Genomic DNA, 57218 nt, shown 5'->3' with positions numbered 1-57218 from the left:
CTCGATTCAACCTGTGGATACTACCACAACAGGCCGTTTTCCGCCTCCCTTTACGGGGATTTTACCGGCACAAATCAGGAACTTAGGGCCCCATACCGCCCCTGTAGCGCCGAGCCCATGCTCGGCTGCGGCGGATTTGCTGGCTGAGCCGAGCGTGGGCTCGGCTCTACAGACATCCGCGACCCTGCCCGCCTCAGCCGCCGAAGGCGGCGCGCATGTTGTCGGCGGTCGGGTTCAGGATCACCCCGCGCTCGGTCACGATGGCATCGATCAGCTCGCCCGGAGTGACGTCGAACACCGGGTTCCAGGCGGCGATGCCCTCGGCCACGGTGCGGGTACCGCCCACGCCGTACAGCTCGCCCGGGTCACGCTGCTCGATCTCGATCTGGCTGCCGTCCACGGTTTCCATGTCCACGGTCGAGGACGGCGCCACGACCATGAACTTCACGCCGTGGTGGCGCGCGGCAATGGCCAGCTGGTAGGTACCGATCTTGTTGGCGGTATCGCCATTGGCGCAGATGCGGTCCGCACCCACGATCACCCACTGCACAGCACCGGTCTTCATCAGGTGCGAGGCGGCCGAATCGGCAATCAGGGTGGCGTCGATGCCATCCTGCTGCAGCTCCCACACCGTCAGGCGCGCGCCCTGCAGCCACGGCCGGGTCTCGCCGGCGAACACCCGGGCAATGCGGTGCTGGGCCATGCCGGCACGGATCACGCCCAACGCGGTACCGAAGCCGGCGGTGGCCAGCGAGCCGGTGTTGCAATGGGTCAGCACGCCGCTGCCGGCCTCGATCAGGCCCGCACCCAGCGCACCCATGTGGCGGTTGGCGGCCAGGTCTTCCTCGGCGATGGCCTGCGCCTCCCCTTCCAGCAGAGCCTTCCAGTCGGCGCCAGCGGCGTTCAGGCAACGGCGCATGCGCGCCAGCGCCCAGGCCAGGTTGACGGCGGTCGGGCGCGAGGCGTTCAGGCGCTGCAGCGCCGGCTCCAACTGCTGCAGCGCATGCGCGCCATCAGCGGCCTGCACGTCACGTGCGGCCAGCACCACGCCCCAGGCCGCGGCAATGCCGATGGCCGGCGCGCCACGCACGGTCAGCGCGTGGATGGCGGCGGCAACCTCGTCACTGTCATGGCAGACCACGTGCTCGACCACGAACGGCAGCTTGCGCTGGTCCAGCAGTTGCAGGGCATCGCCGGTCCAGAGGATCGGGCGGATGTGGTCATAACGGGCGTAGTCGATGTCGGAGGCAGTGTTCATGGGCCCATTGTAGGGCCACGCCCCGCGCGGTTGGAGCCTGCCCCGGCTCAATTCACCGAGAATTCGGCGCGGCAGCCGCCGTCCACCCAGATCCCGTTGCGGTTCCAGCCCCAGGTGTTGCCTTCCTCGCACGGGGTGCTGGACAACTGTTCGGTGACGACGGCGCCGACCGAAATGCTCGCGCCACAGAAGCGGCGCTTCTTCGACTTCGACTCGCAGGTCAGGCGGCGTGGCACGTCGACAAAACGGCCGTCCTCGTCAGCCACTTCGAAATCGCCCTGGCAACCACGGCTGGTCCAGACTTCATTGCGCTTGTAGCCCCAGCCCTGCCCTTCGCGGCACGGCAGCACCGACAACTGGCGCAGCAGGCGCACCGGCGCCCCGTCCAGGCGCACCGGGCAACTCTGCGGGCGGCCATTGGATTCGCAGCGCACCACACGGCGGACCAGGCGCTTGCCTTCCGTTGCCGCAGGCGCTGCACCTTGCGCTCGACGCGCACGGAACTCGGCCCGGCAGCCCAGGGTGACCCACACGCCACTGCGGTCGGTGCCCCACTCGCTGCCACGGATGCAGCTGTTGCTGGACAGCTGGCGCACAAGGTCGATGCCATTGCTGACGTCGATATCGCAATGCACCCAGCCCATGTCGCGCGATTCGCAGGTCACCACTTCGCCGTCATAGCCCGCCTGCTGGGCCGACGCCGATGACGGCAGCCAGGCACCCCAGAGCGCGATGGAGTACACCGGTGCAGCGACAACCGCAAACCACTTGACCAAAGCCTTCCCCAGCAGGAATGGATGAACTGCGTGCCAGTGTCCGGCATCTGCCGTGATAAGAGCATCATCCCGCTTACCGAAGCAAGCGCAGAAACGCGGAATTCCGTTCAGTCTTCGATGTTCAGGAACGTGCGCACCGCGCTCACGCGTGGGCGAAGTCGTAGGCCAGCACATCGGCGATACGCGGCGTGCGGTTCATCGCCATCAGCAACCGATCAACACCCACCGCCACGCCGGCGCAGGCAGGCATCGAGGGCAATGCGGCCAGCAATGCTTCGTCCAGTGCCGGCTGCACCTGGCCGCGCTCATGGCGGCGCTGCAGGTCGCGCTGGAAACGCGCACGCTGCTCGTGGGCGTCGTTCAGTTCGTGATAGCCGTTGGCCAGTTCCACTGCCCCCAGGTACAGCTCGAAACGCTCCGCCAGCGGCGGCGTGCCTGCACGGATGCGTGCCAGTGCGGCCTGGCTGGCGGGCCAGTCATGGACCACGGTCATCACTGTGTCATCGAAGTGCGGCTGGATGCGATGGGTCATCAACAGGTCCAGCCAGTCATCGCGGGTCAGCCCGACCGGGTCGATGTGCACCTCGCCCAGCGCGGCACGCAGCGCGGCCTCATCAGCATCGAACGGATCCACGCCCACATGCTGCTGGAACAGCTCGCGGTAGCTGAGCACACGCAGCGTCGCACTGCGCCCGACCAGAGCCAGCGCCTGGCCAACCAGCTCGGCGGTTTCCTGCACCAGGCGATGGTGATCCCAACCGACCCGGTACCACTCCAGCATGGTGAACTCCGGATTGTGGCGGCCGCCCGCCTCGCCATTGCGGAACACCCGGCCCAGTTCGTAACAGTCACCCACGCCCGCCGCCAGCAGGCGCTTGAGCGGATACTCCGGCGAGGTGCGCAGCCAGCGGCGGCGTCCGCCGGCATCGACATGGCCGGTGAAATCGGTATGGAAGCTGTCGATGTTCGGCTCGGTGTTGCCGGCCACCGACAGGATCGGCGTCTCCACCTCCAGCACGTCGCGCTCGGCGAAGAAGCGGCGCACCAGCGCATTGAGCGCGGCGCGTTGCTGCAGCATGCGCAGCAGGGCCTCGCTCACAGGATGCCCTCCGGGCGCGGGTGGTCCAGCGGCAGGGTCAACAGATCGCGGGTGTCATCGATGTAACCGCTGGCCAGGTACAGGCGCCGGGCCAGTTCGTTGTGGTGGTTCACTTCCAGGCGCAGACGGCTGACACCACGCCCGCGAGCGCGCTGTTCGCAGATGGCCAGCGCCTGCTTGCCGCGGCCACGACCGCGCGCGCGATGGCTCAGGTACAGCTCGTCCAGCAGCATGAAGTGGCCGCCCTGCTCCAGGCTGAAGCCCATCGCGATCACTGCGTAACCGACCACCTCGCCCGCCTCGTCCAACCACAGCAGCACTTCGCCATTGCGCGGGTCAGCCAGCAGCGCATCCACACCGCGACGCACGCGCGCGTCATCGAAGTCGATCCTGTCTTCGGCGTAGAACTCGCGCATCAACGCGATCAACAGTTCCTCGTCGGCACGGGTGGCCAGGCGGAAATCCAGCGGAGCGGTCTGCATCGGTGTTCCTTTGTGTTTCATGCCGGGCGCGAGGCACCCGGCGGGGTCATCATTCGTGTTCGGCAAGGTAGGCCAGCAGGCGGTCTTCGTCCCACACCGGCACGCCCAGCGATTGCGCCTTGTCCAGCTTGGAGCCGGCTTCGGTGCCGGCGACCACGAAGCTGGTCTTCTTTGAGACGCTGCCGGAGACCTTCGCGCCGAGGGCCTCCAGGCGCTCCTTGGCGGCATCGCGGGTGAGCTGCGCCAGGGTGCCGGTCAGCACCACGGTTTGCCCCTCCAGCGGGCCAGCCACGATCTCGGCCAGCGCCGGCGCCTTGGCCAGGATCTGCTGCATCGCCTTCTCCGCCGCCAGCAGCATCGCGCCATGACCATCGGCATCGAGCCACGCAGCCAGGCCACGCGCGGTGTCGTCCGGTAGGCCGGCGTTGACGAACTGGCCATGTTCGGCGTCGAGCACGGCCTGCGCGCCAGGCAGCGCAGCCACCAGCTTCTCGGCGCGCAGGCGGGTGATGCCGGGGATTTCCGACTCGACCAGCAGCTGTGCCAGATCCAGGCCCTCACGCAGCTTGGCGCTGGGCGCATGCACATCGCTGATCCGCACCTGGCCAACCTGCAGCAGGTCATCGATGGCCTGCTGGTTGCCCTGCTGCTCGAAGAAATGGCCGAGCGAGCGCGCCACTTCGCCACCGATGTCCGGCACACGCTTGAACAACGGCCACGGCAGATGGCGGATCAGCTCCAGGTCACCGAACCACTGCGCCAGCGCCTTGGCCGTGCTTTCGCCCACATGCTCGATGCCGAGCGCGAACAGCAGGCGCTCCAGCGTGGCAGCACGACTGGCGTCGATCGCCGCGATCAGGTTGTCGGCCCACTTGGTGGCGATCTTCTTCGGGTTCCATTCGAAGCTGGCCGGCTGCACCAGCGCCCGCGCACGCCAGCCCGGATCGTTGCCGTCCAGCTTCAGCACTGCATTGAGCACCGCACCACTGCCCTCGGCGGGCAGATGCAGCTTCAGCGCAGCGGCCAGTGCTGACGGATCCTCGGCGTCCAGTACCAGTTTCAGGTGCAGCAGCTGGTCACGGCTGAGGCGGTACAGGTCGGCCACGCTCTTGACGATGCCGGCGTCGACCAGGGTTTCGATGTACTTGTCACCCAGGCCATCGATGTCCATCGCGCGGCGCGAAGCGAAATGGGCGATGGCTTCCTTGCGCTGCGCCGGGCAGGACAGTTCGCCCGAACAACGCCACGCCGCTGCCCCCTCCTCACGCACGATCTCCGAGCCACAGACCGGGCAGCGCGTCGGCATCTGCCACGGCGCGGTGCCCTGCGGGCGGCGGTCGAGGATGACGCTGACCACTTCGGGAATGACATCGCCAGCACGGCGCACGATCACGCTGTCGCCGACGCGCACATCCAGGCGTGCGATCTGGTCGGCGTTGTGCAGCGTGGCGTTGGACACGATCACGCCGGCCACCGCCACCGGCGCCAGGCGCGCGACCGGCGTGGCCGCACCAGTGCGGCCGATCTGGATCTCGATGGCCTCCACGGTAGTGCTCTGTTCCTGCGCCGGGAACTTGTGCGCGATGGCCCAGCGCGGCGCGCGCGAAACGAAGCCCATCGCCTGCTGACCCGCACGGTCATCGAGCTTGTAGACCACGCCATCGATATCGAACGGCAGGCCATCGCGGCGCTCACCGATGTCGCGGTAGTAGCCGAGCAGGCCGTCGGTGCCGTCCACCACCTTGCACAGCTCACTGACCGGGAAGCCCCAGGTACCGAGCTGGGCCAGGGTGCCCGAATGGGTGTCCGGCAGTTCGCCGCCCTGCACTTCGCCGGTGCCGTAGGCGAAGAAACTCAGCCTGCGCTGCGCACTGATCTTCGGATCGAGCTGGCGCAGCGAGCCGGCCGCGGCGTTGCGTGGATTGGCCAGCACCTTGCCACCGTGCTGGCGTGCACGTTCGTTGTAGGCCTCGAAATCGGCGCGCGCCATGTAGACCTCGCCGCGTACCTCCAGCACATCCGGCCAGTCCTTGCCGTGCAGGCGCTTGGGAATGTCACCGATCTCGCGCAGGTTGGCGGTCACGTCCTCGCCGGTACTGCCATCGCCACGGGTCGCGCCGAGCACGAAATGACCCTCTTCGTAGCGCAGGCTGATCGCCAGGCCGTCCATCTTCGGCTCGGCCGAGAACCGCAGGCTGCGACGACCCAGGCGCTCATCGATGCGGCGCACGAAATCGGCCACTTCTTCATCGCTGAAGGCATTGGACAGCGACAACATCGGTACCGCGTGGCGCACCTCCGGGAAACGGCCGGAGGGCCGCGCACCGACCTGCTGGGTCGGGCTGTCGGCACGGGCCAGTTCCGGGTGCTCGCGCTCCAGCGCTTCCAGCTCGCGCACCATCCGGTCGTAGTCGACGTCAGGGATCTCCGGCGCGTCCAGCTCGTGGTAGGCGCGGTTGGCCTGGGCGATCTGCCGGCGGAGGTCTTCGGCGCGTTCGGCTGGGCTGGGGCTCATCGGGATCCGGTGGTTCTGGGATGGCCGGGAATTCTACCGCGCCCGGCCGTCAGGCCCGGTAACGGCCCCGCTTTTGCAGCGTCGAGCCATGCTCGACTGCCCCCCCTCCGCTCTGGCAGGTGCCAACCTTGGTTGGCACGTCTGTAGTCGAGCACGGCTCGACGCTGCAAATGCAGCTTGCCGCCCACCCTCACCGGCGCTAGCGTGCGACGGTCTGCCCTTCGGAATCCTGCCCGTGCCCCTGCCCGCTTCCCGTCGACGCTTCCTGCAACTGGCCGGTGCTGGCCTCGCCGTCGCCGGCAGCGGGCTGCCGCAGCTCGGCCATGCCCAACCCGCGACAGCCGCCGCCGCCGCCCTCGCCCCCGCCGAAGGTGCGGTGCTGCTGAATTTCAACGAATGCCCCTACGGCCCCTCGCCCGCAGCCCAGCAGGCGGCACGCGACAGCATCGCCGGTTGCGGCCGCTACCGTTTCGCACTGGCCGGACAGGTGCGCGACGCCTTCATCGAACAGGCACGCATCCCGGCTGATCACGCGCGGTTGTATCCGGGTTCCAGCGAACCGCTGAACCGTGCCGCCGTGCTATGGACCGGCCCGCTGGCGGGACTGGTAGTCGCCGACCCGACCTTCGAGACGCTGGGCGAGGTCGCCGCCGCACACGGTGCGCACGTGCAGAAAGTGCCGCTGCGCGACGACGGCGCACATGACCTGCGTGCAATGGTTGCCGCCGCGCATGCACGCCCGACCGGACTGCTGTATGTGTGCAACCCGAACAACCCGACCGGCTCGATCAGCCCACCGGATGAGCTTGCCTGGCTGCTGGCCCACAAGCCCGCCTCCACCCGCGTGCTGCTGGACGAGGCCTACCTGCAGTACAGCGAGCAGCCGAGCCTGATCGCGCAAGTGGCGCAGCGCGACGACCTGATCGTGTTGCGCACGTTCTCCAAGCTTTATGGCATGGCCGGCCTGCGACTGGGCGTGGCGGCCGCGCATCCCGACCGCCTGCGCGAACTGGCCAGCCTGGGCGACAACCCGCTGCCCGTGCCGGCACTGGCCGCTGCACTGGCCAGCCTGCGCGATCCGCAGTTGATTCCTCAGCGCCGCCTGCAGAATGCCAAGGTGCGGCAGGCCACCATCGCGTGGCTGGGCAAGCGTGGTTTCAGCTGCGTGCGGTCGGAAGCGAACTGCTTCGTGGTCGACGTCCGGCGCGATGGCAGCGCGTTCGCCAAGGCAATGGCCGACAACGGCGTGGTGATCGGGCGAAGCTGGCCGATCTGGCCACAGCGCGTGCGCGTGACCGTCGGCACCGAAGAGGAGATGGCCGCGTTCCGCAATGCGTTCGCGAAGGTGGCCGGCGTACCGGCCTGACCCTGTTGGTGGGGGCGAACCTTGGTTCGCCCCATCCACGCTTGGCGCGGATCTACTGTTGTGGGTGCCGACCGTTGGTCGGCACGCCATGGCGCTTACCAGCGCGGGGTCTTGGTCAACGGCGGAGCCTGGTGCTGACGGTCATAGGCGCGCAGCTCGTCACGGATGTGCGCGATGCGCTGGCGCCCCAGGGCGTTGCGGCTGTCATCCAGCACAACGCCATCCAGCAGCTCGGCCATGCGCTGCACGGTCGGCAGCATTTTCTCCCAGGCATCCAGCGCGGTCAGCGGCGCCGGCAGGGTCAGGAAGAAGGCGATGGCTGGGGTCTCCATGGCACGGATGTTGGCCATGTCGAAGCTGCCCGGCTTCATGATGCTGGCCATCGAGAAGATCGGGCCGCGCTCGGGGTGGCCTTCCACCAGGCGGTGGAACACGTTCATGTGGCCGAACACCAGGCCGGTCTTTTCGGCCGCCACCACGATGTCTTCGCCACGCAGCTGTTCGCCGGCCCGAGCGGCCACGAACAGCGAGACGATCTTGTCGAAGTCCTGGGTGGCGCGCTTGCCGAGGTCGCTGGCGCCCGGATCGGTTTCGCCCAGGCCGAGTTCGGCCTGCTCACCTTCCGTGCCCATGCCCGGTTCGACGCGGCCATCGGCCACGGTGACGCCGTCTTCGCCCAGCACCGGCTCGCGGCGCTCGCCGCTGTTCGGTTCCGCGCTTTCCACGCGGCGGCCCTGGGGCTTCTTCTTCGGACGGCCAAACAGGAAGATCGCGGCGATCAACAGCAGGCCGGCGGCCAGGATGCCGATGCGCAACAGTGCCGTGTCGGACATTCGATAGGTTCTCCGGCTAGTTCATTCAGGTAACTAGGATGGCACGTCAGGCCGCGCCCGCCAATCGCGCGGCTTCTTCCAGGTCCACGCTGACCAGGCGGCTGACGCCCGGCTCGCGCATGGTCACGCCCGACAACTGGTGCGCGGCCTCCATCGTCGCCTTGTTGTGGCTGACGAACAGGAACTGCACCTTTTCGCTCATTTCCTTGACCATGTTGGCCAGGCGGCCGACGTTGGCTTCGTCCAGCGGCGCATCCACCTCGTCCAGCAGGCAGAACGGTGCTGGATTCAGCTGGAAGATGGCGAACACCAGCGCCACCGCAGTCATCGCCTTTTCGCCGCCGGACAGCAGCGAGATGCTGGACACGCGCTTGCCCGGCGGACGCGCCATGATGGTCACACCGGTGTCGAGCAGGTCTTCACCGGTCAGCTCCAGGTAGGCGTGGCCACCGCCGAACAGGCGCGGGTACAGCGCCTGCACGCCGGCGTTGACGCGGTCGAAGGTGTCCTTGAAGCGGCCACGGGTCTCGCGGTCGATCTTGCGGATCGCATCTTCCAGGGTTTCCAGCGCCGTGGTCAGGTCGGTGTGCTGCGAATCCAGGTAGTCCGAGCGCTGCGACGCCTCACCGTACTCGTGGATGGCGGCCAGATTGACCGGCTCCAGCCGGCGCATGCGGCCATCGATCTGGTGCACGGCCTGCTCCCAGTCGCCCAGGCGGGCATCCTCGGGCAGCGCATTGAGCACGTCCTGCAGTACGAAACCGGCCTTCTCCACCGCCCCCTGCAGGGTCTCCGCGCTGAGCACCAGCGCCTGCTGGTCCAGCTTGCGCTGCGAAATGCGTTCGCGCTGGGCCAGCGCCTGTTCGTCGCGCTGGTGGCGGGTCTGTTCGTAGTTGCGCAGTTCGGCATCGATGCCGTCCAGCAACGTGCGCGCCTCGGTCAGCACGCGGTCGGCGCGGACGCGCTCTTCCAATGCGTTCTGATGTTCGGCCTGCAGCGATTCGACCGGCGAATCGCCCTCATCCAGCTGCGAATGCAGTTCGCCCAGGCGCGAATCCAACTGCCCGCGCTGGGTACCCATGCGCTCCAACGCCTGGCTCAGTGAGGCCAGCTGCGCCCGCTGCGATTCCAGGGTCAGGGCCAGCGAGTGCGACCGCTCGCGCACCGCACGTGCAGCGTCGCGGGCCAGGTCGCGGGCCTCGGTCAGCTGGCGGCGCTCGCCCTCCAGCCGCTGCCGGGTCGATTCCAGGTCGCCCATGCTGCTGACCGCGTTCTCCAACCGCGAGCGCGCCTCACGCGCCTGCTCGTTGTTGGCTTCCAGCGTGTCCTGCAGCTGCTTCAGCTCACCTTCGATGCGGTCGATGCGCGTGCGCGCGGCCTCCACCTTGCCCTGCTGGCCCTGCAGCTGGCCAGCCAGCTCGGACACTGCACGATGGGCCTGGTACAGCGCGCGCTGCGCGTCTTCGCGCTGCTGCTCGGCCGCCTGCAGCTGCTCGCGGAACCCGCTCAGCTGCTCTTCCAGTTCGGCTTCGCGGTCCTGCAGCTGCTCGATCTGCTCGCGCAGCTCATTGATCTCGCGTTCGCGCAGCAGCGCGCCCTGCTGGGCCGCGCCGGAACGCGACACACGCAACCAGCCCTCGCCCAGGCGCTCACCGCCCTGGGTGATGATCGAATCGCCTTCCGGCAGGCTGGCCTGCAGCGCCTTGGCTTCGGCCAGATCCCTGGCACCGTGCAGGTGCGCCAGCAGGCGCCGGATCGCTGCCGGGCCACGCACGCGTGCAGCCAGCGAGGTCGGCGCGACCTTCAGGTCCGCGCCATCGTTGGCGACCAGTGCAATGTGGCCCTCGCCCAGTTCGCCCAGCGCGTCGACCAGGCTGGCCGGGTCATCGACCAGCACGCCTTCGATCAACTGGCCAAGCGCGCTTTCCACCGCGTTTTCCCAACCGGCATCAACATCCAGGCGTTCGCCGACACGCGCCGCCGAATCCAGCCCACGCGCCTTCAGCCAGGCCACGGCCGCGCCCTGCTCCTGGCCCAGCGCGGCCTGCTGCAGGGTTTCCAGCGAGGCCAGGCGGCCACGCAGGCCGTTGACCTGCTTGCGCAGTTCGGCCAGTTCGTTCTGGCCATTCCGCTGCTGCTCCTGCACGGCCGCCACGCCCTGCTTGCGCAGCTCGACGTCTTCGCTCAATTCATCCAGCGCGGTCTTCTGCGTGTCGTGCTGCAGGTGCAGCTGCTCGAAGGCTTCTTCCAGCGCATCCACGTCCAGGCCGGCGCGTTCGGTGGCCAGCGCTTCACGACGCCGGTCGGCGTCGAGGATCTGCTTGTCCAGGTAGTCCACGCGCGTGCGCTCGACGTCGCCGGCGCGCGAGGCCTCCGAACTCTGCGAGGTGTGCTGTTCCCAGCGCTGCTGCCAGCTCGCCAGCCGGTCTTCAGCCTCGCGCAGACTTTCCTGCTTGATCTCGTGTTCTTCCTGCAGTGCTTCCAGCTGCGGAGTGGCGGCCTCCACTGCCTCACGCAGCACCATCAGCTTCGCCTCGTCGCCACTGATGTGCTGGCCCAGTTCGGCCAATGCCTGACGGGTCTCGTCGCGTGCCTTGAGCAGGCGCTGCGACAGCTCGCGCTGGTGCTGGATCTGCTGTTCCAGGCGCGCCAGCGTGCTGCCGACCTGGTAGACCGCCGCCTGCGCGGTGTTGAGCGCATCGGCGGCCTCTTCGCGGCGTACCCGCGAGGTCTCGATGCGGGCCTCGGCGTCGCGTTGGTCGGCGATCAGCTGCTGCAGCTTGGTCTCTTCCTGCGACAGGCCTTCGCGCAGCTTCGACAGGCGTCCGTCGAGACCACGGAATTCCAGCGCCTTCCACTCGGCATCCTTGACCCGGCGCTCTTCCTGCAGCGCCTGGTACTGCTCGGCCTGCTTGGCTTGGCGCTTCAGGTGTTCGAGCTGCTTGCTGATCTCGTCGCGCAGATCACCCAGACGGTCCAGGTTTTCGCGGGTGTGGCGGATGCGGGTCTCGGTCTCCTTGCGGCGCTCCTTGTATTTGGAGATGCCGGCCGCCTCTTCCAGGTAGACGCGCAGGTCTTCCGGGCGTGCCTCGATGATCTGGCTGATCATGCCCTGCTCGATGATCGAGTAGCTGCGCGGGCCCAGGCCGGTGCCGAGGAACAGATCGGTGATGTCGCGGCGGCGGCACTTGGTGCCGTTGAGGTAGTAGTTGCTGGTACCGTCGCGGCTGACCGTGCGCTTGACCGAGATTTCGTTGAACGCGGCGTACTCGCCCGAGATCGTGTGGTCGGAGTTGTCGAAGATCAGCTCGACCGTGGCCTGCGAGACCGGCTTGCGGGCGTTGGAACCGGAAAAGATCACGTCGGTCAGCGAGTCGCCGCGCAGGCGGCTGGCCGAACTCTCGCCCATGACCCAGCGCACGGCGTCGATGATGTTCGACTTGCCGCAGCCATTGGGCCCCACCACGCCGGTCATGTTGGTCGGCAGGTGCAGGGTGGTCGGATCGACGAACGACTTGAAGCCGGACAGCTTGATCGTGGAAAGACGCATAGGGGTTCCGGACTGGGGCCGGCAAGCGGCCTGCGTTTACCCTCCAAGCCATTGATCCTGTTGGGATCGATGCCCGTGGAACGGGTGTGACGCCCTGAGTATACCGATGTGGCCGTGTTCTACGAATGGGCGTGGAACATTGTCCAGCCCCACCCCGTCGGCCAGAGGTGGTCCGACACCACGAAACGGAGCCATAAAACAAAACGGGCACCCTTGCGGGCGCCCGTTCTGCGGTGATGCCAGGCCTTGCGGCGTGGGATCAGGCTTCGGCGACGACGACAACCTTGACGGTGGTCTCGACGTCGGCGTGCAGGTGGATCAGCACGTCGTACTCGCCGATGTTGCGGAAGGCGCCTTCGCCCAGGATGACTTCGCTCTTGCTGACCGGCAGGCCGGCAGCGGTGAAGGCATCGGCGATTTCGCGGGCGCCGACCGAGCCGTACAGCTTGCCTTCGGTCGAAGCGTTGGCCGGGATGGTCACGCTCGCGCCGTCCAGCTTGGCCTTGCGGGCGTCAGCTTCGGCGTGGATGGCTTGGGCCTTGGCTTCGTACTCGGCGCGCTTGGCTTCGAACTCGGCCTTGTTGCTCTCGGTGGCCGGCACGGCCTTGCCCTGCGGCACGAGGAAGTTACGGCCGTAGCCCGGCTTCACGTCGACCAGGTCGCCCAGGTTGCCGAGGTTGGTGACTTTCTGCAGGAGGATCAGCTGCATGGTATTGCTCCAGATGAGTTATTCGTTAGCGAGGCGATGCCCCGCAACAAAGGCTGTCCGAATAGCTGGCACAGCGGGGGCGGCACCGGGCCGCCCCGCCGGGCATCAGACGTCGTGGTTGTCGGTGTACGGGATCAGGGCCAGGAAGCGAGCGCGCTTGACGGCGGTCGCCAGCTGGCGCTGGTACTTCGACTTGGTACCGGTGACGCGGCTCGGCACGATCTTGCCGTTCTCGGTCAGGTACTGGCGCAGGGTGTTGAGATCCTTGTAGTCGATCTCCTTCACACCTTCAGCCGTGAACTTGCAGAACTTGCGGCGACGGAAGAACTTGGACATGGGAAGGCTCCTTAGGCGGCAGAAGCGGCGTCGTCGCCGGCTTCGTTGTCAGCGGTGGTGGTGGACTCGCCTTCTTCGTCGTCACGACGACGGCGCTCACCGCGCTCCGGCTTGTCACCCTTCTCGTCCTTGCTCTTCATGATCAGCGACTGCTCGGTGTCAGCCTCGTCACGCTTGATGACCAGGTTGCGCAGCACGGCGTCGTTGAAGCGGAAGCTCTCGGTCAGTTCGTTCAGAACGGCCTGGTCGGCTTCGATGTTCATCAGCACGTAGTGGGCCTTCACCAGGTTCTGGATCGGGTACGCCAGCTGGCGGCGACCCCAGTCTTCCAGACGGTGGATGGTGCCGTTGCCGTTCTCGACCAGCGACTTGTAGCGCTCGATCATGGCCGGGACCTGCTCGCTCTGGTCCGGGTGGACCATGAACACGATTTCGTAATGACGACTCATGTTTTTTCTACCTTTCGGATGTGGCCTCGCGGCCGGACAGCCCCCCGCCGTTGAGACCGCGGTGGGGCAAGGGTTCCCGCCGGGTAGGCAGGAAGCCGCGCATTATGGCGCAGATGGGGTGGCCGGGCAACCCGCGGGCCACGAGGCAACCTGAACCGGGGGAGCACCCGGTGCCAACCAAGGTTGGCTGCTACCGGGCCCCGGGCGATCCATGACTCCGCCGGGAGCTATCCCAGGTCGACGTGAAGGCGATGCTGGCCGCATTCCAGGCACTGGAACAGGCAGCCGACCATCATCCCGTCCCGGCTCAGGTGCGCCAGCACCCAGTCGGCGTCGCGTGGATTGACCGCCGCCACATCGGGCCGGACCTGGTCGAGGATGGGCAGCAGGTCTTCGCTGCCGGCGAAGCCGAGGAAGGCGCAGGGCCGTTCGCAATGGCTCAACCAGACCGATTGCTGCCAGGACGAATAGCCCGGGGTGCGCTCGCAGATCTCCAGCAGCAGCTCACGGGCGATGGTCGGCGGCGGGTCGGCCGGATCCGGCGAAACCCCTTCAATATCGCTCCAGCCGGTGAATTCACCCTCGCAACTGGCCGCCGCCCTGCCGTCGGCAATACACCACGGGCACAGATACTCCGGCCGCAGGTGCGTGTAGAACGGCCCCCGGTAACGAAGCATCCGCGCCTGACCGCAGCAGTCACAGATTCCTTCGACCTCGTCGAAGGAGAGGGCGTAGGCGTTGGGGTGATAGGTGAAAAGCGGTCGTTCCATCCGTGGGGTCCCTGCCGAGCCCAGCGTGCCGGCCAAGGTCGGCACCTACCAGAGCACGCCTTGGCAGCGCAGGGCCATGCCCGGCGGCCGGCCGTCAGGCCTTGTCGGCGTCGGTGGTGAAGCTCTCGCCGCAGCCACACTCGGCGGTGGCATTGGGGTTGCTGAACGTGAACGTCTCGCTCAGGCCGTGCTTGCCGAAGTCGATCACGGTGCCGTCCACCAGCGCCAGGCTCTTGGCGTCGACGTAGATCTTCACGCCGTCCTGGTCGAACACGGTATCGCCCTCGCGCTCGTCGCGGGCCAGGTCGGTGATGTGACCCCAGCCGGAGCAACCGGTCTTGGTCACGCCGAAACGCAGGCCCAGCGCGCCGGGGGTCTGGGCGACGAAGCGCTGCACGCGCTCGAAGGCAATGGGGGTCAGGCTGACGGCCATGGGGCTACTCCAGAGGTACGGGGACATTATAAGGAGCCGTTGCCGCGAAAAATGCCTCGCAAGCAGAACGCTGCAACCGGTAAACTCCCGTGTTCACAGATCGAGTCGATCAGCAGAGGATTCAAGTCATGACGGTGGTCAGCGTTGAACATGCGCTTGCCGGGAAGATCCCGGAAGGCGGCGAAGTCACGGTACGCGGATGGGTGCGCACGGTGCGCGGTTCAGCGAATCTGGCTTTCGTGAATGTGAGCGACGGCTCCTGCTTCGCCCCGATCCAGGTCGTGGCCGGCGACGGCCTGGCCAACTTCGACGAGATCAAGCGCCTGACCAGCGGCTGCTCGGTCATTGCCACCGGCACCCTGGTGAAGTCGCAGGGCAAGGGCCAGTCGTTCGAGATCCAGGCCAGCGCACTGGAAGTGGTCGGCTGGGTCGAAGACCCGCTCACCTACCCGATCCAGCCCAAGCCGATGTCGCCGGAGTTCCTGCGCGAAGTGGCACACCTGCGCCCGCGCACCAACCTGTTCGGCGCGGTCACCCGCATCCGCAACTGCCTGGCCCAGGCCGTGCACCGTTTCTTCCACGAGAACGGCTTCAACTGGATCAGCACCCCGATCATCACCACCTCCGACGCCGAAGGCGCCGGCCAGATGTTCCGCGTGTCCACCCTGGACATGGTGAACCTGCCACGCGATGAGAGGGGCGCGATCGATTTCAGCCGCGACTTCTTCGGCAAGGAAACCTTCCTGACCGTGTCCGGCCAGCTGAACGTCGAGGCTTACTGCCTGGCGCTGAGCAAGGTCTACACCTTCGGCCCGACCTTCCGCGCCGAGAACAGCCACACCACCCGCCACCTGGCGGAATTCTGGATGATCGAGCCGGAAATCGCCTTCGCCGACCTGGCTGAAGACGCACGCCTGGCCGAAGAGTTCCTGAAGTACCTGTTCCGCGCGGTGCTGAACGAGCGCAGCGACGACCTGGCCTTCATCGCCGAGCGCGTGGACAAGAACGCAATCACCAAGCTGGAAGACTTCATCAACGCACCGTTCGAGCGCATCGACTACACCGATGCGGTCACCCTGCTGCAGAAGTCCGGCAGGAAGTTCGACTTCCCGGTCGAATGGGGCCTGGACCTGCAGACCGAGCACGAGCGCTGGCTGACCGAGGAACACGTCGGCCGCCCGGTGGTGGTGACCAACTATCCGGAGCACATCAAGGCCTTCTACATGCGCCTGAACGACGACGGCAAGACCGTCGCCGCGATGGACGTGCTGGCCCCGGGCATCGGCGAGATCATCGGCGGCAGCCAGCGCGAAGAGCGCCTGGACGTGCTGGATGCGCGCATGGCCCAGTTCGGCCTGGATCGCGAGCACTACAGCTGGTACCGCGATTTCCGCCGCTATGGTTCGGTGCCGCACGCCGGCTTCGGCCTGGGCTTCGAGCGCCTGGTGGTCTACGTCTGCGGGCTGTCCAACATCCGCGATGCGATCCCCTACCCGCGCGCCCCCGGCAGCGCGGACTTCTAAGCCCCACACGACCACGGAGGTACTGCCCCATGACCCTGTTCTTCGCCCTCTGTTTCGTCGGCGTTGCAGTGGCCGGGTTCAGTGCCTTCGTGATCTTCTGGCCGCTGACCCTGGTGCATGTGCGCGACCGCCATCCGGCGCTCGCCGAGCGCTTCGGCAGCGGCGCCTTCCTCAAGCCCGATGCCCTGGCCTGGCTGCTGCGCCGCGACTATCGCAAGCAGCCGGACCGCTCGCTGTCCGGGCTGGCGACGCCGGCCTGGGTATCGCTGCTGACCCTGCTGGCCGGACTGGGCATGGCCGCCCTGCTCTGGCTGGCCTCGCTCTGGTAACACACCCATGAATGACATCACCGCCTCGCGCGACAGCTGGTGGCTGGCCAGCCTCGGCAACACCCTGATCTGGGCGCGCCTGCGCGTGCGCCCGGCCGGCACCGCCGAAGTGCTCGACAGCGATGGCAACACGCTGAGCTATGACAGCGAAGACACCGCCCGTTCGCAGCTGTTCGACGCCGAGTTCGTCGAGTACGACGGCCTGGACGAAGAAGACGCGCTGGTGCGCGGCTTCAGCCTGCACGAAGTGCAGCCGCCGCAGGCCGACAGCGACGAGGGCCTGCGTGGCCGCATGATCCAGTCGCTGGGCGGGCGCGCCTGAACCCAGCATGTTCACCCCGCGCGCCTTCGCCGAGACCGACCTGCTCTGGCTGGACCGCCTGCTGGCGCGCGATCCATTCGTCACCGTGCTCACCCCCGGCAGCGATGGCCTGCCGGAGCTGACCCGGATGCCGGTACTGTACCGGCGTGACGGCGAACAGATCGAACTGCGCGGCCACTGGGCCCGCGCCAACCCGCAGTCGCGCCACAGCGGCGCGGCCAAGGTGCTGGTCGACGGCCCGCACGGCTATGTCTCGGCCAGCTGGTACCCGGACAAGGAACCTGCGGCGCGGGTGCCGACCTGGAACTACGCCGCCGCCGAACTGCGTGGCCAGCTGCAGACCTTCGACGACACTGATGCGCTGGCCGAACTGGTCGGTACGATCAGCGACCGTTTCGAAGCCAGTGTCGGCCAGGCCTGGCAGTTCGATGCCACGCGTGCCGAACACGGCCCGGAGCTGCGCGCCATCGTCGGCTTCCGTTTCCAGGTCGAGCAGGTGCAGCTCAAGCTCAAGCTGAGCCAGAACCATCCCGACGCCAACCAGCGCGCCGTGATCGCCGAACTGGAACAGCTCGGCACCCCCTCTTCCACCGAGTTGGCGCAGTGGATGCGCTGGCACCGCGAACAGGCCGCCCGCAGCGACTGAACGCCCCAGATTCCCGCGACGACGCAGCCGGATGGCTGCGGCGCGCCCCCACCCGACGCCAGGGACCCGTACATGAAAGACATCCACAAGCTGCTGCAGAACAACCGCGACTGGGCCGACCGCATCGAGAAGGAAGACCCCGAGTTCTTCCACCAGCTGGCCAAGCAGCAGCACCCGGAATACCTGTGGATCGGCTGCTCCGATTCGCGCGTGCCGGCCAACCAGATCATCGGCATGGCCCCGGGTGAAGTGTTCGTGCACCGCAACGTCGCCAACGTGGTCGCCCACACCGACCTGAACTGCCTGAGCGTGGTGCAGTACGCGGTGGACCAGCTGAAGGTGAAGCACATCCTGATCGTCGGCCACTACGGCTGCGGCGGTGTGCATGCCTGCCTGCACAACACCCGCGTCGGCCTGGCCGACAACTGGCTGCGCCATGTGGGCGACGTGATGCAGAAGCACACCGGCATCCTCGATGCGATCGAGACCGATGAGCTCAAGCACGCTCGCCTGTGCGAACTGAACGTGATCGAGCAGGTTGCCAACCTGTGCCGCTCGACCATCGTGCAGGATGCCTGGGCCCGCGGCCAGAAGCTGATGGTGCATGGCTGGGTCTACAGCCTGAAGGACGGACGCGTGCGCGAGATGGGCATCGACGTCGGTTCGCAGGAAGAGCTGCAGCCGGCGTATGAAAAGGCCCTGTCCTACATTCCGCGCAAGGGCAAGCGCGACTGATCCCTTACGGATGACCACCATGCTCGCTTCGCCGATCAACCTGCACGCCTGGATCGAAGAAAACCGCCACCTGCTGAAGCCACCGGTGGGCAACAAGATGATCGACAACGGCGACTTCATCGTGATGGTGGTGGGCGGGCCGAACTCGCGTACCGACTTCCACTACGACGAAGGCCCGGAGTGGTTCTACCAGCTCGAAGGCGAGATGGTGCTGAAGGTGCAGGAAGACGGCGCGGTGCGCGACATTCCGATCCGCGCCGGCGAGATCTTCCTGCTGCCGGCAAAGGTGCCGCACTCGCCGCGGCGTCCGCCCGGTGGCATCGGCCTGGTGGTCGAGCGCAAGCGCCTGCCGCATGAGATGGACGGTGTGATCTGGCATTGCGAACACTGCAACCACAAGCTGCACGAAGAGTACTTCCCGCTGCAGAACATCGAAACCGACCTGCCCAAGGTGTTCGCGCGTTACCACGCCAGCCTGGAGCTGCGTACCTGCAGCCAGTGCGGGCACGTGGATCCGCTGCCGGTGCCTGCGGCGGGCTGAGCACCTGCCCCTGTAGAGCCGAGCCCATGCTCGGCTTCGTGGCCCGGCAGCCGAGCATGGGCTCGGCTCTACAGGTTCGGCGGCAGGCACGCCGCCAAGCGCTACACTGGCGGTCCCGTTGCAGCCTGTTGCCCGACCATGTCCGACCTGCTCAGCCGCACCCACGCCATCGCCCTGGACGCCGCCGATCCGCTGCGCCCGCTGCGCAATGAATTCCTGATTCCGCGCCATGGTGGCGGCGAGCAGACCTACTTCGTCGGCAACTCGCTGGGGCTGCAGCCGCGTGGCGCACAGGCGGCCGTGCAGGAAGTGATGAAGCAGTGGGGCGAGCTGGCCGTGGAAGGCCACTTCACCGGCCCGACGCAGTGGCTGTCCTACCACCGTCTGGTGAGCGCGCAGCTGGCCCGCGTGGTTGGTGCGCTGCCCAGCGAGGTGGTGGCGATGAACACGCTGAGCGTGAACCTGCACCTGATGATGGTCAGCTTCTACCGCCCAACGGCCGAGCGCCCGGTGATCCTGATGGAGGCCGGTGCATTCCCGACCGACCGTCATGCGGTGGAAGCACAGATCCGCTTCCATGGTTTCGACCCGGCCGAGTGCCTGGTGGAAGTGCAGCCGGACGAGGCCAACGGCACGATCTCGCTGGCCGCGATCGAGCACGCCATCGCCGAACACGGCCCGCGCCTGGCGCTGGTGCTGTGGCCGGGCGTGCAGTACCGCACCGGCCAGGCTTTCGACCTCGATGCGATCACCCGTGCCGCCCGCCTGCAGGGCGCACGCATCGGCTTCGACCTGGCGCACTCGGTCGGCAACCTGCCGCTGCGCCTGCATGACATCGCACCCGACTTCGCCGTGTGGTGCCACTACAAGTACCTCAACAGCGGCCCTGGCGCGGTTGCCGGCGCCTTCGTGCACGAGCGCCACCATCGCGACACCAGCCTTCCGCGTTTCGCCGGCTGGTGGGGCCATGAAGAGTCCACCCGCTTCCAGATGGCACCACAGTTCACCCCGGCCATCGGCGCCGAAGGCTGGCAGCTGAGCAACCCGCCGATCCTCGGCCTGGCACCGCTGCGTGCCTCGCTGGAGCTGTTCGAGCGTGCCGGCATGGAGGCGCTGCGCAGCAAATCGCTGGCACTCACCGGCATGCTCGAAGCACTCGTACGCGCGCGCCTGCCGCAGGTGCTGGACATCATCACCCCGGCCGACCCGCAGCGTCGCGGCTGCCAGTTGTCGCTGCGCGTGATCGGGGGCCGCGAACGTGGCCGCGCACTGTTCGAACACCTGCGCGGCATCGGCGTGCTCGGCGATTGGCGCGAACCCGACGTGATCCGTATTTCGCCCACCCCGCTCTACAACCGCTACCTGGACGTGCACCACTTCGTCGAGGAAGTGGAAGCCTGGGCCGGCCTCTAAGCCGGCCCCTTCCCCTACTGCTGGACAGTTCGTTGATCGCACACGCTTCCCGCTCGTTGAGCATTATCGGTGCCGGCCTTGCCGGGTCCCTGCTGGCCATCCTGCTGTCACGCCAGGGCTGGCGCATCACCCTGTACGAGCGCCGCGGCGATCCGCGCGTGGCCGACTACGAGAGCGGCCGCTCGATCAACCTGGCGCTGGCCGAGCGTGGGCGCAATGCGCTGCGCCAGGCCGGCGTGGAAGACGAGGTGATGGCGCGCGCGGTGATGATGCGCGGGCGCATGGTGCACCCGCGCGAAGGCGAACCGCAGCTGCAGCGCTATGGCCGTGATGACAGCGAAGTGATCTGGTCGATCCACCGCAGCGACCTGAACACCACGCTGCTGGAACTGGCCGAACAGGCAGGGGCCACCGTGCATTTCCATCGCCGCCTGCACACCGTTGATTTCGATGCCGGCTACGCCCGCTTCATCGATGACCGGGATGACAGCCCGCACGACATCCGCTTCGACACCCTGATCGGTGCAGACGGTGCCGGTTCGGCGCTGCGTGCGGCAATGAACCGGCGCGCGCCGCTGGGCGAGGACATCGCCTTCCTCGATCACTCCTACAAGGAGCTGGAGATTCCGCCGGCCGAAGACGGGGGCTTCCGCATCGAGCGCAACGCGCTGCACATCTGGCCACGCGGCCACTACATGTGCATCGCCCTGCCCAATCATGAAGGCACCTTCACCGTCACCCTGTTCCTGCCCAACCAGGGCGATCCCAGCTTTGCCACGATCAATACCGGTGCGCAGGCCGAGGCGCTGTTCGCTCGCGAGTTCGCAGACGCGCTGCCGCTGATCCCGAACCTGCGCGTGGATTGGGAACAGCACCCGCCGGGCCTGCTCGGCACGCTCACCCTGGAGCGCTGGCACCAGCAGGGCCGCGCCGTACTGATCGGCGACGCCGCGCATGCAATGGTGCCGTTCCACGGCCAGGGCATGAACTGCGCGTTCGAGGATTGCGTTGCGCTGGCCCGTCACCTGATGGAGGCGGATGACCTGGAAAGTGCGTTCGCTGCGTTCGAGGCCGAGCGCAAACCCAATGCACGCGCGATCCAGCAGATGGCGCTGGAGAACTACCTGGAAATGCGCGACCGCGTGGCCGATCCCTCGTTCCTGCTGCAGCGCGAACTGGAGCGGGAACTGCAGCGGCGCTGGCCGACCCGCTTCGTCCCGCACTACACGATGGTCACCTTCCTGCACACGCCGTACGCCGAAGCGCTGCGCCGCACCGAACTGCAGCGCGATTTGCTGGCGGCGGCCACGGTCGGCCACGAGTCGCTGGACAACATCGACTGGGCGGCGCTGGAAGCGCAGATCCACGCGCAGCTACCGGTCCTGGAGGGTGCGCACTGATGGCTGACAGCTTCCTGTTCTACGACCTGGAAACCTTCGGCCAGGATCCACGGCGCACCCGCATCTCGCAGTTCGCCGCCATCCGCACCGACGCCGGCCTCAACGAGATCGACGCGCCGGTCAGCTTCTTCGTGCGCCCGGCCGACGATCTGCTGCCCTCGCCGATGGCCACCCTGGTCACCGGCATCACCCCGCAGCAGGCACTGGCTGAAGGCATCAGCGAAGCCGAAGCCTTCGACCGCATCAACGAACAGCTGTCGCGCCCCGGCACCTGCGCGCTGGGTTACAACACGCTGCGCTTCGACGATGAATTCGTCCGCTACGGGCTGTTCCGCAACTTCCACGACCCGTACGAACGCGAGTGGCGCAACGGCAATTCGCGCTGGGACCTGCTGGACATGCTGCGGCTGATGCGCGCGATGCGTCCGGACGGCATCCAATGGCCGCTGCGCGAAGATGGCGCCACCTCGTTCAAGCTCGAGCACCTGGCCGAAGCCAACAACGTGCGCGAGGGTGATGCGCACGAAGCGCTGTCCGACGTGCGCGCCACGATCGGCATGGCACGGTTGTTCAAGCAGTCGCAGCCGCGGCTGTGGGAGTACGCGCTGAAGCTGCGCGACAAGCGCTTCGTCGGCAGCCTGCTGGACGTCACCGCGATGAAGCCGGTGCTGCACATTTCCATGCGCTACCCGGCCAGCCGCCTGTGCGCGGCGCCGGTGCTGCCCTTGGCCGTGCATCCCACCATCAACAACCGGGTGATCGTGTTCGACCTGGACGGCGACATCGACGACCTGCTGGCACTGCCGGCCGAGATGATCGCACAGCGCCTGTACATGCGCGCCAGCGAGCTGCCCGAAGGCGTGGCACGGGTGCCGCTGAAGGAAGTGCATCTGAACAAGGTGCCGGCGCTGATTGCCTGGAACCACCTGCGCGCCGATGACCACGCGCGACTCGGGCTGGACGTGGCCGCGATCGAGGCCAAGGTCGAGCGCCTGCGCGCGTTCGCCCCGCAACTGGCCGAGAAGGCGCGCCAGGTCTACAACCAGCCCCGCGCCGCCACCGTGGCCGACGTCGATGCCTCGCTGTACGACGGCTTCCTCGGCAACGGCGACAAGCCGCTGCTTGCGCTGGCGCGCACCACCGCGCCGGAGCAGTTGGCCGCGCTGGAAGGCCGCTTCCGCGACCCGCGCCTGCCCGAACTGCTGTTCCGCTACCGCGCGCGCAATCATCCCGACAGCCTCGCGCCGCCTGAACGCCAGCGCTGGCAGGATTACCGCCGCCAGCGCCTGCTCGGAGACGGCGGCCTGGGCGAACTCAACCTGCCCCAGTACCAGCAGCAGCTCGATGCACTGGCCGCCGAAGCGCCCGATGACACCCGGCGCCAGGCCCTGCTGCAATCGCTGCGCGACTGGGGCCAGCAGCTGCAGGAGACCTTGTGAGTACCTATTTCTCGGACGCCAGCTTCAAGTTCCTGCGCAGCCTGGCGCGGCATAACGAAAAGGCGTGGTTCAACGATCACCGCCAGCAGTATGAAGACCACGTCCGGCAGCCGTTCCTGCGCCTGCTGGGTGACCTGCAGCCAGCGCTGGCGGAGATCAGCGACCACTTCCGCGCCGATACCCGTGGCGTCGGTGGCTCGCTGTTCCGCATCCACCGCGACGCGCGCTTCTCCAACGACAAATCCCCGTACAAAACCTGGCAGGGTGCGCGCCTGTTCCATGAGCGCCGCCGCGAAGTGGCCGCGCCTTCGTTCTACGTGCACCTGCAACCGGGCGAGAGCTTCGTTGGCGCCGGCCTGTGGCATCCAGAACCGGAGACCCAGCGCCGCGTGCGCCACTTCATCCTCGACAACCCGGGCAGCTGGAAGGCGGCCGCGCATGCTCCCGCGCTGCGCAAGCGCTTCGACTTCGAGGAGAGCGAAAAACTGGTGCGTCCACCGCGCGGCTTCCCGGCCGATTTCGAGTTCATCGACGACCTCAAGCATCGCAACTGGGTGATGTGGCGCTCGCTGGACGACGCCACCATGACCGGCCCTCGCCTGCTGTCCACGCTCGGCAGGGATCTGGCAGGGCTGGGCCCGTTCGTCGACTATCTGTGCGCGGCGCTGGACCTGGAATTCTGATGCCGTTGGCGCACCAACGCCGCACGCTGGGCCGCACCGGGCTGGCGGTTTCGCCGGTGGGCCTGGGCTGTTCCGGCTTCTGGGGGCATCGCCGGTTCCCGGAACAGTCGGCCGCGCACGTGGTCGAGCATGCACTGGCACAGGGCGTCAACCTGTTGGACACCGGTCACAACTACTCCGGTTTCCACGCCGAGCCGCGGCTGGGCCGCATCCTGCGCCCGTTGCTGAAGCGATACCCGCGCGAGTCGCTGGTGATCTCCAGCAAGGGCGGCACGCTGACCGGCCAGGCCGGCATCAGCGGCGCCGAGCAGCGCAATTTCTCGCCCGCCGCCATCACCGCCAGCTGCGAAGCCTCGCTGCGCAACCTCGGCCTGGATTACCTCGATATCTACCAGCTGCACGGTGCCAGCCAGCACGACATCAACGATGACCTGCTGGCCGCACTGCAGCGGCTGCGCGAACGCGGGCTGATCCGGCACACCGGCATCAATACGCACACGGCGTCGACCCTGTGCTGGATGATCGACCATCCCATGCTGTTCGATGTGGTGCTTCTGGACTACAACGCCCTGCAGCAGGACCGTGAACCGCTGATAGACCAGTTGCACGCGGCGGGCATCGGCGTGCTCGCCGGCACCGTGCTGGCGCAGGGCCATCTGCTGCCGTCACGCGCCCGCCTGCCGCGCCCGGCCGACGCCTGGTACCTGGCCAGAGCCTGGCTCAAGCCAAGCAGCCGCGCACTGATGCACAGTGCACGCCGGATGCGCCACGCCATCGCTACCATCCGCAGCCAGCGCCCCGCCCAGACCGCGTTTGCCTACGCCCTGGGCCATCCCGGCGTGGCCAGCGGCATCCTCGGCACCACCCGCACCGTCAGCCTGGACGAAGTGCTGGCGACGCGGCTTGAGGCACTGACCGCAGCCGAACGCCAGCAGCTGGTGAACGCCTTCGGTGATGGGCGCGGATCACCCAGTCATTGAGTCTTCACCCCATGCCGCTGCGGTTGCGGCAGTCTGTGCGGCATGAAGAAACTCACTGTACTCGTTGTGCTGCTGGTCCTGGCCTTGGCCGCCTGGTGGTTCGGTGGCCCCTACATGACCGTGCGCGGGCTGTCCCAGGCCATTGAACAGCGCGACACCGCGCGCCTGGAGCGCTACGTGGATTTCCCGCGCGTGCGCAGCAGCCTGCGGGCGCAGCTCAACGACTACCTGGTGCGCCAGGCCGGCCCGGATGTGGCGGCCAGTCCCTTCGGTGCCCTGCTGTATGGGTTGGGCGACCAGCTAGGCGGTGCCGCGGTGGACACCATGGTGACCCCGACCGGTATCGGCGCGATGCTGCAGGGCCACGTGCTGTGGAAGCGCGGCCGCAATGAACTGCAGGGCGGCGATGCCTTCGGCCCGACCGAGCCGGCGCGACCGCTGAAGCATGCCGAGCATCATTTCGAAGCGCTGGACCGCTTCGTGATCGATGTCGATCGCGGCCCCGGCCAGGCGCCGATGAAGGTCGTGCTGGAGCCGCAGGGCCTGCGCTGGAAGGTGGTCGACCTGCAGCTGGGGATGTCGGTCACGCATTGACCGGTAGATGCCCACCTTGGTGGGCATGGATCCAAGGCAGTGCCAACCAAGGTTGGCACCTACTCAGCCTTCGTTGGCGACGCCGTGCGGTACGTGGCCGGCGGCCACGTGCTCGCGGGCGCTGTCGATGTTGTGCTGCGAATCATCGAAGAAGATGTCGGCGCCGAACGCCTGCAGGAACGGGCCCTTGTGGCGGCCGCCGAGGAACAGCGCCTCGTCCAGGCGCACGCCCCACTCGCGCAGGGTGCGGATCACCCGCTCGTGCGCCGGTGCCGAGCGTGCGGTCACCAATGCGGTGCGGATCGGTGCGCTTTCGCCGGCCGGGAAGACTTCCTGCAGCGTATGCAGGGCCGACAGGAAGCCGCGGAACGGGCCGCCACTGAGCGGTTCCCGGGCACGTTCGCGCTCGTGGCGGCCAAACGCTTCCACGCCCTGCTCGCGCGAAATGCGCTCGCTCTCATCACCGAAGATCACCGCATCACCGTCGAAGGCGATGCGCAGCTGCCCGGCCGGGCGGGTGATGTCGATCTGATCGGCTGCCGCCGCGGCGGTTTCGCCGGGCGGCTTGGGCAGGATGGTGGCCGCAGCGATGCCATGGCGCAGCGCGCTGCGCACTGATTCCGGGTTGGCCGACAGGAACAGGTCGGTGCCGAACGGCTTCACGTAGGGCCAGGTCGGCTCGCCGGCGGTGAACGTCGCGCGGATGATGCCAAGGCCGTAGTGCTGGATCGAGTTGAAAATGCGCAGGCCGGTATCGGCCGAGTTCCGCGACAGCAGGATCACCTCGACCCGCGGGTTCTCTGGACTGGCGCCCTGGTTCAGTGCCAGCAGCTTGCGCACCACCGGGAACGCCACACCCGGGCCGAGGATGTCGTCTTCGTGCTGACGCTGGAACTCGGCATAGGCCGCCACGCCATCGCTCTCGAACAACGCGTGGCTTTCCTCGAGGTCGAACAGCGCGCGCGAGGTCACCGCGACGGTCAGCAAACGGGGGGAGTTGTCGCCCATCGGTGGGGGTCCTTCAAGCGGTCGGCAAGGCCGGCCGCCTATTGTCCTCAAAAAACGAACTGTTCGCTCAGGATCCGGTCTTCCAGATTGTGCTCCGGGTCGAACAGCAGGGTCACGCGGCGGTCCTTCGACTCGCGGATGGTCACCTCGACCACGTCGCGGGTCTCGTGCGAATCGGCGGTCACGCTGACCGGACGCTTGTACGGATCAAGCACGCGGAAGCGCACTTCGGTATCCGCCTTCAGGATCGCGCCGCGCCAGCGCCGTGGGCGATAGGGCGCCAACGGCGTCAGCGCGATGGTGTGCGAGCCCAGCGGCAGCACCGGGCCATGCGCGGAATAGTTATAGGCGGTGCTGCCGGCCGGGGTGGCCACCAGCACGCCGTCGCCGATCAGTTCAGCCACGCGCTCCTGGCCGTTCAGGTCGATGCCGATATGCGCGGCTTGCCGGGTCTGCCGCAGCAGCGAGACATCGTTGTAGGCCAGCGAACCGGTACTGGTGCCCGATTCGGTCAGCGCGACCATTTCCAGCGGGCGCAGGTTGGCCGGTTCGGCGCGCGCAATGCGGGCCTGCACGTCATCGTCGCCACGGTACTGGTTCATCAGGAAACCGACCGTGCCCAGCTTCATGCCGAACACCGGCTTGCCCAGGTGCCCGTGCCGGTGCAGGGTCTGCAGCATGAAGCCGTCGCCACCCAGCGGGCACAGTACGTCGGCCTGCTCCGGCGTGTGATCGCCATAACGCGAAATCATCGCCGCGCGAGCCATCTGCGCAGGTTCGGTGGTGCTGGCCAGGAAAGCGATGCGGGGGGTGTCGCTCATCGGTGGATCCGGGGGGAAGGCATGAGGGAGAGCATAACCGAGCGCCGGAGGTTGGACTCCGCTGGGCGGATGACCGGCCCGTCCGCCGGGACACGCCGTAAACCCATCCCTGGGGGCTCGGTCGCGCCATCCATGGCGCTCACGGTCCCGGCGGACGGGCCGGTCATCCACCTGACAGGTCGACGGCCGGCGTCGGGTCAGTGATCGCAGAATAGACAGGCAAAAACAGAACGGCCCCGCTTTCGCGGGGCCGCTGTGTTTCACGCATGCCGGGCAGCGCCCGGCGTTACATCACTTACGCACCATGCGCGGCCAGCTGGCCCAGGCGCTGGACTGCGACCGAAACGGTCGGGTAGTCCAGGGTCTTCTGCTCGGCCAGTTCGGCCAGCATCGCCAGGGTGAAGCGCAGGCTGTTGTCGTCACGGCCCATCCAGGCTGCGACCTTGGCCTCCGCGCTGCTGCCCTTGGTGCCCAGCACCTGGCCGGCCAGGTTGCGGTGGTTGGCCGCCAGTTCGTCACGCAGCACGCCACGTGCCACGGCGTGCCAACGACCGTTGACCTCCAGCGCGTCGACCTGCTCGAACAGCCACGGCAGCTGCAGGGCATCGCCCAGGCGGAAGTGGACCTTGGACACGTCCACCGGCTTCAGCTTGCGGGTGCGGGCCAGTTCGATGATGTCGAACGCCGGCTCCAGGAAGTGCAGTTCGGCCAGCTGCTGCGCCAGCGCGGACGGCAGGCCCTTTTCCTTCCACTCGGCCACCAGGGCTTCGTAGGTCGGACGCTGCGAATCCGGCAGCACACCCGAAGCAACGCGGATGTCGTTGAACGGACCCTGGTAGCGGTTGACCGCTTCGGTGATGCCCGGCATCGCACCCGGGCGCGACAGCAGCCAGCGCACGAACGAGCGCTGCAGCTTCCAGATCACTTCCAGCGCATCGATCTGCACCGACTCCGGCACCTTGCCGTCGAGGGCATCGATCTGCGCCCACAGCGCGCGTGCATCCAGCGTTTCGCGGCTGATGGTGTAGGCCTTGGCGACCTCGGCGATGGAACGGCCGGTGTCTTCCTGCATGCGCATCAGGAAGGTAGCGCCCATGCGGTTGATGGTCTGGTTGGTCACGGCCGTGGCGATGATTTCGCGCTTCAGGCGGTGACGCTCCATCGCGTCGGCGTACTTCTTCTGCAGCGGGGTCGGGAAGTAGCGCTGCAGTTCCTTGGACAGGTACGGATCTTCCGGGATGTCCGAATCCAGCAGCTGGGCGAACGCCACCAGCTTGGAGTAGGACAGCAGCACCGACAGTTCCGGACGGGTCAGGCCCTGGCCACGTGCCTTGCGCTGGGACAGCTCGGCGTCGGACGGCAGGAACTCGATCTGGCGGTCGAGCAGCCCCTGCTGTTCCAGGGTACGGATGAAGTGCTGCTTGGAACCCAGGCGCTTGACCGCCATCCGCTCCATCAGGCTCAGCGCCTGGTTCTGGCGGTAGTTGTCGTTGAGCACCAGCTCTGCGACTTCATCGGTCATCGAGGCCAGCAGCTTGTTGCGCTGCTCGACGGTCAGCTTCTTGGCCCGCACCACATCGTTGAGCAGGATCTTGATGTTGACTTCGTGGTCGGAGGTGTCGACACCGGCCGAGTTGTCGATGAAGTCGGTGTTGAGCAGCACGCCGGCCTGCGCGGCTTCGATGCGGCCCAGCTGGGTCATGCCCAGGTTGCCGCCCTCGCCCACTACCTTGCAGCGCAGCTCGCCACCATTCACGCGCAGCGCGTTGTTGGCGCGGTCGCCGACATCGCTGTGCTGCTCGCTGGCAGCCTTCACGTAGGTACCGATGCCGCCGTTCCACAGCAGGTCGACCGGTGCCTTCAGGATCGCGCTCATCAGATCGTTCGGCGACAGCGCCTTGACGTTGTCGTCCAGGCCCAGCGCTTCGCGCACCTGCGGGGTGATCTCGATCGACTTCAGGCTGCGCGGATAGACGCCGCCGCCCTTGCTGATCAGCTTGGCGTCGTAGTCCGCCCAGCTCGAACGCGGCACGGTGAACAGGCGCTCACGTTCGACGAACGTGGTGGCCGCATCCGGGTTCGGGTCCAGGAAGATGTGGCGGTGGTCGAACGCGGCGACCAGGCGGATGTGGCGCGACAGCAGCATGCCGTTGCCGAACACGTCGCCGGACATGTCGCCGACGCCGACCGCGGTGAAGTCCTGGCTCTGGCTGTCACGGCCCAGCGCACGGAAGTGGCGCTTGACCGACTCCCACGCACCACGTGCGGTGATGCCCATGCCCTTGTGGTCGTAACCGACCGAACCACCGGAGGCGAACGCATCGCCCATCCAGAAGCCGTGCGCGATGGCCAGGCCGTTGGCGATGTCGGAGAAGGTCGCGGTGCCCTTGTCGGCGGCCACCACCAGGTACGGATCGTCCATGTCGTGGCGCACGACATCCACCGGCGGCACGATCTTGTTGTTGACGATGTTGTCGGTGATGTCCAGCAGGCCCTGGATGAACAGCTTGTAGCAGGCCACGCCGTTGGCGAAGATCGCATCGCGATCGCCATTCACCGGCGGCATCTTGGCGAAGAAGCCACCCTTCGCGCCGACCGGCACGATGACGGTGTTCTTGACCATCTGCGCCTTGACCAGGCCCAGCACTTCGGTACGGAAGTCTTCGCGACGATCCGACCAGCGCAGGCCACCACGGGCCACGGCGCCGAAGCGCAGGTGGGTACCTTCCACGCGCGGGCCGTAGACGAAGATTTCGCGGTACGGGCGCGGCTTCGGCAGGTCCGGCACCAGCGCGGAATCGAACTTGAAGCTGATGACATGGCCGTGCTGGCCGTTGGCATCGGTCTGGTAGTAGCTGGTACGCAGGGTCGCGTCGATCACATCCATGAACGAGCGCAGGATGCGGTCCTCGTCCAGGCTGGACACGCGGTCCATCAGCTTCAGCAGCGCATCGCGCGCAGCCTGCATCTGTGCGTCGCGGTCACCCTTGCGGGCGTCGACCACGGTCTTGAGCACCTTCAGGGTGGCGTCGTCGCCAGCAGCCAGCACATCGAAGTGGGCCTTCAGCTGGGCCTGGCCGGCAGCGATGTCGTCCTTGCTCTCGTGGCCGGTGGCCGGATCGAAGCGCGCTTCGAACAGCTCGACCAGCAGGCGGGCCAGCAGCGGGTAGCGCGCGAAGGTGCCTTCCACGTAGGCCTGCGAGAACGGCACGCCGGTCTGCAGCAGGTACTTGCAGTAGCCACGCAGCATGGCGACCTGGCGCCAATGCAGGCCGGCAGCCAGCACCAGGCGGTTGAAGCCATCGTTCTCGGCATCGCCGTGCCAGACGCGGGCGAAGGTCTCGCCGAAGGCTTCATCGACGCTGGCGGCATCGATCGCGCCGGCGGTCGATTCGACCTCGAAGTCCTGCACGTACACCGGCGCGTTGTCGACCGACAGGCGGTACGGACGCTCGGCGATCACGCGCAGGCCCATGTTTTCCATCATCGGCAGCGCATCCGACAGCGGAATGTCGTCCAGCTGGCGATACAGCTTCAGGCGCAGGCCGTCGCCGCTTTCACGCGGCACGGCCTGCAGGCTCAGGCGCAGGTCGTCCGGGCCGGTCAGGGCGTCGAGCTGGCTGACATCGTTGGCGGCAACCGCGGTGCTGTTGTCTTCGATGTAGCCGGCCGGCAACGCCTTGCCGATGCGGGCGGCGATGCGCAGGCCTTCGGTCTCGCCATGGCGGGACACCAGCGCTTCGCGCAGGTCGTCCTGCCAGTTGCGCAGCACCTGGGCCAGCTTCTGCTCCAGTTCGGCGGTATCGACGTCGAGCATTTCACCCGGCTTCGGGCGCACGATCAGGTGCACCTGGGCCAGCGGCGATTCGCCCAGCACCACCGAGCTGTCCACGTACTCGCCGTGCAGCGCTTCCTTCAGCATCGCTTCGATGCGCAGGCGCACGTCGGTGTTGAAGCGCTCGCGCGGCAGGTAGACCAGCGCGGAAATGAAACGGCTGTACTTGTCGCGGCGCAGGAACAGGCGGCTGCGCACGCGCTCCTGCAGGCCCAGCACGCCCATCGCGGTGCGGAACAGTTCGTCCTCGCTGGACTGGAACAGTTCTTCGCGCGGCAGGGTTTCCAGGATGTGGCGCAGGGCCTTGCCGCTGTGGCTGGCCGGGGCCAGGCCCGACTGCTTCATCACGTGCTCGTGGCGCTGGCGCACCAGCGGGATTTCCCACGGGCGACGGTTATAGGCGCTGGAGGTGAACAGGCCGAGGAAGCGCTGCTCGCCGATGATCTTGCCCTTGGCGTCGAACTCCAGCACGCCGATGTAGTCCATGTAACCGGCGCGGTGCACGCGCGAACGGGCATTGGTCTTGGTCAGGATCAGCGCGTCCTTCAGCCCGGACGTGGTGTTCAGGCCCTGCGCGGCCAGGGTCTTGACCGGACGGGCGGCGGACTTGTCCTTGCCGCGCATCAGGCCCAGGCCGGTGTCGTTCAGCGGCGCCAGCACGTCTTCCTTGCCCTGCTTCTCGACGCGGTACTCGCGGTAGCCGAAGAAGGTGAAGTGGTTGTCGGCGGCCCAGCGCAGGAACTCCTGTGCTTCCTTGCGCGACGCGTCGTCGACCGGCAGCTGGCGGCTGCCCAGGTCGTCGGCCAGTGCCAGCGCCTTGTCCTTCATCGGCTGCCAGTCGCGCACGATCGCACGCACTTCGTCCAGCGCCTTGTTGATGGCCTGTTCGATGGCGGCCATGGCGTCGGCCGGCTGGCGGTCGATCTCCAGCAGCATCACCGACTCGGCATCGCCTTCGCCGACCTTGACCAGCTTGCCGGCCTTGTCGCGGGTAAAACGCAGCACCGGGTGGCCCAGCACGTGGACACCCACGCCCTGTTCGGCCAGCGACATGGTGACGGTGTCGACCAGGAACGGCATGTCGTCGTTGACGATCTGCAGCACGGTGTGCGGCGACTCCCAACCGTTGCCCTTCGCGGTCGGATTGAACACGCGGACGTTGGCCTTGCCGGCCTTGCGGGCACGGGCGAATTCCAGCGTCTCAGCCGCGAGAGCGGCCCACTCTTCAGCGCTGTGGTGCGGGAACTCGTCCGACTCCATGCGCTTGTAGAAGTCAGTGGCAAATGCCACTGCTTCGGCCTGTGCGGCCGCGGGGTAGCGCTTGCGCAAGGCCGTGTACACCGGCTCCAGGGAGAAACCAGCGGTCACTGCGACCTCCGCTTCTGCTGGTTTGGTCTTGTTTTTCACGGTCTTGGCTGCGGTTTTTTGCGGTTTCATGGCAGAGCGATGCGCTTGCTCAGTTGGGAAAATGAAATTGTAGCCCTACCGCACGAAAAGGCCTTGCTGCAGGACGGAATAACCAGATTCGGGTTTGCTGCGGTTTAGACGCCTATTCAGTTCGCACCGGTATGGTGCTGGCGCCCGCTTCAGCACTGCCGACAGGATCGGCAAAGCGTGTTACCGGAAGACACACGCGGCGACACCGATTCGATTCCACAATCCTGAACTGGACGGTATAGTCCACCGCGTGAATCCGGCCTACCTCCCCGTTGCCCTCGACGCACGCGATGAGCGCGTGTTCGATGCCGTGCGCGAGCTGCTGGCCCAGCAGGGCATGCAGATGAGCATGGATGCGGTGGCCCAGCACGCCGGCTGCTCCAAGCAGACCCTGTACTCGCGTTACGGCAGCAAGCAGGAACTGCTGCGCCGGGTGATGCAGCGCCACGTGGGCCACGCCACCGGCGCCATGGTTCGTGCACTCCGCACTGACGACCTGCGTGCCAGCCTGCTCCAGTTCGCCACCGACTTTCTGGAGCACTTCAACCAACCGCACGTGGGCCAGGCCTGTCGGCTGATCGCCGCCGATGCATCCCAGTTTCCCGAAGAGGCGCGTACGCTGTACCGGCATGGTGCCGGCGCGCTGACGCTTCATCTTGCTGAATGGATTGAAACCGTTTGCATGCGAGGCCAGCTCCGGCATGACGACCCGCACTTCATGGCCGAACTGCTGCTGAGCATGATCGCCGGTCAGGATTTCGACAAACAGCGCTTCCATACCCCCCATCGTGATGACGCGCAGCTGCGTCGGCGCTGGGCAGAGTTCTCCGTCGACAGCTTCCTGCGCGCCTTCGCGCCTCGGCCGTCGCCGGCCCCGTCTTCAAACCAACCCCGGAGTTCCTCCTGATGACCGCCCCACTCCGCACCCTTGCCTTGACGTGCGCCGTTGCTGTCGCGCTGGCTGCCTGCAAGAAGCCGGAACAGCAGACGCCCCCGCCGCCGGAGGTGGGCGTGATCGACGCCAAGCCGCAGACCCTGCCGCTGCAGCGTGAGCTGGTCGGCCGCCTGTCGCCGTTCCGCAGCGCCGACGTGCGTGCGCGCGTGCCGGGCGTACTGCTCAAGCGCGTCTACCAGGAAGGCTCCCAGGTCAAGCAGGGGCAACCCCTGTTCCTGATCGACCCGGCGCCGCTGCGTGCCTCGCTCAACGCCTCCGAGGCCCAGCTGGCTTCGGCCCGCGCCACCTACGCCAATGCCAAGGTGGCCGCCGACCGCGCCCGTTCGCTGGCGCCGCAGCAGTTCGTCTCCAAGTCCGACCTGGACAACGCCGAATCGGCCGAACGCACCGCGCTGGCCGCGGTCAAGCAGGCCGAAGCGGCGGTGACCTCCTCACGCATCAGCCTGGGCTATACCGAAGTGACCGCACCGATCAGTGGCGTGGCCAACAAGCAGCAGGTCACCGAGGGCGCACTGGTCGGCCAGGGCGATGTGACCCTGCTGACCACCGTCGACCAGCTCGACCCGCTGTACGTGAACTTCTCGCTGAGCGTGGATGAGCTGACCCAGCTGCGTGCGCAGCAGGCCAAGGGCGCGCTGGCGCTGTCGGGTGACGGCAAGGCCACGGTCAACGTCAAGCTGGCCGACGGCACCACTTACAGCGAGCCGGGCACGCTGGACTTCTCTTCGACCACGGTCGACCCGGCCACCGGCGCGGTGTCGCTGCGTGCGCTGCTGCCGAACCCGCAGCAGATCCTGCTGCCGGGTGCCTTCGTCAGCTTCCAGGCCAACCTGGGCGAGCGCAACAACGCCTACCTGGTGCCGCAGCAGGCACTGCTGCGTGACACCACCGGCGGCTACGTGATGGTGGTCGGTGCCGACGGCAAGGTCATCCGCAAGAACGTGAAGACCGACGGTGCGCAGAACGGCAACTGGCTGGTCAGCGACGGCCTGGCCGCCGGTGACAAGGTGATCGTGGCCGGCGTGCAGAAGGTCAAGGAAGGCGCACCGGCAGTCGCCAAGCCGTGGACCCCGGGGCAGGACGCCAACGGCAAGCCTGCCGCAGGCGGCGCCGCTCCGGCGGGCGCGGCACCGGCCGCAGGCAAGGCACCGGCCGACGCGGCCAAGCCCGAGCAGGCCGATGCGGCCAAGCCGGCAGCCACCGATTCGAACAAGCAGTAACGGGAACCTTCCGTCATGCCTAAATTTTTCATCGAACATCCAGTCTTCGCCTGGGTGGTTGCGATCCTGATCTCGCTCAGCGGCGTGATCGCGATCCTCAACCTGGGCGTGGAGTCCTATCCCAACATCGCCCCGCCGCAGGTCACCGTCTCGGCCACCTACCCGGGTGCCAGTGCCGACACCACGGAGAAGTCGGTCACCCAGGTGATCGAGCAGCAGCTGACCGGTATCGATCACCTGCTGTACTTCAGCTCCTCGTCCGCCTCCAACGGCCGTGCACAGATCACCCTGACCTTCGAGACCGGTACCGATCCGGACATCGCCCAGGTGCAGGTGCAGAACAAGGTCTCGCTGGCCACGCCACGCCTGCCCTCGGAAGTCACCCAGCAGGGCGTGGTGGTGGCCAAGGCCAACGCCGGCTTCCTGATGGTGGTGGCGCTGCAGTCCGATACCCCCGCCATCAACCGTGACGCCCTGAACGACATCGTCGGTTCGCGTGTGCTCGACCAGGTCTCGCGTATCCCCGGCGTCGGCAGCACGCAGCAGTTCGGTTCCGAGTACGCCATGAACATCTGGCTGAACCCGGAAAAGATGCAGGGTTATGGCCTGTCGGCCAGCCAGGTGCTGGCGGCGGTGCGCGCGCAGAACGTGCAGTTCGCCGCCGGTGCGCTGGGTTCGGACCCGTCGCCGGAAGGCCAGCACTTCACCGCCACGGTCTCGGCCGAAGGCCGCTTCAGTTCGCCGCAGGAGTTCGAGAACATCATCCTGCGCGCCAATGCTGACGGTTCGCGCGTGCTGCTGAAGGACATCGCCCGCGTTGCCTTCGGTGCCAACAACTACGGCTTCGACACCCAGTACAACGGCAAGCCGACCGGCGCCTTCGCCATCCAGCTGCTGCCGGGCGCCAATGCCCTGAACGTGGCCGATGCGGTGCGCGCCAAGATGGACGAACTGCAGCCCAGCTTCCCGGCCGGCGTCACCTGGTTCTCGCCGTACGACAGCACCACCTTCGTCAAGATCTCGATCCAGGAAGTGGTCAAGACGCTGTTCGAGGCGGTGTTCCTGGTGTTCCTGGTGATGCTGATCTTCCTGCAGAACTTCCGCGCCACCCTGATCCCGACCCTGGTCATCCCGGTGGCCCTGCTCGGTACCTTCCTGGGCATGTGGATGATCGGCTTCACGATCAACCAGCTGACCCTGTTCGCGATGGTGCTGGCGATCGGCATCGTGGTCGATGACGCGATCGTGGTGATCGAGAACGTCGAACGCATCATGACCGAGGAAGGCCTGGCGCCGAAGCCGGCCACGCAGAAGGCGATGACCCAGATCACCGGCGCGGTGGTGGCGATCACCGTCGTGCTGGCTGCGGTGTTCATCCCGTCCGCCCTGCAGGGCGGCGCCGCCGGTGAGATCTACAAGCAGTTCGCCCTGACCATCGCCATCTCGATGGCGTTCTCGGCGTTCCTGGCCCTGGGCTTCACCCCGGCGCTGTGCGCGACTTTCCTCAAGCCGACGCACAACGACAACCCGAACATCATCTACCGCACCTTCAACAAGTACTACGACAAGATCAGCCACACCTACGTGGGCCACATCACCTCGGCGGTGCGCCATGCGCCGCGCTGGATGATCCTGTTCGTGGTGCTGACCGCTCTGTGCGGTTTCCTGTTCACCCGCATGCCGGGCAGCTTCCTGCCGGAAGAAGACCAGGGATATGCGCTGGCGATCGTGCAGCTGCCGCCGGGCTCGACCAAGGGCCAGACCAACGAAGTGTTCGCGCAGATGCGTGGCATCCTGGAAAAGCAGGATGGCTATGAAGGCATGCTGCAGGTGGCCGGTTTCAGCTTCGTCGGTTCCGGCGAGAACGTGGGCATGGGCTTCATCCGCCTGAAGCCGTGGGAGGAACGCAAGTTCACCGCGCCGGAGTTCATCCAGAACATGAACGGCGCGTTCTATGGCATCAAGGAAGCGCAGATCTTCGTGGTCAACCTGCCCACCGTGCAGGGCCTTGGCCAGTTCGGTGGCTTCGACATGTGGCTGCAGGACCGTAGCGGTGCCGGTTACGAGCAGCTGACCCAGGCCCGCAACATCCTGCTCGGCCAGGCCGCGCAGAAACCGGACCACCTGGTCGGTGTGCGCCCGAACGGCCTGGAAAACGCGCCGCAGCTGCAGCTGCACGTGGATCGCGTGCAGGCGCAGTCGATGGGCATGTCGGTGTCGGACGTGTACAGCACCATCCAGCTGATGCTGGCCCCGGTGTACGTCAACGACTTCTTCTACGAAGGCCGCATCAAGCGCGTGACCATGCAGGCTGATGGCCCGTACCGCACCGGCCAGGAGTCGTTGAAGAGTTTCTACAGCCCGTCCAGCCTGACCACCAATGCCGATGGCACCAACGCGATGATCCCGCTCAACACGGTGGTCAAGTCCGAATGGGTGTCGGCACCGCCGTCGCTGAGCCGCTACAACGGCTACTCGGCGATCAACATCGTCGGCTCGCAGGCACCGGGCACCAGCTCGGGTGAGGCAATGCAGACCATGGAAGGCATCGTCAACGACGATCTGCCGGCCGGCTTCGGCTACGACTGGTCCGGCATGTCCTACCAGGAAATCCTGGCCGGCAACGCGGCGACGCTGCTGCTGGTGCTGTCGATCGTAGTGGTGTTCCTGTGCCTGGCCGCGTTGTATGAAAGCTGGTCGATCCCGGTGGCGGTGCTGCTGGTAGTGCCGCTGGGCGTGCTCGGCGCCCTCGGCCTGTCCATGCTGCGTGGCCTGCCGAACGACCTGTTCTTCAAGATCGGCCTGATCACCGTGATCGGCCTGGCGGCGAAGAACGCGATCCTGATCGTCGAGTTCGCGGTGGAGCAGCGCGCAGCTGGCAAGACCCTGCGTGATGCCACCATCGAGGCGGCACGCCTGCGTTTCCGACCGATCCTGATGACCTCGTTCGCGTTCATCATGGGCGTGATCCCGATGGCGATCTCCACCGGCGCCGGCGCCAACTCCCGCCACGCCATCGGTACCGGCGTGATCGGCGGCATGCTGTTCGCCACCCTGCTCGGCCTGTTGATGATCCCGGTGTTCTTCGTGGTCGTGCGCCGCATGCTGGGCGACAAGCTGGATGAACCGTCCAAGGAGTTCATGGAACGCCAGCGTGATGCGGATGCTGCACACCGCCCGGATCGTTGATCCGGTGGTGAGCTGAAACGAGAAAGGCCCCGGAGCGATCCGGGGCCTTTTTTCTGCTTTTGAATGCATCCCAACCAAGGTTGGCATCTACCAAGGCAACGACATGCCCGACGGCTGGCAATCACCAGAGCTGCGGCATGCCCGGTAGCCGCCAACCTTGGTTGGCGCCGTTCGGGCCACGTCTCAGCGCAGCAGCGCAATCACCACGCACACCACCACGAGAGCCAGCGCAGGCCATTGCATCGGCAGGAAGAAGAAGTGATGGGGTGCGGCCTCGCCCTTCTGCCGGGGCAGACGATTGAGCCACAGGCCCAGCAGTACGTTCACCGCTGCGCCGATGCCTGCACCCAGCAGCACCTGGGGCAGTGGAGTGTTGCCCTTGGAGCCTTCATGCGGGAAGAAGTACGCCAGCAGCAGGATGGCTGCGATCGGCGTCACCAGCGTCATGAATCCCCAACCTCGATAGATCATCTTTGCAGACCGCGTAATAAACGACCTGCATTGGAACAGATCGGGTATCGCCCGGCCAAGAAGACCGTGTAGATCCACGCATGGCGTGGATCTACCGGCCGCGCCGCCGTTGCAGCGGCGCGGCCCTTTCCACTCAGCGCAGTCCGGTCTCGTTGCGGGCGATCACCAGGCGCTGGATTTCCGAGGTGCCTTCGTAGATCTCGGTGATCTTGGCATCACGGAAGTAGCGCTCCAGCGGCATTTCCTTCGAATAACCCATGCCGCCATGGATCTGCACCGCCTGGTGGGTGATCCACATCGCGGCTTCCGAAGCGGTCAGCTTGGCCACCGCCGCTTCCGTGCTGAAGCGCTTGCCCTGGCCCTTCACCCACGCCGCGCGCAGGGTCAGCAGCAGTGCTGCGTCCAGCTTGCACTTCATGTCGGCAATCTTGGCCTGGGTCATCTGGAAGGTGCCGATGGCCGCGCCGAACGCCTTGCGCTCCTTCACGTATTCCAGGGTCGCTTCATAGGCGGCGCGGGCGATGCCGATGGCCTGCGAGGCGATACCGATGCGGCCGGCATCGAGCACACTCATGGCGATCTTGAAGCCCTCGCCTTCCTGGCCCAGCACATCCTCAGCCTGCGCCACGTAATCGTTGAACTCGATCTCGCAGGTGGCCGAGGCACGGATGCCCAGCTTCGGTTCGGTCTTGCCGCGACCGAAGCCCGCCTTGTCGGTATCGATGAGGAAGGCAGTGATGCCGCGCGCGCCCTTGTCCGGCTCGCTCATCGCGAACAGCACGATGTACTTGGCCACCGGGCCGGAGGTGATCCAGCTCTTCTTGCCGTTGATGATGAAGGTGCCGTCGGCCTGCTTCACGGCGCGGCAGCGCATGGCCGTGGCGTCCGAACCGGACTGCGGCTCGGTCAGCGCAAACGCGCCGATGGCCTCGCCCTCGGCGATCGCACGCACGTAGGTCTGCTTCTGCGCTTCGGTACCGTGAGTGAGGATGCCATTGCAGAACAGCGAGTTGTTGACCGACATGATGGTCGAGTGGGCAGCGTCGGCGGCAGCGACCTCCACCATTGCCAGCACGTACGCAACCGGGTCCATGCCCGCGCCGCCGTATTCGGTCGGCACTTCGATGCCCATCAGGCCGTTCTCGCCGAGCAGGCGGATGTTGTCCAGCGGGAACTCGCCGGTACGGTCATGGTGCTCCGCGCTCGGAGCGATCTTCTCCTGCGCGATCCGCCGCGCCACGTCCTGCAACATCAACTGCTCTTCAGTAAAGCTGAAATCCACAACACCCTCCCGGGTACATGATGTTATGGGCCGCGCACGGCGTGCCCAGGTGCCCCGATTGTACCGGGGCCGGCGGCGTCCGTACGCCAGCGACTTGACCGCGGCAGGCCTTCTCAGCGAATATATCTCTATATCGCGATAGGTAGATATTTATGGATCTTGAAGACTGGTCGACCCGCCTGAAGGTGTTCGCCGATGCGACCCGCGTGCGCCTGCTGGCGCTGCTGGAGCAGGAGGAACTGACCGTGGCCGAACTGTCGGCGATCACCCGGCTGGCACAGCCGCGGGTGTCCACCCATCTGGCGCGCCTGAAGGAAGCCGGCCTGGTTCGCGACCGCCGTGCCGGCGTGTCGGCCTATTACCGCTTCGACGAGGCCCAGCTGGACCCGGCGCAGCGTGCATTGTGGCATGCCTTGAGCAATGGAAGCGACGACCCGCTGCTTCGCCAGGACGCCGAACGCGTCGCCGCCGTGCTGGCCCACCGCGCCTCCGACCAGAACTGGGCCGACAGCGTGGCCGGCGACATGGAGCGCCACTATTCTCCAGGCCGGACCTGGGAGGCCCTTGCGCGCACCGCGCTGCCACTGCTGGAAACCGGCGACGTGCTGGACATTGCCTCCGGTGATGGCGTGCTGGCCGAACTCGTCGCCCCGCATGCCAAGCGCTACATCTGTATCGACACCAGCGCACGCGTGGTCGCCGCCGCCAGCGAGCGCCTGCGCCGCCTGCCCAATGTGGAAGTGCGCGAGGGCGACATGCATGCCCTGCCGTTCAAGGACGGCAGCTTCGACCTGGTGGTGCTGATGCATGCGCTGACCTACGCCAGCAAACCGGCGCAGGCGGTGACCGAAGCCGCACGCGTGCTGCGCCCCGGTGGCCGCCTGCTGCTGTGCAGCCTCGCCCGCCACGAGCACAAGGCAGCAGTGGAGGCTTACGGCCACGTCAACCTCGGTTTCAGTGACAAGGAACTGCGCAGGTTCGTCGACAAGGCCGGCCTGCAGGTGTCCAGCCTGGAGACGGTTACCCGCGAAAAGCGTCCGCCGCACTTCGAAGTGATTTCACTGATCGCCAACAAGCCCTGAGCCGAGACCGCCATGCCTGCCCTGCCCTGGTTGCATCCTGATCGTGCCAACGCCCTGCTCGACGCCCTGCGCGAGCGGATCCTGATCATCGACGGCGCGATGGGTACGATGATCCAGCGCCATGGCCTGCAGGAAGACGATTACCGTGGCGAGCGCTTCGCCGATGGCTACGACCATCTGCATGGCCCCGGCTGCGATCGCGCAACACCGGAAGGCCATGACCTGAAGGGCAACAACGATCTGCTGCTGCTGACCCGGCCACAGATCGTCGCCGACATCCACACCGCCTACCTGGAAGCGGGCGCGGATCTGGTCGAGACCAACACCTTCAACGCCACGTCGGTCAGCCAGGCCGACTACCACCTCGAACACCTGGTGTACGAATTGAACAAGGCCGGTGCCGCGGTTGCGCGAACCTGCTGTGATGCAGTGGCTGCGACCACGCCGGGCAAGCCCCGCTTCGTGATCGGGGTGATCGGCCCCACCAGCCGCACCGCCTCGATCAGTCCCGACGTCAACGATCCGGGCTTCCGCAACACCAGCTTCGACGAGCTGCGCGACACCTATCGCGAAGCGATCGAGGGCCTGATCGACGGCGGTGCCGACACCCTCATGGTCGAGACCATCTTCGACACGCTCAACGCCAAGGCGGCGCTGTATGCGCTGGAAGAGGCTTTTGATGCGCGTGGCGCGCGCTTGCCGGTGATGATCTCCGGCACCATCACCGACGCGTCCGGACGCACCCTGTCCGGGCAGACAGCGGAAGCCTTCCATGCCTCGCTGGCGCATGCACGACCGCTGTCGATCGGACTGAACTGCGCGCTGGGCGCCGATGCCATGCGCCCGCACGTGGAAACCCTTGCACAGGTCGCCGGCTGTTATGTCAGCGCACACCCCAATGCCGGCCTGCCCAATGCCTTCGGCGAGTACGACGAAACGCCGGAGGACATGGCCAGTACCCTGCGAGGCTTCGCCGAAGATGGCCTGCTGAACCTGGTCGGCGGCTGCTGCGGTTCCACCCCGGACCATATCCGTGCAATTGCCGAGGCCGTGGCCGGGCTGCCGCCGCGCGCCCTGCCCGGTTCCCAGGAGCAGCAGGCCGCATGAGCACCTCGCCCTACACCCGCCTGTCCGGGCTGGAACCGCTGGTCATTACCCCGGATCTGCTGTTCATCAACGTCGGCGAACGCACCAACGTCACCGGCAGCGCGCAGTTCCGCAAGCTGGTCAAGGAAGGCCGCTACGAAGAAGCGGTGGACGTGGCCCGCCAGCAGGTGGCCAGCGGCGCGCAGATCCTCGACGTCAACATGGACGAGGGCCTGATCGATTCGGAAGCGGCGATGACCCGCTACCTCAACCTGATCATGTCCGAGCCGGACATCGCGCGTATCCCGGTGATGGTCGACTCCTCCAAGTGGAGCGTGATCGAGGCCGGCCTGAAATGCCTGCAGGGCAAGAGCGTGGTCAACTCGATCTCGCTGAAGGAAGGCGAGGCACTGTTCCGCGAACACGCACGCAAGGTCCTGCGCTATGGCGCCGCCGCGGTGGTGATGGCCTTCGATGAAAGCGGGCAGGCCGATACCTGCGCGCGCAAGGTCGAGATATGCACCCGCGCCTACCGCATCCTCGTCGACGAGATCGGTTTCCCGCCGCAGGACATCATCTTCGACCCGAACATCTTCGCCGTCGCCACCGGCATCGAAGAGCACGACAACTATGCAGTGGACTTCATCGAAGCCACCCGCATCATCAAGCAGACGCTGCCGCACTGCCATGTGTCCGGCGGTGTCTCCAACGTGTCGTTCTCGTTCCGTGGCAACGAAACGGTACGCCAGGCCATCCACTCGGTGTTCCTGTACCACGCCATCGCCGCCGGCATGGACATGGGCATCGTCAACGCCGGCGCCATGCCGATCTACGACGAGCTGGAGCCGGAACTGCGCGAGCGCGTGGAGGACGTGATCCTCAACCGCCGCAGCGACGCCACTGAGCGCCTGCTGGAAATCGCCGAGCGCTACAAGGGCAAGAAGGGCGCGGCGAAGACCGAGGACCTGGCCTGGCGCGAGAAGCCGGTGGCGCAGCGCCTGGCGCACGCGCTGGTGCATGGCCTGGACGCCTATGTGGAAGAGGACACCGAACTGGCCCGACAGGCCTCCAGCCGCCCACTGGATGTGATCGAAGGCCCGCTGATGGACGGCATGAACGTGGTCGGCGACCTGTTCGGCGCCGGGAAGATGTTCCTGCCGCAGGTGGTGAAGTCCGCGCGCGTGATGAAGAAGGCGGTGGCCTACCTGCTGCCGTACATCGAAGCGGAAAAGGCGCGCAGCGGCGACACCGCCAAGAGCAACGGCAAGATCATCATGGCCACGGTGAAGGGCGATGTGCATGACATCGGCAAGAACATCGTCGGCGTGGTCCTGGCCTGCAACAACTTTGAAGTAGTCGACCTTGGCGTGATGGTGCCGGCACAGAAGATCCTCGATGCCGCGCGCGAACACAACGCCGACCTGATCGGCCTGTCCGGACTGATCACTCCGTCGCTGGAGGAGATGAGCCACGTCGCCCGCGAGATGCAGCGCCAGGGCTTCGAGCTGCCGCTGCTGATCGGTGGCGCCACTACCTCGCGTGCGCATACCGCGCTGAAGATCGACCCGCATTACAAGGCGCCCACGGTGTGGGTGAAAGATGCCTCGCGCGCGGTCGGCGTGGCCCAGTCGCTGATCTCGCGTGACCTGCGTGAAGCCTTCGTTGCCGCCAACGAGGCCGACTATGCCGAGATCCGCGCGCGCCACCGCAATCGCGGCGATGCCAAGCGCCTGGTCACGCTGGAACATGCACGCGGGCAGAAATTCCAGGGAGGATGGGACAGCTACACGCCGCCGGCACCGAACCAGCCCGGCCTGCACGTATTCGACGACTACCCGCTGGCCGAACTGGTCGACTACATCGACTGGACGCCGTTCTTCCAGGCCTGGGAGCTGGCCGGCAAGTTCCCGGCCATCCTCACCGACGAGATCGTCGGCACTCAGGCCAGCGATCTGTACAAGGATGCCCGCGCGATGCTCGAGCGCATCGTCGGCGAAAAGTGGCTGACCGCCAAGGCCGTGTTCGGCCTGTGGCCGGCCAACAGCGTCGGCGACGACGTGCGCGTGCAGCACCCGCAGGGCGAGACCACGCTGCACTTCCTGCGCCAGCAGGTGGACAAGCCGGCCGAGCGCCCCGATTTCTGCCTGGCCGATTTCATCGCGCCGGCCGACAGTGGCCAGCAGGACTGGATCGGCGCCTTCGCGGTGACCGCCGGCATCGGCATCGACGCCCACGTGGCGCGCTTCGAGGCCGACCATGACGATTACAACGCGATCCTGCTCAAGGCCCTCGCCGACCGCTTCGCCGAAGCGTTGGCCGAGCGGCTGCACCAGCGCGTACGCACGGAATTCTGGGGCTACGACCACGCCGAGACGCTGGACAACGAGGCACTGATCGACGAGCAGTATCGCGGTATCCGCCCCGCGCCGGGCTATCCCGCCTGCCCGGAGCACAGCGAAAAGCGCTGCCTGTTCGATCTGCTGCAGGCTGAGAAGAACGCTGGCATGGAACTGACCGAGAGCTTCGCGATGTTGCCCACGGCCGCTGTCTCCGGCTACTACTTCAGCCATCCGCAGAGCCAGTACTTCGTTGTCGGACGGCTCAGCCGCGAACAGGTCACCGACTATGCCCGGCGCAAGGGCGTGGACCGCGCCCAGGCCGAACGCTGGCTGGCCTCCAATCTCGACTACGATCCCGAATGAGGCTGTAGCGCCGGGCCATGCCCGGCGTCATCTCCCGTCCGCCGGGCATGGCCCGGCGCTACCGTGCATTATTCCCGCGATGACCGTTCCCGTTGCCCGCCTCTCCAGCTTCTACCTGTTCTACTACGCAGCGCTCGGTGCGTTCACCCCGTACTGGAGCCTGTTCCTCACTGCGCGCGGCATGAGCGTGACCGCGATCAGCGTGATGATGGGCCTGTGGTATGCAACGCGCGTGGTTGCGCCCAGCACCTGGACCTCGCTGGCGGCGGCCTCGCCACGGCCGATCCGCCTGCTGCGTATCGGCTGCCTGCTGACCCTGATCAGCTTCGCCGCGTTCCTGCTTCCTCTGCCGCAGCCGTGGATGTATCCGGCAATGGTGGTGTTCTGCTTCTTCTACAACGCGGTAATGCCACAGTTCGAGTCGATCACCCTCACCCATCTCGGCAGCGACAGCCATCGCTACGGCCTGATCCGGGTCTGGGGCTCACTGGGCTTCATCGCCATCGTGACCCTGTTCGGCTGGCTGATCGAAGGTGACGGCACCTCCAGCCGCGCCGGGCTGCTGCCGTGGATGATGCTGCCGCTGTTCGTCCTGCTGGTCGCTTCCGCCTTCAGCAATCACTACGCGCGCGGCATCGGCCGGACCGAAGGCGACGCCAGCGGCTTCTGGCAGATCGTGCGCCGCCCTCCGGTACTCGCGTTCTTCCTCGCTGCCTTCATGGAGCAGCTTTCGTTCGGACCGTACTACACGTTCTTCTCGGTCTACATGGACCATCACGGCTACCGCACATCCACGCTCGGCCTGCTGTGGACCATCGGCGTGGTGTTCGAGGTCGGCGTGTTCTTCACCATCGGCCGTTTCTTCCGTCGCTACGACGCCAGCTGGATGCTGCTGATCGCGCTGGTCAGTTCCTGCCTGCGCTGGGCGGTCACCGCGCTGTTCCCGGAGAACCTGCCGGTGATGCTGCTGGCCCAGACCGCGCATGCGCTCGGCTTTGCTGCTTTCTTCGCCGCAGCCATGCAGATGCTGGCGACCTATTTCCCGGGCCGCCTCAACGGCCATGGCCAGGGCCTGCTGTACGGTTTCTCGTCCGGTGTCGGCGGCGTGCTGGGCGCACTCATTGCCGGCCAACTGTGGAAGATCGACGATGGCCGCACCGCATTCCTGGCGGGGAGCGGGTTTGCCCTGGTCGGCGCATTGCTGTGCTTCTTCGCACTGAGCCTGCCGTTGATCCGTGCACGCCGCAGCATTGCGCGCGCCCGGTAACGAAAACGCCGGGCAATGCCCGGCGTTTTCATCGTGCAGCAGGTGTAGTTACCAGATCAGGTCGTCCGGCACCTGGTACTGCGGGTCCGCGTACGGATCTTCCTCGGCCGGCGCATCCGGATCGACCTTCAGCGCCACCGAGGCGGCGAACACCGCTTCGGACTGTGCCAGCACCTCGGCAGTCACCAGCAGGTAGCGGCCATTGAGCTGCACCACGCCCAGCTCACCGGCATTGAGCGCGGTCAGCTGTTCGGCGGTCACGTAGATGCGCTTGATCTTGCCGCCATACGGGAAGTGGCGGGCGATGTCCGCCGCCTCGGCGTTGAGGCTCTTGTCCTTCAGCAGTTCTTCCAGCTTGGCCTTCGCCTCGCGGCGAACGCGTGCTTCTTCCTGCTTCAGGCGCTCGGTCTCGATGCGCTCTTCCTTCTCCCGCTGCGCGCGGATGGCATAGGCCTTGGCCAGGTCCATCTCTTCGGCGCTGCGCGGCTTGCGCGGGCCCTGCTGTCCCTGGCCACCGCGCGCATGCCCGCCGGGCTTGCCCGCGCCACCATGACCGTGCCCGCGACGCTCGCCGGGCTTGTGTTCGCCCTTGCCTGCGCCCTGCGGCTTTCCATTGCCGTTGCCACCCTTGCCCTGCGGGCGGCCATCACGACGGGGGCCATCATTCTTGCGCTCGGGCTTGGGCGCGGGCTTGAAGCCCAGGCCCATCAGCTGGTCGCGGAGGGTATCGCTCATAGGATTCGGATCAGTAGTGCGGCGGCGGCGGTTCGCTCGCCGGATCAGAAGAATTCAGTGCGTTGCGGACCTTGCCCAGGTCTTCCAGCAGCACGCGCAGCACATCGGCGTTGCGCATGCCCTGCATGCGGGCATCAGCCAGCGCATCGCTCAGTTCGGCCAGCGCCTGTTCCTGGAAGGACACGCGCATTTCCAGCTCGACCAGGCGCGCTTCCAGCGCCTGCTCGCGTTCAGTGGGCATATCAGACATGCAACGAGCGCCCCCGGCCAATGCCGTAGTACGCAAGACCTGCAGCTTCCACTTCGCCCGGCTCATACAGGTTGCGGCCGTCGAACACCACTGCGTCCTTCAACTGCTCGCGCAGCTTCTGGAAGTCGGGGCTGCGGAACTGCTTCCACTCGGTGACCACCACCAGTGCATCGGCGCCCTGCAGTGCTTCGCCTGCCGTGCTGCAGAACGTGAGGTCGTCGCGCTCACCGAAGATGCGCTGCGATTCATGCATCGCTTCCGGGTCGTAGGCACGCACCGTGGCACCGCCTTCCCAGAGCTGGGCCAGCAGGCGACGGCTGGAGGCCTCACGCATGTCGTCGGTGTTCGGCTTGAAGGCCAGGCCCCATACGGCGAACGTCTTGCCGCGCACGCCTTCGTCCTCGCCCTTGTCGTAATGGCGCTGGATGAGCGCGAACAGGTGGCCCTTCTGGGCATCGTTGACCGCTTCAACCGCATTGAGCAGCTTCGGCTCCAGGCCATACTGCTGGGCGGTACGGGCCAGTGCCTGCACGTCCTTCGGGAAGCACGAGCCACCGTAGCCGGCGCCCGGATAGATGAAGTGCCAGCCGATGCGCGGGTCCGAGCCGATGCCCTGGCGGACCTGCTCGACGTCGGCACCCACGCGTTCAGCGATGTTGGCGATTTCATTCATGAACGAAATCTTGGTCGCCAGCATCGCGTTGGCGGCGTACTTGGTCAGCTCGGCCGAGCGCACGTCCATTTCCACCACACGGTCGTGGTTGCGGTTGAACGGCGCGTACAGGCGACGCATCACCGCCACCGACTCCTCGCTGGTCGCACCGATGATGATGCGGTCCGGGCGCATGCAGTCGGCGACTGCGTCGCCTTCCTTCAGGAATTCCGGGTTGGACACCACGTCGAAGGCGATGTCCGCGCCCCGCGCGGCCAGCTCTTCAGCGATGGCTGCACGCACCTTGTCAGCGGTGCCGACCGGCACCGTCGACTTGTTGACCACCACGGTCGGCACGCTCATGTGCCGGCCGATGGTGCGGGCCACGGCCAGCACGTACTGCAGATCGGCGCTGCCATCCTCGTCCGGGGGCGTGCCAACGGCGATGAACACCACCTGGCCATGCTTGATGGCGGCCGCCGCATCGGTGGTGAACGCCAGCCGCGAGGCGGCATGGTTGGCCTTCACCATCGGCTCAAGGCCCGGCTCATAGATCGGGATGATGCCCTGGTTGAGGCCATCGACCTTGGCCTGATCGATGTCCACGCAGACCACCTGGTGGCCTGCGTCGGCCAGGCAGGTACCGGTCACCAGTCCAACGTAACCTGTACCAAAAATCGCAACGCGCATATCCGTATTCGCTCCTGAATGACTTACGGCAGAACGCCCAGCAGCTCGACGTCGAACGTCAGCGTCGCGTTCGGGCCGATCGGGCCGCCCGGGGTGCCGTTCTCGCCGTAGGCCAGTTCGCCCGGGATCCAGAAGCGGTACTTCGAACCGACCGGCATCAGCGCGACGCCTTCGGTCCAGCCCTTGATCACCTGGTCCAGGCCGAACTCGGCCGGCTGGCGGCCGTAGGAACTGTCGAACACGGTGCCGTTGAGCAGCTTGCCTTCGTAGTTCACGCGCACCTTGCTGCTCGGCAGAGGACGCTCGCCGCTACCCGGGCGGATCACCTGGTACTGCAGGCCCGACGAGGTGGTCACCACGCCCGGCTGGGTCTTGTTCTTGGCCAGGAATGCGTTGCCTTCCGTGCGGTTGGTCTGCGCAGCCTGGGCGGCCTTGGCCTGCATTTCAGCCTGCTTGGCACCCATGAAGGCCTGGATGGTGGCGGTCGCGTCAGCTTCCGTCATCTTCGGCTGGCCCTTGGTCAGGCCGGTGCTGATCGCGTCAAACAGCGAGGCGACATCGATATCGTCCTTCAGCTGCGCCAGCGACGGGCCCACCGAGTAGGAGCCGATCATCTGCGACACCTTGACGCGGTCGACCTTCGGCGGCTGCGAACCCGGTGCCACGCCCGGCACCTGCTGGCCACTGCGGGCCATCACGACCTGGCGCAGGGCGGCATCGGTGGCCTTGGCCTGTTCCTGGGTGATCTGCGGCTGCAGGCCCTCGAACGAGCGCTCAACGGCGGTGCGCAGGGCGGCCACATCGATCTCTTCGGCGATCGGGGTGAACGACTTGGCCACGTCCAGGCCGATGGCATAGCCGAGCTTCTGCTTGGGGGAATTCAAGGTTGCGGTCTCCTTGGCGGCTGCGGGGGCAGCCGGTTGTTGCGACAGAGCGACACCCGAAGTGCCCATCGCCAGAATCAGAACCGACGCCGCGGCGCCGCGCATTCCCATCTTCATTCGCTGCATTCCTGGAAGTGTCTGGGCGCCGACGTCGGCGCGAAAAGAAGCATTGTCGCACGCATGCCGTCGATGTCGAGGCATGCGTGCCGGATATCAATGCGTGGCGGCTGCCGCCAGCGCCTTGTCGATGGCCGCGGTCAGCTGCGGATCGTCCGGCGTCACCTTGCTGGCGAACTGGGCAATGACCTTGCCATCGCGGCCCACGAGGTATTTGTGGAAGTTCCAGGCCGGCGCAACGCCGGTCGCTGCGGTCAAGCGCTGGTACAGCGGCGTGGCCTGGGTACCGACCACATGCACCTTCTCGAACATCGGGAACTTGACGCCATAGGTCAGGGTGCAGAAGTCCTGGATCTGCTTCTCGTCACCCGGTTCCTGGCCCTTGAAGTCATTGGAAGGGAAGCCCAGCACCGCGAAACCGCGGCCGGCATAGCGCTTCTGCAGCGCCTCCAGCCCTTCGTACTGCGGCGTGTAGCCACACTTGCTGGCGGTGTTGACCACCAGCAGCACCTGCCCGTGATAGCGCTGCTGCAGATTCACCTGCTGCTTGCTGGCCAACGGCCGGTATTCCAGATCGAGCAGGTCGGCCGCCAGCGCACTGGCGGAACCGGCGGCACCGGCCACCATCAGGGCCAGCAGGGACAGGCCGCGCAGGCGGCACGGGGAAACGGTCGGCAGGGGCATCAGAGGCGGTCCGCGGTAGCCATTCACAAGGCCCGGCCAGCGCTGGCCGGGAATCGGCCGAACTATAGCACCGGGCTCCGGCACCCCTGATGGCACAGGCCCACACGGGCTTTGCGCTGCGTGGCGGATGCGCTGCCCGGGCGCCATCGATGGCGCAGCGATGACATAGCATGGACATCACTGAATGGAAGGCGGCCCCGGGAAGACCCCTGCGGCAGTTTTATTTCCCTTTTAAATCAATCAAATAAAGGGATATTTCAGCAATCTGACCACCCCTGCCATCAGTTGGGGGCGGCAAGGGGTTGCACGTAGGCGTGCCGGTGTTATAGTTGCATACAACACCAGTCACCTGAGACAGGGGGAAGCCATGAACGTCCGGATCCGTCGCAACCTCACCGCGCCCGCGGCCGTCGCTGTTTCGACCCTGCTCGTGCTGGCCTGGTGGGCCACGCCCACCGCCCCTGCTTCTGCCGCTGCTGAAAGTACGCAGGACGCAACGCTCTCCCCGGCAGGGAACGCCCCCTCCTCCCCCCCTCCCCCGCGTCGGCTGCACAGCGCGCTGTCCATGCCGTATTTCTCGTTCGCCCAGCCGCTGACCCCACGGAGCTGAATATGAGCGACATCCAGTGGAGCGACGGCGCTCCCATCTACCGTCAGTTGAAGGAGCGCGTGATCGCCATGATGCTCGACGGAATCCTCAAGCCGGGCGATGCCCTGCCTTCGGTGCGCCAGGTGGCCGCCGACTATCAACTCAATCCCATCACCGTTTCGCGCGCTTACCAGGAACTGGCCGACGAAGGCCTGGTCGAGAAGCGCCGCGGCCTGGGCATGTTCATGACCGAGCAGGCGGCCACGCAGCTGCGCAGCAGCGAGCGCGACCGTTTCCTCAACGAAGAATGGCCCGCGGTTCTGGAGCGCATCCAGCGCCTGGGCCTGAGCCTCGACGAATTGCTGCCCCAGGGGAAAGTCTGATGAATAGCACTGCAAGTGAGTCGGTCATCACCGCCCGAGGCCTGCGCAAGGCCTACAAGACCACGGTCGCCCTCGACAATGCCAGTTTCAGCATTCCAAGCGGGCGTATCGTCGGCCTGATCGGGCCCAATGGCGCCGGCAAGACCACCGCGCTGAAGGCCCTTCTGGGCCTGACCTCGGTGGAGGGTGAACTGAGCGTGCTCGGCCGCGACCCGCGACTGCACCGCGACGAACTGATGAACGACATCTGCTTCATCGCCGACGTCGCCGTACTGCCGCGCTGGCTGAAGGTCCGCGAGGCGATCGACTTCGTCGCCGGCGTGCACCCGCGCTTCGACCGGGCCCGCTGCGAGCGCTTCCTGGCCAATACCAAGCTGCAACCGAAGCAGCGCGTGCGCGAACTGTCCAAGGGCATGATCGTGCAGCTGCACCTGGCGCTGGTGATGGCCATCGATGCCCGCATCCTGGTGCTGGACGAACCGACCCTGGGCCTGGACATCCTGTACCGCAAGGAGTTCTACCAGCGCCTGCTGGAAGACTACTTCGACGAACAGAAGACCATCATCGTCACCACCCACCAGGTGGAGGAGATCGAGCACATCCTCAGCGACGTGATGTTCATCCGCGACGGCCGCATCGTGCTCGACGCGGAAATGGACGACGTCGGCCAGCGCTACACCGAGCTGCTGGTCAATGCCGACCAGCTGGACACCGCCCGCGCCCTGAAGCCGATCGACGAGCGCAGCCTGGCGTTCGGCAAGACCGTGATGCTGTTCGATGGCGTGCCGCGCACCCAGCTCTCCACCCTTGGCGAGACCCGCAGCCCGGGCCTGGCCGATCTGTTCGTCGCCATCATGAAGGGGACCTACGCATGAATGCCGTCAACCACCCCGTCAGCCCGATGGGCACCCTGCGCTGGCTGCTCAAGCGCGAGTACTGGGAGAACCGTGGCGGTTTCCTGTATGCACCGCTGATCGCCGGCCTGATCTCGCTGGTGATGAGCACCGTCGGCATCGCCTTTGGCCTGTTCGCTCTGCATCGGGCCGCGCGTGATGGCGGCCTGCACATCGATGGCGAAGACGTGAACATCAACGGCCTGGACCTGGCCCTGCTGACCCGCGACATCAGCACCAAGGACCTGGCCGACCTCGGCAACGGCCTCGACCTGACCCTGGTGCTCAGCTCGGCCTGGCCGTTCCTGGTGCTGGCCTTCGTGGTGTTCTTCTACTGCCTGGGCGCCCTGTACGACGATCGCCGCGACCGCAGCATCCTGTTCTGGAAGTCGTTGCCGCTGTCGGACACGCAGACCGTGCTGTCCAAGGTGATCAGCGCACTGATCGTGGCACCGTTGATCGCGGTGATCGCTGGCATCCTCACCATGTTCGGTTTCATGCTGATCATCAGTGCCGTCGCGCTGCTGCACGGTGGCAGCCCGATGACCCTGATCTGGGGCCCGGCCAGCCCGCTGACCCTTGCCGCTGGGCACCTGGCCTGGATTCCGGTCTATGCCCTGTGGGCCCTGCCCACCGCCGGCTGGCTGCTGCTGTGCTCGGCATGGGCCAGGAGCAAGCCGTTCCTGTGGGCGGTGATGCTGCCGCTGTTTGCCGGCGTCATCATCAGCACCACCAAGGTGATGCCGCTGATCGGCCTGACCACGGGCTGGTTCTGGCAGAACATCGTCGGGCGCCTGCTGCTGGGCGCCGTGCCGGGCACCGACCTGGTGTACCGCCTAAGCGCCGATGAGGGCTCGCGCCGCGATCTCGAGTCGGTCGTCAGTCTGATGTCCCCCGCCTCGCAGCTGAAGTCGCTGGCGATGCCGGAACTGTGGATCGGCGCCGTCGTCGGTGCAGTGTTCATCTTCCTTGCCATCCGCCTGCGCAAGCGCGCCGGCGAGATCTGATCCCATCCATCCGGAGGCATTACCCATGCGTTCCCTGCTCGCCTGTTCTGCGTTGTTGCTGTTGCCGTTGTCGGCGCTGGCCGCCGATGCTCCGAACTGCAAGTTCACTGCTGCCCGCGCGCTGAAGCTGGACGTGGCCGGTGCCAAGACGGTGGTGTTCGAGGTCAACCAGCATGACCTGAAGGTGGTCGCCAGCGCTGGCGGCGGCCAGCTGGACGGCCGCGCCTGCGCGTCCAGCCAGGAATGGCTGGACCAGCTGGTACTGGACCAGCGCAAGGTGGGCGACAAGCTGGTGGTGAGCCTGCGCCGCGACGGCCGCCAAAGTGGCATCAGTCTGGGCAACAGCTACGCCTGGCTGGATATCCGCGGCAGCGTGCCGGACAACCTGCCGCTGCAGTTCAAGGTCGGCTCGGGCGATGCCAGCGTGGAAAACGCACAGTCCCTCAGCGTGGACGTCGGCTCAGGTGACGCGGTGGCCCGCGGCACCCGCGGCAGCATCCACGCTGCAGTGGGTTCCGGCGACCTCAACATCGATGGCGGCAGTTCCTTGAATCTGCTGTCGCTGGGTTCCGGCGACGTCACCGTACGCAACATCAGCGGCGACGCCAGCACCGGTACCGTCGGCTCCGGTGACCTGAAGATCACCGATGTACGTGGCAACGCGCGGCTGGACACGGTGGGCTCGGGTGACATCGAGTTCAAGCGCGTGCAGGGCAACGTTGAAGTGGGCGTGGTCGGCTCCGGCGGCGTCGACCTGGCCGACATCGGCGGCAATGTGCACGTCCGCAGCCACGGCTCGGGCGACATCCACGTCGACGGCGTGCGCGGCACCCTGACCGTCGATCACAGCGGCAGCGGTGACGTCGATCATCGCAACGTCAGCGGGCGGGTCACTCTGCCGCGCAGCAAGTAACCCTCTTCCAGACACTATCAGGGGAACACCATGAACCTGTTGCGCCTGTTGCCCGCTGTGCTGCTGTCCCTGCCGCTGATCGCCTGCGGCGGCACGTCGTCCGCGCCCGACAAGACTGTCGGCAAAAGCGTCGCCGAAGCCACAGGTGGCGTTGGCGAGACCGTCAGAAACGCCATGGACGATGCCCGCAAGGATATCGCCCAAGGCAACATCAAGATCTCGGCGGACAAGCAGCCGCGTGCGGAGATCACCCCGGATGGCCGCCTGCTGATCGCGGGCAAGGAGATCGCTGCCAACGATATCCAGCGCCGCCATCTGCAGGACTACCGCGGCCACGTGGTCGCCATCGCGATGGACGGCATGGATGTCGGCCTGGCAGGCGCCAAACTGGGTGCCAGCGCGGCCGGCGAAGCGCTGAAGGGCATTTTCAGCGGCGACAGCGAAGGTGTCGAAAAGCGCATCAATGCCGAAGCCGAGAAGATCGAAGCCCAGGCCAAGCGCATCTGCGACCGCCTTCCGGCGATGCTGGCCAGCCAGCAGGCGCTCGCACGCGAACTGCCGGCGTTCAAGCCCTACGCGACCATGGACCAGGGCGACGTGGACGACTGCGGCAAGGACACCGTGGTCCAGCGCTAGGCCTGTGACAGATCAGCGCACCCGGTCGGCAGCGGCGTCCGGCTGCCGGCCGTAGTGCGCCGTCCGGCTTACAATGGCGGCCCCGGACGCCCCCGAACCGAATGTCATGAAGAAGCTGTTTCTGCTGCTGACCGCCCTGCTCTGCCTCGGCCTGGTCGGCTGTGACCAGGAATACCGCAACCACCGTGCCGAGCGCGGCAAGCCCAAGATTTCCGTCAGCGAAGGCATGGTCACCGTGCGTCGCCCGCCGGCACCGAACATCATCATCCTCGCCGATGGCACGATGAAGATGGACGAGATCCAGATTCCGCTGGACGACGGACAGAAGCAGATGCTGCAGACCATGTTCGGCAAGCTGCAGGTGCTGCGCCAGAACACCCTGGTGGCCGCACCGGCCGATCCCAACATGCAGCCGGTGAAGATCCAGCCGCCAGAGGGCATGGAAGTGATTCCGACGGACCTGATCCAGCGCATCCCCGAGTTCAAGGATTACACCGACACCTTCGGCAACATCGTCGCCGACCGTCGCTGAAGAAAAACGCCGCCCGAGGGCGGCGTTTCCTTTTGTAGAGCCGGGCATGGGCTCGGCTCTACAGATTACAGAATCCGGATCAACCGCCGCCACCGCCACCGGCCTGGATGCCACCGGCCGTCAGCGCGGCCGGGTCCAGCAGACGACGCAGCTCGGCTTCGGCCAACCCGCTGTCCTCCAGTGCCACGTCCAGCACCGGGCGCTGTTCCTTGTAGGCACGCTTGGCAATCGCCGCAGCCTTCTCGTAGCCGATGATCGGATTCAGTGCGGTGACCAGGATCGGATTACGCGCCAGCGCCTCGGCCACGCGATCCTCACGCACCTTCAGCCCGGCGATCGCGCTGTCCGCCAACAGGGTCGACACGTTGGCGAGCAGGGCGATGCCATCGAGCAGGTTCACCGCGATCAGCGGCAGCGTGACGTTGAGCTGGAAGTTGCCGGTCTGGCCAGCCACGGTGATCGCGGTGTGGTGGCCGATGACCTGCGCACAGGCCATCACGGTCGCTTCCGGAATCACCGGATTGACCTTGCCCGGCATGATCGAGCTGCCCGGCTGCAGTGCCGGCAGTTCGATCTCGCCCAGCCCGGCCAGCGGACCGGCGTTCATCCAGCGAAGGTCATTGGCGATCTTGATCAGCGCCACGGCCAGCGCATTGAGCTGGCCGGACAGCTCGACTGCATCGTCCTGCGCGGCCAGGCCTTCGAACTTGTTCTCGGCGCTGTCGAACTTGACACCGGTCTGCTGCTTCAGCGCCTTAGCCACTTGTGCACCAAAACGTGGGTCGGCGTTGATGCCGGTGCCGATGGCGGTGCCGCCCAGCGGCAGGCGACGCACGCGCTTCAGGCTGTCTTCGATGCGCTCCTGCGCCGAGGCCAGCTGTGCGGACCATGCGCCGAACTCCTGCTCGAAGGTGAGCGGCATCGCATCCATCAGGTGGGTACGGCCGGTCTTGACCACCTTGCGCAGGCTGCGGCCCTTCTTGTCCAGGGTCTTGCGCAGGTGCACCAGCGCCGGCAGCAGCTGCTCATGCGTCGCCAGTACCGCCGACACGCGCAGCGCGGTTGGAATCACGTCGTTGGAGCTCTGCCCCTGGTTGACGTGGTCATTGGGATGCACAGCGGCCTTGCCGGCCTTGCCGGCACGGTTGGCCAGGGTGGCGATGACCTCGTTGGCATTCATGTTCGAGGAAGTGCCCGAACCGGTCTGGTAGACGTCGATCGGGAAGTGCGCGTCCCAGTCGCCGGCAGCCACTTCGGCGGCGGCGGTCTGGATGGCCTTGGCCACATTCTTCGGCAGGTGGCCCAGCTCGGCGTTGACGCCCGCGGCGGCGCCCTTGACCAGGCCCAGGGCTCGGATGAAACCGCGCGGCATGCGCTGGCCCGACACCGGGAAGTTCTGCACGGCACGCTGGGTCTGGGCGCCCCACAGGGCGTCCACAGGCACCTGCAGCTCGCCCATGCTGTCGTGTTCGATTCTGAAACCCTTGCTTGCAGCTTTGCTCATTGCATCAACTCCGCACTACTTCAGTTGGGGAAAGGGAAGCGGCGGCTGGCAGGGTGTCGCTTCCCGGGCTGGCGGCTGCGCCAACGATACTCCCTTGCCCGCAGCGTGGGATGACGAGCGCGGGCCAGATCGTTTCATCCGCAGGGCCGTGTTGTAGAACCGAACCTACGCTCGGCTGGCCCGTGGGCGCTGGATTACCCGGAGCAGCCGCGCGTGGGCTCGGCTCTACAGGGCACGCCTGCCCGGCACGTCGTAGAATATGGCCCCCGCCGCTCGTCCCAGCCCTGCCGACATGTCCGATTCCGCCCTGCTCGCCCTGTCCCCGCTCGATGGCCGCTATGCCGGCAAGGTCGATGCCCTGCGCCCGATCTTCTCCGAGTACGGCCTGATCAAGGCCCGCATCACGGTCGAAGTGGAGTGGCTGCTGGCCCTGGCCGCCGAGCCGGGCATCGTCGAGCTGGCCCCGTTCTCCGACGCCGCCGTCGCCCGCCTGCGCGCCCTGGCCGCCAGCTTCAGCCCGGCCCAGGCCACGCGCGTGAAGGAAATCGAGCGCACCACCAACCATGACGTCAAGGCGGTGGAGTACTTTATCAAGGAACAGCTGAAGGACGACACCGAGCTGGCACCGGCGCTGGAATTCGTGCATTTCGCCTGCACCAGCGAAGACATCAACAACCTCAGCTACGGCCTGATGCTGGAGCAGGCCCGCCGCGAGGTGCTGCTGCCGACCCTGGACGGCATCGCCAACAGCCTGCGCAGCCTGGCCCACGCCCAGGCCGGCCAGCCGATGCTGTCGCGCACCCACGGCCAGACCGCCTCGCCGACCACCCTGGGCAAGGAACTGGCCAACGTGGTCGCGCGCCTGGAGCGCCAGCGCAGGCAGATCGCTGCCGTCGAGCTGACCGGCAAGATCAACGGCGCAGTAGGCAACTACAACGCGCACGTGGCCAGCTACCCGGACGTGGACTGGCCGGCCTTCGCCGAGCGCTTCGTGACCGGCCTGGGCCTGGTGTTCAACCCGTACACCACGCAGATCGAGCCGCACGACAACATCGCCGAGATCGGCGATGCCGCACGCCGCACCAACATCATCCTGATCGACCTGGCCCGTGACATCTGGGGCTACGTTTCGCTGGGCTACTTCAAGCAGCGCCTGAAGGAAGGCGAAGTCGGCTCGTCGACGATGCCGCACAAGGTCAACCCGATCGATTTC

At 66.5% G+C, this 57218-nt stretch carries 50 protein-coding genes (1 of these 50 cut by a window edge); 27 read left to right on the top strand and 23 right to left on the bottom strand.

The features are described 5' to 3' along the window. Positions 1 to 193: 193 nt before the first annotated feature. The 5 genes from mtnA to ligA form a co-directional block, all read right to left on the bottom strand. Positions 194 to 1258: an S-methyl-5-thioribose-1-phosphate isomerase gene (gene mtnA / locus AC5P8D_RS01590; RefSeq protein ID WP_241875137.1), complete on the bottom strand. Its 1065-nt coding sequence runs from the start codon at positions 1256 to 1258 to the stop codon at positions 194 to 196. Positions 1259 to 1305: 47 nt separating this feature from the next. Then, the gene (locus AC5P8D_RS01585; protein ID WP_010480486.1) at positions 1306 to 2034 is read right to left on the bottom strand and encodes a DUF3011 domain-containing protein; all 729 of its coding nucleotides are present in this window, start codon (positions 2032 to 2034) and stop codon (positions 1306 to 1308) included. 142 nt (positions 2035 to 2176) lie between these two features. Next, the gene (gene epmA / locus AC5P8D_RS01580; RefSeq protein ID WP_049482649.1) at positions 2177 to 3112 is read right to left on the bottom strand and encodes an EF-P lysine aminoacylase EpmA; all 936 of its coding nucleotides are present in this window, start codon (positions 3110 to 3112) and stop codon (positions 2177 to 2179) included. Positions 3113 to 3129: 17 nt separating this feature from the next. Beyond that, a complete protein-coding gene (locus AC5P8D_RS01575) occupies positions 3130 to 3615 on the bottom strand; it encodes a GNAT family N-acetyltransferase (RefSeq protein WP_010480482.1) in 486 nt (161 codons plus the stop codon). Between the two features lie 49 nt (positions 3616 to 3664). After that, on the bottom strand, positions 3665 to 6136 hold the full coding sequence (gene ligA, locus AC5P8D_RS01570) for an NAD-dependent DNA ligase LigA (protein ID WP_329841107.1): 2472 nt from the start codon (positions 6134 to 6136) through the stop codon (positions 3665 to 3667). Between the two features lie 229 nt (positions 6137 to 6365). Between ligA and AC5P8D_RS01565 the strand changes: the two genes are divergently transcribed. Further along, on the top strand, positions 6366 to 7496 hold the full coding sequence (locus tag AC5P8D_RS01565; protein WP_414614435.1) for a pyridoxal phosphate-dependent aminotransferase: 1131 nt from the start codon (positions 6366 to 6368) through the stop codon (positions 7494 to 7496). Positions 7497 to 7591: 95 nt separating this feature from the next. On the opposite strand, the gene zipA is transcribed toward AC5P8D_RS01565, so the two are convergent. The 7 genes from zipA to AC5P8D_RS01530 all read right to left on the bottom strand — a co-directional run bounded on the left by zipA (position 7592) and on the right by AC5P8D_RS01530 (position 14576). Then, on the bottom strand, positions 7592 to 8329 hold the full coding sequence (gene zipA, locus AC5P8D_RS01560; RefSeq protein WP_010480476.1) for a cell division protein ZipA: 738 nt from the start codon (positions 8327 to 8329) through the stop codon (positions 7592 to 7594). A gap of 46 nt (positions 8330 to 8375) precedes the next feature. Continuing rightward, positions 8376 to 11879 (bottom strand): chromosome segregation protein SMC, encoded by a 3504-nt coding sequence (smc, locus tag AC5P8D_RS01555; protein WP_241885307.1) that lies wholly within the window; start codon positions 11877 to 11879, stop codon positions 8376 to 8378. Between the two features lie 259 nt (positions 11880 to 12138). Continuing rightward, positions 12139 to 12588, bottom strand: a complete 450-nt coding sequence (gene rplI / locus AC5P8D_RS01550; RefSeq protein ID WP_043398478.1) for a 50S ribosomal protein L9 — start codon at positions 12586 to 12588, stop codon at positions 12139 to 12141. 105 nt (positions 12589 to 12693) lie between these two features. Beyond that, positions 12694 to 12924 carry a 30S ribosomal protein S18 gene (rpsR, locus tag AC5P8D_RS01545; protein ID WP_002804494.1) on the bottom strand — a complete coding sequence of 77 codons (231 nt, stop codon included), beginning with the start codon at positions 12922 to 12924 and terminating at the stop codon, positions 12694 to 12696. A gap of 11 nt (positions 12925 to 12935) precedes the next feature. Next, positions 12936 to 13373, bottom strand: coding sequence for a 30S ribosomal protein S6 (gene rpsF / locus AC5P8D_RS01540; RefSeq protein WP_006452997.1), 438 nt, complete (start codon positions 13371 to 13373; stop codon positions 12936 to 12938). Between the two features lie 227 nt (positions 13374 to 13600). Continuing rightward, on the bottom strand, positions 13601 to 14143 hold the full coding sequence (locus AC5P8D_RS01535; protein WP_049455467.1) for a CbrC family protein: 543 nt from the start codon (positions 14141 to 14143) through the stop codon (positions 13601 to 13603). A 94-nt stretch (positions 14144 to 14237) separates the two neighbouring features. Continuing rightward, the gene (locus tag AC5P8D_RS01530; RefSeq protein ID WP_006376495.1) at positions 14238 to 14576 is read right to left on the bottom strand and encodes a HesB/IscA family protein; all 339 of its coding nucleotides are present in this window, start codon (positions 14574 to 14576) and stop codon (positions 14238 to 14240) included. Between the two features lie 128 nt (positions 14577 to 14704). On the opposite strand from AC5P8D_RS01530, the gene asnS reads away from it, so the two are divergent. The 12 genes from asnS to AC5P8D_RS01470 all read left to right on the top strand — a co-directional run bounded on the left by asnS (position 14705) and on the right by AC5P8D_RS01470 (position 25181). Next, on the top strand, positions 14705 to 16099 hold the full coding sequence (asnS, locus tag AC5P8D_RS01525; RefSeq protein ID WP_043398473.1) for an asparagine--tRNA ligase: 1395 nt from the start codon (positions 14705 to 14707) through the stop codon (positions 16097 to 16099). Positions 16100 to 16128: 29 nt separating this feature from the next. Beyond that, the gene (locus AC5P8D_RS01520; RefSeq protein ID WP_043398470.1) at positions 16129 to 16428 is read left to right on the top strand and encodes a hypothetical protein; all 300 of its coding nucleotides are present in this window, start codon (positions 16129 to 16131) and stop codon (positions 16426 to 16428) included. A 7-nt stretch (positions 16429 to 16435) separates the two neighbouring features. Beyond that, positions 16436 to 16750, top strand: a complete 315-nt coding sequence (locus AC5P8D_RS01515) for a hypothetical protein (protein ID WP_006453002.1) — start codon at positions 16436 to 16438, stop codon at positions 16748 to 16750. Between the two features lie 7 nt (positions 16751 to 16757). Next, positions 16758 to 17396, top strand: a complete 639-nt coding sequence (locus AC5P8D_RS01510; RefSeq protein ID WP_043398467.1) for an FMN-binding negative transcriptional regulator — start codon at positions 16758 to 16760, stop codon at positions 17394 to 17396. Positions 17397 to 17468: 72 nt separating this feature from the next. Beyond that, the gene (gene can, locus AC5P8D_RS01505) at positions 17469 to 18131 is read left to right on the top strand and encodes a carbonate dehydratase (protein WP_010480460.1); all 663 of its coding nucleotides are present in this window, start codon (positions 17469 to 17471) and stop codon (positions 18129 to 18131) included. A 19-nt stretch (positions 18132 to 18150) separates the two neighbouring features. Beyond that, positions 18151 to 18672 carry a 3-hydroxyanthranilate 3,4-dioxygenase gene (locus AC5P8D_RS01500; protein WP_029379697.1) on the top strand — a complete coding sequence of 174 codons (522 nt, stop codon included), beginning with the start codon at positions 18151 to 18153 and terminating at the stop codon, positions 18670 to 18672. Positions 18673 to 18810: 138 nt separating this feature from the next. Further along, entirely contained in the window at positions 18811 to 20085 is a 1275-nt protein-coding gene (gene kynU, locus AC5P8D_RS01495; protein WP_043398461.1) for a kynureninase, read from the top strand. A gap of 32 nt (positions 20086 to 20117) precedes the next feature. Beyond that, a complete protein-coding gene (locus tag AC5P8D_RS01490) occupies positions 20118 to 21485 on the top strand; it encodes an FAD-dependent oxidoreductase (protein WP_414614844.1) in 1368 nt (455 codons plus the stop codon). After that, positions 21485 to 22924: an exodeoxyribonuclease I gene (gene sbcB / locus AC5P8D_RS01485; protein WP_495203013.1), complete on the top strand. Its 1440-nt coding sequence runs from the start codon at positions 21485 to 21487 to the stop codon at positions 22922 to 22924. The genes AC5P8D_RS01490 and sbcB overlap by 1 nt, the downstream gene beginning before the upstream one ends. Next, a complete protein-coding gene (locus AC5P8D_RS01480) occupies positions 22921 to 23607 on the top strand; it encodes a DUF2461 domain-containing protein (RefSeq protein ID WP_049436750.1) in 687 nt (228 codons plus the stop codon). The genes sbcB and AC5P8D_RS01480 overlap by 4 nt, the downstream gene beginning before the upstream one ends. Next, entirely contained in the window at positions 23607 to 24587 is a 981-nt protein-coding gene (locus AC5P8D_RS01475; RefSeq protein ID WP_019337346.1) for an aldo/keto reductase, read from the top strand. Before AC5P8D_RS01480 ends, AC5P8D_RS01475 begins: the two co-directional genes overlap by 1 nt. A gap of 42 nt (positions 24588 to 24629) precedes the next feature. Beyond that, positions 24630 to 25181: a DUF2939 domain-containing protein gene (locus AC5P8D_RS01470; protein WP_414614848.1), complete on the top strand. Its 552-nt coding sequence runs from the start codon at positions 24630 to 24632 to the stop codon at positions 25179 to 25181. A gap of 63 nt (positions 25182 to 25244) precedes the next feature. Here the strand turns inward: AC5P8D_RS01470 and AC5P8D_RS01465 are convergent, their stop codons facing one another. The 3 genes from AC5P8D_RS01465 to AC5P8D_RS01455 all read right to left on the bottom strand — a co-directional run bounded on the left by AC5P8D_RS01465 (position 25245) and on the right by AC5P8D_RS01455 (position 32282). Then, positions 25245 to 26189 (bottom strand): 5'-nucleotidase, encoded by a 945-nt coding sequence (locus AC5P8D_RS01465; RefSeq protein ID WP_010480444.1) that lies wholly within the window; start codon positions 26187 to 26189, stop codon positions 25245 to 25247. Between the two features lie 47 nt (positions 26190 to 26236). Next, the gene (locus AC5P8D_RS01460; protein WP_010480442.1) at positions 26237 to 27010 is read right to left on the bottom strand and encodes an NAD kinase; all 774 of its coding nucleotides are present in this window, start codon (positions 27008 to 27010) and stop codon (positions 26237 to 26239) included. Between the two features lie 295 nt (positions 27011 to 27305). Beyond that, entirely contained in the window at positions 27306 to 32282 is a 4977-nt protein-coding gene (locus AC5P8D_RS01455; protein ID WP_495203012.1) for an NAD-glutamate dehydrogenase, read from the bottom strand. A 250-nt stretch (positions 32283 to 32532) separates the two neighbouring features. Here AC5P8D_RS01455 and AC5P8D_RS01450 point away from each other — a divergent pair, with 250 nt between their 5' ends. From AC5P8D_RS01450 to AC5P8D_RS01440, 3 genes are read left to right on the top strand one after another with little or no spacing between them, the layout of a single operon-like run. Further along, a complete protein-coding gene (locus tag AC5P8D_RS01450; RefSeq protein WP_019337349.1) occupies positions 32533 to 33189 on the top strand; it encodes a TetR/AcrR family transcriptional regulator in 657 nt (218 codons plus the stop codon). Further along, the gene (locus tag AC5P8D_RS01445) at positions 33189 to 34457 is read left to right on the top strand and encodes an efflux RND transporter periplasmic adaptor subunit (RefSeq protein ID WP_010480436.1); all 1269 of its coding nucleotides are present in this window, start codon (positions 33189 to 33191) and stop codon (positions 34455 to 34457) included. Before AC5P8D_RS01450 ends, AC5P8D_RS01445 begins: the two co-directional genes overlap by 1 nt. 15 nt (positions 34458 to 34472) lie before the next feature. Continuing rightward, entirely contained in the window at positions 34473 to 37646 is a 3174-nt protein-coding gene (locus AC5P8D_RS01440; protein ID WP_049455474.1) for a multidrug efflux RND transporter permease subunit, read from the top strand. A gap of 183 nt (positions 37647 to 37829) precedes the next feature. Here the strand turns inward: AC5P8D_RS01440 and AC5P8D_RS01435 are convergent, their stop codons facing one another. Both AC5P8D_RS01435 and AC5P8D_RS01430 read right to left on the bottom strand, forming a co-directional pair. After that, on the bottom strand, positions 37830 to 38093 hold the full coding sequence (locus AC5P8D_RS01435; protein WP_010480434.1) for a hypothetical protein: 264 nt from the start codon (positions 38091 to 38093) through the stop codon (positions 37830 to 37832). Positions 38094 to 38250: 157 nt separating this feature from the next. Then, positions 38251 to 39399 carry an acyl-CoA dehydrogenase family protein gene (locus tag AC5P8D_RS01430; protein WP_071306108.1) on the bottom strand — a complete coding sequence of 383 codons (1149 nt, stop codon included), beginning with the start codon at positions 39397 to 39399 and terminating at the stop codon, positions 38251 to 38253. A 152-nt stretch (positions 39400 to 39551) separates the two neighbouring features. On the opposite strand from AC5P8D_RS01430, the gene AC5P8D_RS01425 reads away from it, so the two are divergent. The 4 genes from AC5P8D_RS01425 to AC5P8D_RS01410 all read left to right on the top strand — a co-directional run bounded on the left by AC5P8D_RS01425 (position 39552) and on the right by AC5P8D_RS01410 (position 45536). Beyond that, positions 39552 to 40481 (top strand): ArsR/SmtB family transcription factor, encoded by a 930-nt coding sequence (locus AC5P8D_RS01425; RefSeq protein WP_010480432.1) that lies wholly within the window; start codon positions 39552 to 39554, stop codon positions 40479 to 40481. Between the two features lie 12 nt (positions 40482 to 40493). Next, the gene (locus AC5P8D_RS01420; RefSeq protein WP_143994107.1) at positions 40494 to 41588 is read left to right on the top strand and encodes a homocysteine S-methyltransferase family protein; all 1095 of its coding nucleotides are present in this window, start codon (positions 40494 to 40496) and stop codon (positions 41586 to 41588) included. Further along, complete coding sequence (gene metH, locus AC5P8D_RS01415) at positions 41585 to 44269, top strand: methionine synthase (RefSeq protein WP_495203011.1); 2685 nt, start codon at positions 41585 to 41587, stop codon at positions 44267 to 44269. The genes AC5P8D_RS01420 and metH overlap by 4 nt, the downstream gene beginning before the upstream one ends. Positions 44270 to 44348: 79 nt before the next feature. Continuing rightward, positions 44349 to 45536 carry an MFS transporter gene (locus AC5P8D_RS01410; protein ID WP_049455476.1) on the top strand — a complete coding sequence of 396 codons (1188 nt, stop codon included), beginning with the start codon at positions 44349 to 44351 and terminating at the stop codon, positions 45534 to 45536. A 48-nt stretch (positions 45537 to 45584) separates the two neighbouring features. Here the strand turns inward: AC5P8D_RS01410 and AC5P8D_RS01405 are convergent, their stop codons facing one another. The 5 genes from AC5P8D_RS01405 to AC5P8D_RS01385 all read right to left on the bottom strand — a co-directional run bounded on the left by AC5P8D_RS01405 (position 45585) and on the right by AC5P8D_RS01385 (position 49548). Then, on the bottom strand, positions 45585 to 46271 hold the full coding sequence (locus AC5P8D_RS01405) for a DUF2058 domain-containing protein (protein ID WP_099560593.1): 687 nt from the start codon (positions 46269 to 46271) through the stop codon (positions 45585 to 45587). Positions 46272 to 46281: 10 nt separating this feature from the next. After that, positions 46282 to 46521, bottom strand: a complete 240-nt coding sequence (locus tag AC5P8D_RS01400) for a SlyX family protein (RefSeq protein ID WP_019337356.1) — start codon at positions 46519 to 46521, stop codon at positions 46282 to 46284. Continuing rightward, a complete protein-coding gene (locus AC5P8D_RS01395) occupies positions 46514 to 47863 on the bottom strand; it encodes a UDP-glucose dehydrogenase family protein (RefSeq protein ID WP_495203010.1) in 1350 nt (449 codons plus the stop codon). Before AC5P8D_RS01395 ends, AC5P8D_RS01400 begins: the two co-directional genes overlap by 8 nt. A 23-nt stretch (positions 47864 to 47886) precedes the next feature. Then, a complete protein-coding gene (locus AC5P8D_RS01390; RefSeq protein ID WP_010480420.1) occupies positions 47887 to 48864 on the bottom strand; it encodes an FKBP-type peptidyl-prolyl cis-trans isomerase in 978 nt (325 codons plus the stop codon). A 96-nt stretch (positions 48865 to 48960) separates the two neighbouring features. Further along, positions 48961 to 49548, bottom strand: a complete 588-nt coding sequence (locus tag AC5P8D_RS01385) for a glutathione peroxidase (RefSeq protein WP_019337359.1) — start codon at positions 49546 to 49548, stop codon at positions 48961 to 48963. 612 nt (positions 49549 to 50160) lie between these two features. Between AC5P8D_RS01385 and AC5P8D_RS01380 the strand changes: the two genes are divergently transcribed. The 6 genes from AC5P8D_RS01380 to AC5P8D_RS01355 all read left to right on the top strand — a co-directional run bounded on the left by AC5P8D_RS01380 (position 50161) and on the right by AC5P8D_RS01355 (position 54501). After that, positions 50161 to 50520 (top strand): GntR family transcriptional regulator, encoded by a 360-nt coding sequence (locus tag AC5P8D_RS01380; RefSeq protein ID WP_006453095.1) that lies wholly within the window; start codon positions 50161 to 50163, stop codon positions 50518 to 50520. Next, a complete protein-coding gene (locus tag AC5P8D_RS01375; RefSeq protein ID WP_313412254.1) occupies positions 50520 to 51395 on the top strand; it encodes an ABC transporter ATP-binding protein in 876 nt (291 codons plus the stop codon). The genes AC5P8D_RS01380 and AC5P8D_RS01375 overlap by 1 nt, the downstream gene beginning before the upstream one ends. Beyond that, positions 51392 to 52420, top strand: coding sequence for an ABC-2 transporter permease (locus AC5P8D_RS01370; protein WP_414614852.1), 1029 nt, complete (start codon positions 51392 to 51394; stop codon positions 52418 to 52420). The genes AC5P8D_RS01375 and AC5P8D_RS01370 overlap by 4 nt, the downstream gene beginning before the upstream one ends. Positions 52421 to 52445: 25 nt before the next feature. Continuing rightward, positions 52446 to 53333, top strand: coding sequence for a DUF4097 family beta strand repeat-containing protein (locus AC5P8D_RS01365; protein ID WP_010480407.1), 888 nt, complete (start codon positions 52446 to 52448; stop codon positions 53331 to 53333). A 30-nt stretch (positions 53334 to 53363) separates the two neighbouring features. Continuing rightward, complete coding sequence (locus tag AC5P8D_RS01360) at positions 53364 to 53969, top strand: YggN family protein (RefSeq protein WP_010480405.1); 606 nt, start codon at positions 53364 to 53366, stop codon at positions 53967 to 53969. 106 nt (positions 53970 to 54075) lie between these two features. Continuing rightward, on the top strand, positions 54076 to 54501 hold the full coding sequence (locus AC5P8D_RS01355; protein ID WP_010480403.1) for a hypothetical protein: 426 nt from the start codon (positions 54076 to 54078) through the stop codon (positions 54499 to 54501). 79 nt (positions 54502 to 54580) lie between these two features. On the opposite strand, the gene AC5P8D_RS01350 is transcribed toward AC5P8D_RS01355, so the two are convergent. Next, positions 54581 to 56005: a class II fumarate hydratase gene (locus AC5P8D_RS01350; RefSeq protein ID WP_478420533.1), complete on the bottom strand. Its 1425-nt coding sequence runs from the start codon at positions 56003 to 56005 to the stop codon at positions 54581 to 54583. 292 nt (positions 56006 to 56297) lie between these two features. Here AC5P8D_RS01350 and purB point away from each other — a divergent pair, with 292 nt between their 5' ends. Then, positions 56298 to 57218, top strand: the 5' portion of a protein-coding gene (gene purB, locus AC5P8D_RS01345; RefSeq protein ID WP_495203009.1) for an adenylosuccinate lyase. 447 nt of this gene lie beyond the right edge of the window; the window shows 921 of its 1368 coding nt (coding positions 1-921); it begins with the start codon at positions 56298 to 56300; its stop codon lies beyond the right edge, outside the window.

It is taken from the genome of Stenotrophomonas sp. YJH_SMC_101-4 (assembly GCF_059370395.1).
The sequence above is the reverse complement of the archived record's forward strand: the minus strand, read 5'-3'. Positions and strand labels throughout refer to the sequence as shown.

Coding starts and splice junctions, on each gene's coding strand:
- mtnA (WP_241875137.1), bottom strand. CDS start 1,258: ATGAACACTGCCTCCGACATCGACTACGCCCGTTATGACCACATCCGC.
- epmA (WP_049482649.1), bottom strand. CDS start 3,112: ATGCTGCAGCAACGCGCCGCGCTCAATGCGCTGGTGCGCCGCTTCTTC.
- AC5P8D_RS01575 (WP_010480482.1), bottom strand. CDS start 3,615: ATGCAGACCGCTCCGCTGGATTTCCGCCTGGCCACCCGTGCCGACGAG.
- zipA (WP_010480476.1), bottom strand. CDS start 8,329: ATGTCCGACACGGCACTGTTGCGCATCGGCATCCTGGCCGCCGGCCTG.
- smc (WP_241885307.1), bottom strand. CDS start 11,879: ATGCGTCTTTCCACGATCAAGCTGTCCGGCTTCAAGTCGTTCGTCGAT.
- rplI (WP_043398478.1), bottom strand. CDS start 12,588: ATGCAGCTGATCCTCCTGCAGAAAGTCACCAACCTCGGCAACCTGGGC.
- rpsR (WP_002804494.1), bottom strand. CDS start 12,924: ATGTCCAAGTTCTTCCGTCGCCGCAAGTTCTGCAAGTTCACGGCTGAA.
- rpsF (WP_006452997.1), bottom strand. CDS start 13,373: ATGAGTCGTCATTACGAAATCGTGTTCATGGTCCACCCGGACCAGAGC.
- AC5P8D_RS01535 (WP_049455467.1), bottom strand. CDS start 14,143: ATGGAACGACCGCTTTTCACCTATCACCCCAACGCCTACGCCCTCTCC.
- AC5P8D_RS01530 (WP_006376495.1), bottom strand. CDS start 14,576: ATGGCCGTCAGCCTGACCCCCATTGCCTTCGAGCGCGTGCAGCGCTTC.
- asnS (WP_043398473.1), top strand. CDS start 14,705: ATGACGGTGGTCAGCGTTGAACATGCGCTTGCCGGGAAGATCCCGGAA.
- AC5P8D_RS01520 (WP_043398470.1), top strand. CDS start 16,129: ATGACCCTGTTCTTCGCCCTCTGTTTCGTCGGCGTTGCAGTGGCCGGG.
- AC5P8D_RS01515 (WP_006453002.1), top strand. CDS start 16,436: ATGAATGACATCACCGCCTCGCGCGACAGCTGGTGGCTGGCCAGCCTC.
- AC5P8D_RS01510 (WP_043398467.1), top strand. CDS start 16,758: ATGTTCACCCCGCGCGCCTTCGCCGAGACCGACCTGCTCTGGCTGGAC.
- can (WP_010480460.1), top strand. CDS start 17,469: ATGAAAGACATCCACAAGCTGCTGCAGAACAACCGCGACTGGGCCGAC.
- AC5P8D_RS01500 (WP_029379697.1), top strand. CDS start 18,151: ATGCTCGCTTCGCCGATCAACCTGCACGCCTGGATCGAAGAAAACCGC.
- kynU (WP_043398461.1), top strand. CDS start 18,811: ATGTCCGACCTGCTCAGCCGCACCCACGCCATCGCCCTGGACGCCGCC.
- sbcB (WP_495203013.1), top strand. CDS start 21,485: ATGGCTGACAGCTTCCTGTTCTACGACCTGGAAACCTTCGGCCAGGAT.
- AC5P8D_RS01475 (WP_019337346.1), top strand. CDS start 23,607: ATGCCGTTGGCGCACCAACGCCGCACGCTGGGCCGCACCGGGCTGGCG.
- AC5P8D_RS01470 (WP_414614848.1), top strand. CDS start 24,630: ATGAAGAAACTCACTGTACTCGTTGTGCTGCTGGTCCTGGCCTTGGCC.
- AC5P8D_RS01465 (WP_010480444.1), bottom strand. CDS start 26,189: ATGGGCGACAACTCCCCCCGTTTGCTGACCGTCGCGGTGACCTCGCGC.
- AC5P8D_RS01460 (WP_010480442.1), bottom strand. CDS start 27,010: ATGAGCGACACCCCCCGCATCGCTTTCCTGGCCAGCACCACCGAACCT.
- AC5P8D_RS01455 (WP_495203012.1), bottom strand. CDS start 32,282: ATGAAACCGCAAAAAACCGCAGCCAAGACCGTGAAAAACAAGACCAAA.
- AC5P8D_RS01445 (WP_010480436.1), top strand. CDS start 33,189: ATGACCGCCCCACTCCGCACCCTTGCCTTGACGTGCGCCGTTGCTGTC.
- AC5P8D_RS01440 (WP_049455474.1), top strand. CDS start 34,473: ATGCCTAAATTTTTCATCGAACATCCAGTCTTCGCCTGGGTGGTTGCG.
- AC5P8D_RS01435 (WP_010480434.1), bottom strand. CDS start 38,093: ATGACGCTGGTGACGCCGATCGCAGCCATCCTGCTGCTGGCGTACTTC.
- AC5P8D_RS01425 (WP_010480432.1), top strand. CDS start 39,552: ATGGATCTTGAAGACTGGTCGACCCGCCTGAAGGTGTTCGCCGATGCG.
- AC5P8D_RS01420 (WP_143994107.1), top strand. CDS start 40,494: ATGCCTGCCCTGCCCTGGTTGCATCCTGATCGTGCCAACGCCCTGCTC.
- metH (WP_495203011.1), top strand. CDS start 41,585: ATGAGCACCTCGCCCTACACCCGCCTGTCCGGGCTGGAACCGCTGGTC.
- AC5P8D_RS01410 (WP_049455476.1), top strand. CDS start 44,349: ATGACCGTTCCCGTTGCCCGCCTCTCCAGCTTCTACCTGTTCTACTAC.
- AC5P8D_RS01405 (WP_099560593.1), bottom strand. CDS start 46,271: ATGAGCGATACCCTCCGCGACCAGCTGATGGGCCTGGGCTTCAAGCCC.
- AC5P8D_RS01400 (WP_019337356.1), bottom strand. CDS start 46,521: ATGTCTGATATGCCCACTGAACGCGAGCAGGCGCTGGAAGCGCGCCTG.
- AC5P8D_RS01395 (WP_495203010.1), bottom strand. CDS start 47,863: ATGCGCGTTGCGATTTTTGGTACAGGTTACGTTGGACTGGTGACCGGT.
- AC5P8D_RS01390 (WP_010480420.1), bottom strand. CDS start 48,864: ATGAAGATGGGAATGCGCGGCGCCGCGGCGTCGGTTCTGATTCTGGCG.
- AC5P8D_RS01385 (WP_019337359.1), bottom strand. CDS start 49,548: ATGCCCCTGCCGACCGTTTCCCCGTGCCGCCTGCGCGGCCTGTCCCTG.
- AC5P8D_RS01380 (WP_006453095.1), top strand. CDS start 50,161: ATGAGCGACATCCAGTGGAGCGACGGCGCTCCCATCTACCGTCAGTTG.
- AC5P8D_RS01375 (WP_313412254.1), top strand. CDS start 50,520: ATGAATAGCACTGCAAGTGAGTCGGTCATCACCGCCCGAGGCCTGCGC.
- AC5P8D_RS01370 (WP_414614852.1), top strand. CDS start 51,392: ATGAATGCCGTCAACCACCCCGTCAGCCCGATGGGCACCCTGCGCTGG.
- AC5P8D_RS01365 (WP_010480407.1), top strand. CDS start 52,446: ATGCGTTCCCTGCTCGCCTGTTCTGCGTTGTTGCTGTTGCCGTTGTCG.
- AC5P8D_RS01360 (WP_010480405.1), top strand. CDS start 53,364: ATGAACCTGTTGCGCCTGTTGCCCGCTGTGCTGCTGTCCCTGCCGCTG.
- AC5P8D_RS01355 (WP_010480403.1), top strand. CDS start 54,076: ATGAAGAAGCTGTTTCTGCTGCTGACCGCCCTGCTCTGCCTCGGCCTG.
- AC5P8D_RS01350 (WP_478420533.1), bottom strand. CDS start 56,005: ATGAGCAAAGCTGCAAGCAAGGGTTTCAGAATCGAACACGACAGCATG.